Source organism: Paraburkholderia sp. FW306-02-B, from assembly GCF_058782725.1.
Genome location: NZ_JBYSXZ010000001.1, coordinates 3442463 through 3500133, shown reverse-complemented (window position 1 = coordinate 3500133; position 57671 = coordinate 3442463). Strand labels below are relative to the sequence as shown.

General features: G+C 62.1%; 51 protein-coding genes and 4 tRNA genes (2 of these 55 running past the window's edge). 39 read left to right on the top strand and 16 right to left on the bottom strand.

Annotated features, from left to right (window positions below):
* From lepA to nagZ, 8 genes are all read left to right on the top strand, one after another.
* On the top strand, positions 1-1119 hold the 3' portion of the coding sequence (gene lepA, locus AC3WOG_RS15440; RefSeq protein ID WP_492578800.1) for a translation elongation factor 4. 675 nt of this gene lie to the left of the window's left edge; 1119 of the gene's 1794 nt are visible here — the last part of the coding sequence; its start codon lies off the left edge, out of view; it ends in the stop codon at positions 1117-1119.
* A gap of 18 nt (positions 1120-1137) precedes the next feature.
* Positions 1138-2031 (top strand): signal peptidase I, encoded by an 894-nt coding sequence (lepB, locus tag AC3WOG_RS15435; RefSeq protein ID WP_492578799.1) that lies wholly within the window; start codon positions 1138-1140, stop codon positions 2029-2031.
* Positions 2032-2195: 164 nt separating this feature from the next.
* A complete protein-coding gene (gene rnc, locus AC3WOG_RS15430) occupies positions 2196-3437 on the top strand; it encodes a ribonuclease III (RefSeq protein WP_492578798.1) in 1242 nt (413 codons plus the stop codon).
* A gap of 54 nt (positions 3438-3491) precedes the next feature.
* Complete coding sequence (gene era / locus AC3WOG_RS15425) at positions 3492-4391, top strand: GTPase Era (protein ID WP_492578797.1); 900 nt, start codon at positions 3492-3494, stop codon at positions 4389-4391.
* The gene (gene recO / locus AC3WOG_RS15420) at positions 4378-5289 is read left to right on the top strand and encodes a DNA repair protein RecO (protein ID WP_492578796.1); all 912 of its coding nucleotides are present in this window, start codon (positions 4378-4380) and stop codon (positions 5287-5289) included. Before era ends, recO begins: the two co-directional genes overlap by 14 nt.
* A complete protein-coding gene (gene pdxJ / locus AC3WOG_RS15415) occupies positions 5286-6050 on the top strand; it encodes a pyridoxine 5'-phosphate synthase (RefSeq protein ID WP_492578795.1) in 765 nt (254 codons plus the stop codon). The genes recO and pdxJ overlap by 4 nt, the downstream gene beginning before the upstream one ends.
* A 16-nt stretch (positions 6051-6066) precedes the next feature.
* Complete coding sequence (gene acpS, locus AC3WOG_RS15410) at positions 6067-6504, top strand: holo-ACP synthase (RefSeq protein ID WP_492578794.1); 438 nt, start codon at positions 6067-6069, stop codon at positions 6502-6504.
* A gap of 67 nt (positions 6505-6571) precedes the next feature.
* Positions 6572-7600, top strand: a complete 1029-nt coding sequence (gene nagZ, locus AC3WOG_RS15405) for a beta-N-acetylhexosaminidase (RefSeq protein ID WP_492578793.1) — start codon at positions 6572-6574, stop codon at positions 7598-7600.
* A 117-nt stretch (positions 7601-7717) separates the two neighbouring features.
* On the opposite strand, the gene AC3WOG_RS15400 is transcribed toward nagZ, so the two are convergent.
* From AC3WOG_RS15400 to earP, 4 genes are all read right to left on the bottom strand, one after another.
* Positions 7718-9100, bottom strand: coding sequence for a sigma-54-dependent transcriptional regulator (locus AC3WOG_RS15400; RefSeq protein ID WP_492578792.1), 1383 nt, complete (start codon positions 9098-9100; stop codon positions 7718-7720).
* A 15-nt stretch (positions 9101-9115) separates the two neighbouring features.
* Positions 9116-9310 carry a hypothetical protein gene (locus tag AC3WOG_RS15395; protein ID WP_492578791.1) on the bottom strand — a complete coding sequence of 65 codons (195 nt, stop codon included), beginning with the start codon at positions 9308-9310 and terminating at the stop codon, positions 9116-9118.
* Positions 9311-9717: 407 nt separating this feature from the next.
* Positions 9718-10275, bottom strand: a complete 558-nt coding sequence (gene efp, locus AC3WOG_RS15390) for an elongation factor P (RefSeq protein ID WP_012433870.1) — start codon at positions 10273-10275, stop codon at positions 9718-9720.
* 392 nt (positions 10276-10667) lie between these two features.
* On the bottom strand, positions 10668-11861 hold the full coding sequence (earP, locus tag AC3WOG_RS15385) for an elongation factor P maturation arginine rhamnosyltransferase EarP (RefSeq protein ID WP_492578790.1): 1194 nt from the start codon (positions 11859-11861) through the stop codon (positions 10668-10670).
* Positions 11862-12152: 291 nt separating this feature from the next.
* Here earP and uvrC point away from each other — a divergent pair, with 291 nt between their 5' ends.
* From uvrC to AC3WOG_RS15360, 5 genes are all read left to right on the top strand, one after another.
* Entirely contained in the window at positions 12153-14387 is a 2235-nt protein-coding gene (gene uvrC, locus AC3WOG_RS15380; RefSeq protein ID WP_492578789.1) for an excinuclease ABC subunit UvrC, read from the top strand.
* 144 nt (positions 14388-14531) lie between these two features.
* Positions 14532-15125 carry a CDP-diacylglycerol--glycerol-3-phosphate 3-phosphatidyltransferase gene (gene pgsA / locus AC3WOG_RS15375; RefSeq protein WP_492578788.1) on the top strand — a complete coding sequence of 198 codons (594 nt, stop codon included), beginning with the start codon at positions 14532-14534 and terminating at the stop codon, positions 15123-15125.
* A 196-nt stretch (positions 15126-15321) separates the two neighbouring features.
* Positions 15322-15397, top strand: a tRNA-Gly gene (locus AC3WOG_RS15370).
* Positions 15398-15459: 62 nt separating this feature from the next.
* A tRNA-Gly gene (locus tag AC3WOG_RS15365) sits at positions 15460-15535 on the top strand.
* A gap of 104 nt (positions 15536-15639) precedes the next feature.
* Positions 15640-15713: transfer RNA gene (locus AC3WOG_RS15360), tRNA-Cys, on the top strand.
* 181 nt (positions 15714-15894) lie between these two features.
* On the opposite strand, the gene AC3WOG_RS15355 is transcribed toward AC3WOG_RS15360, so the two are convergent.
* Positions 15895-16239 carry a hypothetical protein gene (locus AC3WOG_RS15355; protein ID WP_492578787.1) on the bottom strand — a complete coding sequence of 115 codons (345 nt, stop codon included), beginning with the start codon at positions 16237-16239 and terminating at the stop codon, positions 15895-15897.
* Positions 16240-16503: 264 nt separating this feature from the next.
* Between AC3WOG_RS15355 and AC3WOG_RS15350 the strand changes: the two genes are divergently transcribed.
* The 3 genes from AC3WOG_RS15350 to AC3WOG_RS15340 all read left to right on the top strand — a co-directional run bounded on the left by AC3WOG_RS15350 (position 16504) and on the right by AC3WOG_RS15340 (position 18282).
* Positions 16504-16896: a hypothetical protein gene (locus tag AC3WOG_RS15350; protein ID WP_492578786.1), complete on the top strand. Its 393-nt coding sequence runs from the start codon at positions 16504-16506 to the stop codon at positions 16894-16896.
* A 54-nt stretch (positions 16897-16950) separates the two neighbouring features.
* The gene (locus AC3WOG_RS15345) at positions 16951-17709 is read left to right on the top strand and encodes a TraB/GumN family protein (RefSeq protein WP_492578785.1); all 759 of its coding nucleotides are present in this window, start codon (positions 16951-16953) and stop codon (positions 17707-17709) included.
* Between the two features lie 78 nt (positions 17710-17787).
* A complete protein-coding gene (locus tag AC3WOG_RS15340; protein WP_492578784.1) occupies positions 17788-18282 on the top strand; it encodes a GNAT family N-acetyltransferase in 495 nt (164 codons plus the stop codon).
* Between the two features lie 63 nt (positions 18283-18345).
* On the opposite strand, the gene AC3WOG_RS15335 is transcribed toward AC3WOG_RS15340, so the two are convergent.
* From AC3WOG_RS15335 to AC3WOG_RS15325, 3 genes are read right to left on the bottom strand one after another with little or no spacing between them, the layout of a single operon-like run.
* Positions 18346-19230 carry a cytochrome c oxidase assembly protein gene (locus tag AC3WOG_RS15335; RefSeq protein WP_492578783.1) on the bottom strand — a complete coding sequence of 295 codons (885 nt, stop codon included), beginning with the start codon at positions 19228-19230 and terminating at the stop codon, positions 18346-18348.
* 18 nt (positions 19231-19248) lie between these two features.
* Positions 19249-19710: a copper chaperone PCu(A)C gene (locus AC3WOG_RS15330; protein WP_492578782.1), complete on the bottom strand. Its 462-nt coding sequence runs from the start codon at positions 19708-19710 to the stop codon at positions 19249-19251.
* Between the two features lie 18 nt (positions 19711-19728).
* Positions 19729-20298, bottom strand: a complete 570-nt coding sequence (locus AC3WOG_RS15325; RefSeq protein ID WP_492579814.1) for an SCO family protein — start codon at positions 20296-20298, stop codon at positions 19729-19731.
* Positions 20299-20798: 500 nt separating this feature from the next.
* Between AC3WOG_RS15325 and otsB the strand changes: the two genes are divergently transcribed.
* Together otsB and otsA are read left to right on the top strand one after the other, a co-directional pair.
* Entirely contained in the window at positions 20799-21548 is a 750-nt protein-coding gene (otsB, locus tag AC3WOG_RS15320) for a trehalose-phosphatase (RefSeq protein WP_492578781.1), read from the top strand.
* Between the two features lie 64 nt (positions 21549-21612).
* Positions 21613-23073: an alpha,alpha-trehalose-phosphate synthase (UDP-forming) gene (gene otsA / locus AC3WOG_RS15315; protein ID WP_492578780.1), complete on the top strand. Its 1461-nt coding sequence runs from the start codon at positions 21613-21615 to the stop codon at positions 23071-23073.
* Positions 23074-23186: 113 nt separating this feature from the next.
* Here the strand turns inward: otsA and AC3WOG_RS15310 are convergent, their stop codons facing one another.
* Positions 23187-25022: an ABC transporter ATP-binding protein gene (locus AC3WOG_RS15310; protein WP_492578779.1), complete on the bottom strand. Its 1836-nt coding sequence runs from the start codon at positions 25020-25022 to the stop codon at positions 23187-23189.
* 695 nt (positions 25023-25717) lie between these two features.
* Here AC3WOG_RS15310 and AC3WOG_RS15305 point away from each other — a divergent pair.
* The 3 genes from AC3WOG_RS15305 to AC3WOG_RS15295 all read left to right on the top strand — a co-directional run bounded on the left by AC3WOG_RS15305 (position 25718) and on the right by AC3WOG_RS15295 (position 28538).
* Complete coding sequence (locus tag AC3WOG_RS15305) at positions 25718-26782, top strand: glycosyltransferase family 4 protein (protein WP_341314762.1); 1065 nt, start codon at positions 25718-25720, stop codon at positions 26780-26782.
* Between the two features lie 273 nt (positions 26783-27055).
* Entirely contained in the window at positions 27056-27910 is an 855-nt protein-coding gene (locus AC3WOG_RS15300; RefSeq protein WP_492578778.1) for a hypothetical protein, read from the top strand.
* A gap of 163 nt (positions 27911-28073) precedes the next feature.
* Positions 28074-28538: a DUF2214 family protein gene (locus AC3WOG_RS15295; RefSeq protein WP_492578777.1), complete on the top strand. Its 465-nt coding sequence runs from the start codon at positions 28074-28076 to the stop codon at positions 28536-28538.
* 143 nt (positions 28539-28681) lie between these two features.
* Here AC3WOG_RS15295 and AC3WOG_RS15290 read toward each other — a convergent pair whose 3' ends face one another.
* The 5 genes from AC3WOG_RS15290 to AC3WOG_RS15270 form a co-directional block, all read right to left on the bottom strand.
* Complete coding sequence (locus tag AC3WOG_RS15290; protein ID WP_492578776.1) at positions 28682-30559, bottom strand: ABC transporter ATP-binding protein; 1878 nt, start codon at positions 30557-30559, stop codon at positions 28682-28684.
* Positions 30560-30996: 437 nt separating this feature from the next.
* A tRNA-Val gene (locus AC3WOG_RS15285) sits at positions 30997-31071 on the bottom strand.
* A gap of 48 nt (positions 31072-31119) precedes the next feature.
* Positions 31120-31854: a DNA polymerase III subunit epsilon gene (dnaQ, locus tag AC3WOG_RS15280; RefSeq protein WP_492578775.1), complete on the bottom strand. Its 735-nt coding sequence runs from the start codon at positions 31852-31854 to the stop codon at positions 31120-31122.
* Positions 31855-31933: 79 nt separating this feature from the next.
* Positions 31934-32380 carry a ribonuclease HI gene (gene rnhA, locus AC3WOG_RS15275; RefSeq protein ID WP_341314767.1) on the bottom strand — a complete coding sequence of 149 codons (447 nt, stop codon included), beginning with the start codon at positions 32378-32380 and terminating at the stop codon, positions 31934-31936.
* Positions 32377-33216, bottom strand: coding sequence for a class I SAM-dependent methyltransferase (locus tag AC3WOG_RS15270; protein WP_492578774.1), 840 nt, complete (start codon positions 33214-33216; stop codon positions 32377-32379). The genes rnhA and AC3WOG_RS15270 overlap by 4 nt, the downstream gene beginning before the upstream one ends.
* A 19-nt stretch (positions 33217-33235) precedes the next feature.
* Between AC3WOG_RS15270 and gloB the strand changes: the two genes are divergently transcribed.
* From gloB to AC3WOG_RS15235, 7 genes are all read left to right on the top strand, one after another.
* Positions 33236-34027 carry a hydroxyacylglutathione hydrolase gene (gene gloB, locus AC3WOG_RS15265; RefSeq protein WP_492578773.1) on the top strand — a complete coding sequence of 264 codons (792 nt, stop codon included), beginning with the start codon at positions 33236-33238 and terminating at the stop codon, positions 34025-34027.
* A gap of 156 nt (positions 34028-34183) precedes the next feature.
* Positions 34184-35878 (top strand): transglycosylase SLT domain-containing protein, encoded by a 1695-nt coding sequence (locus AC3WOG_RS15260; protein ID WP_492578772.1) that lies wholly within the window; start codon positions 34184-34186, stop codon positions 35876-35878.
* A 200-nt stretch (positions 35879-36078) separates the two neighbouring features.
* Complete coding sequence (locus AC3WOG_RS15255; protein WP_492578771.1) at positions 36079-37320, top strand: MFS transporter; 1242 nt, start codon at positions 36079-36081, stop codon at positions 37318-37320.
* 322 nt (positions 37321-37642) lie between these two features.
* Entirely contained in the window at positions 37643-38797 is a 1155-nt protein-coding gene (gene carA / locus AC3WOG_RS15250) for a glutamine-hydrolyzing carbamoyl-phosphate synthase small subunit (RefSeq protein WP_492578770.1), read from the top strand.
* A gap of 117 nt (positions 38798-38914) precedes the next feature.
* Positions 38915-42169 (top strand): carbamoyl-phosphate synthase large subunit, encoded by a 3255-nt coding sequence (gene carB / locus AC3WOG_RS15245; protein WP_492578769.1) that lies wholly within the window; start codon positions 38915-38917, stop codon positions 42167-42169.
* Positions 42170-42321: 152 nt separating this feature from the next.
* Complete coding sequence (gene greA, locus AC3WOG_RS15240) at positions 42322-42798, top strand: transcription elongation factor GreA (RefSeq protein ID WP_492578768.1); 477 nt, start codon at positions 42322-42324, stop codon at positions 42796-42798.
* A 20-nt stretch (positions 42799-42818) separates the two neighbouring features.
* On the top strand, positions 42819-43328 hold the full coding sequence (locus tag AC3WOG_RS15235) for a DUF4149 domain-containing protein (protein ID WP_492578767.1): 510 nt from the start codon (positions 42819-42821) through the stop codon (positions 43326-43328).
* Between the two features lie 87 nt (positions 43329-43415).
* On the opposite strand, the gene AC3WOG_RS15230 is transcribed toward AC3WOG_RS15235, so the two are convergent.
* Positions 43416-43943, bottom strand: coding sequence for a YhbY family RNA-binding protein (locus tag AC3WOG_RS15230; protein ID WP_492578766.1), 528 nt, complete (start codon positions 43941-43943; stop codon positions 43416-43418).
* A gap of 183 nt (positions 43944-44126) precedes the next feature.
* Between AC3WOG_RS15230 and AC3WOG_RS15225 the strand changes: the two genes are divergently transcribed.
* The 11 genes from AC3WOG_RS15225 to phoR all read left to right on the top strand — a co-directional run bounded on the left by AC3WOG_RS15225 (position 44127) and on the right by phoR (position 56390).
* Entirely contained in the window at positions 44127-44789 is a 663-nt protein-coding gene (locus tag AC3WOG_RS15225) for an RlmE family RNA methyltransferase (RefSeq protein ID WP_492579813.1), read from the top strand.
* Positions 44790-44981: 192 nt separating this feature from the next.
* On the top strand, positions 44982-46871 hold the full coding sequence (ftsH, locus tag AC3WOG_RS15220; RefSeq protein ID WP_410836066.1) for an ATP-dependent zinc metalloprotease FtsH: 1890 nt from the start codon (positions 44982-44984) through the stop codon (positions 46869-46871).
* Positions 46872-46939: 68 nt separating this feature from the next.
* The gene (folP, locus tag AC3WOG_RS15215) at positions 46940-47854 is read left to right on the top strand and encodes a dihydropteroate synthase (protein WP_492578765.1); all 915 of its coding nucleotides are present in this window, start codon (positions 46940-46942) and stop codon (positions 47852-47854) included.
* A gap of 28 nt (positions 47855-47882) precedes the next feature.
* The gene (gene glmM, locus AC3WOG_RS15210) at positions 47883-49262 is read left to right on the top strand and encodes a phosphoglucosamine mutase (protein WP_492578764.1); all 1380 of its coding nucleotides are present in this window, start codon (positions 47883-47885) and stop codon (positions 49260-49262) included.
* A gap of 308 nt (positions 49263-49570) precedes the next feature.
* Entirely contained in the window at positions 49571-50602 is a 1032-nt protein-coding gene (gene pstS / locus AC3WOG_RS15205; protein ID WP_492578762.1) for a phosphate ABC transporter substrate-binding protein PstS, read from the top strand.
* A gap of 117 nt (positions 50603-50719) precedes the next feature.
* On the top strand, positions 50720-51721 hold the full coding sequence (gene pstC, locus AC3WOG_RS15200; protein WP_492578760.1) for a phosphate ABC transporter permease PstC: 1002 nt from the start codon (positions 50720-50722) through the stop codon (positions 51719-51721).
* Positions 51718-52614 (top strand): phosphate ABC transporter permease PstA, encoded by an 897-nt coding sequence (gene pstA / locus AC3WOG_RS15195; RefSeq protein ID WP_492578759.1) that lies wholly within the window; start codon positions 51718-51720, stop codon positions 52612-52614. Before pstC ends, pstA begins: the two co-directional genes overlap by 4 nt.
* 17 nt (positions 52615-52631) lie before the next feature.
* Positions 52632-53480 (top strand): phosphate ABC transporter ATP-binding protein PstB, encoded by an 849-nt coding sequence (gene pstB, locus AC3WOG_RS15190; protein ID WP_492578758.1) that lies wholly within the window; start codon positions 52632-52634, stop codon positions 53478-53480.
* 30 nt (positions 53481-53510) lie between these two features.
* Positions 53511-54215: a phosphate signaling complex protein PhoU gene (phoU, locus tag AC3WOG_RS15185; protein WP_028199154.1), complete on the top strand. Its 705-nt coding sequence runs from the start codon at positions 53511-53513 to the stop codon at positions 54213-54215.
* Between the two features lie 27 nt (positions 54216-54242).
* Complete coding sequence (gene phoB, locus AC3WOG_RS15180; protein WP_006051991.1) at positions 54243-54944, top strand: phosphate regulon transcriptional regulator PhoB; 702 nt, start codon at positions 54243-54245, stop codon at positions 54942-54944.
* A 132-nt stretch (positions 54945-55076) separates the two neighbouring features.
* On the top strand, positions 55077-56390 hold the full coding sequence (gene phoR / locus AC3WOG_RS15175; RefSeq protein WP_492578756.1) for a phosphate regulon sensor histidine kinase PhoR: 1314 nt from the start codon (positions 55077-55079) through the stop codon (positions 56388-56390).
* Between the two features lie 76 nt (positions 56391-56466).
* Here phoR and ppk1 read toward each other — a convergent pair whose 3' ends face one another.
* Positions 56467-57671: the 3' portion of a polyphosphate kinase 1 gene (ppk1, locus tag AC3WOG_RS15170; protein WP_492579812.1), read on the bottom strand. The gene runs 859 nt beyond the window's last position; 1205 of the gene's 2064 nt are visible here — the last part of the coding sequence; its start codon lies beyond the right edge, outside the window — the gene reads right to left on this strand; its stop codon occupies positions 56467-56469.

The following is a 57671-nucleotide window of genomic DNA, read 5'->3' as shown; positions in this document are numbered from 1 at the left end:
ATGGCGACCGGCGCGCAGTACCCGGTCGAGCATGTCGGCGTATTCACGCCGAAGTCGAAGAACCTCGAATCGCTGTCCGCTGGGCAGGTGGGCTTCATCATCGCCGGCATCAAGGAATTGGCCGCCGCGAAGGTGGGTGACACCGTCACGCTGGTGAATCGTCCTGCTACCGAGCCGCTGCCGGGCTTCAAGGAAGTGAAACCGCAGGTGTTCGCCGGTCTCTATCCGGTCGAAGCGAACCAGTACGACGCGCTGCGTGACTCGCTGGAAAAGCTGAAGCTGAACGACGCCTCGCTGCAGTACGAGCCGGAAGTGTCGCAGGCGCTCGGCTTCGGTTTCCGTTGCGGCTTCCTCGGTCTGCTGCACATGGAGATCGTTCAGGAACGTCTTGAACGCGAGTTCGACATGGACCTGATCACCACGGCGCCGACCGTGGTGTACGAAGTCCTGCAGCGCGACGGCACGACCATCATGGTCGAAAATCCGGCCAAGATGCCGGAGCCCTCGAAGATCGAAGAAGTGCGTGAGCCGATCGTCACCGTCAATCTGTACATGCCGCAAGACTACGTCGGCTCGGTGATCACGCTGTGCACGCAAAAGCGTGGCACGCAGATCAACATGCAATATCACGGTCGTCAGGTGCAGTTGACCTACGAAATCCCGATGGGCGAAGTCGTGCTCGATTTCTTCGATCGTCTGAAGTCGATCTCACGCGGCTACGCGTCGATGGACTACGAGTTCAAGGAATACCGCGCGGCTGATGTCGTGAAGGTCGACATGCTGATCAACGGCGACAAGGTGGATGCATTGTCCGTGATCGTGCACCGTTCGCAAAGCCAGTATCGCGGCCGCGAAGTGGCGGCGAAAATGCGTGAGCTGATTCCTCGTCAAATGTACGACGTCGCGATTCAGGCCACCATCGGCTCGAACATTATTGCGCGCGAAAACATTAAAGCGTTGCGTAAGAACGTGCTGGCAAAATGCTACGGCGGCGATATTAGCCGTAAGAAGAAACTGCTCGAGAAGCAAAAGGCAGGCAAGAAGCGAATGAAGCAGGTGGGATCGGTCGAGATTCCGCAAGAGGCTTTCCTCGCGATCCTGCGTGTCGAAGACAAATAAGACGAACAACGGAACCCTATGAATTTTGCGCTGATTCTTTTTGTGCTCGTCATTTTGACGGGCGTCGCATGGGTCGCAGACAAACTGGTTTTTATGCCGCAACGGCGGCTCGCGGCGGAATCTGCGGTCGCTGAGTTCGACCGTCAGCAAGCACGTGTCGGCGAACGTTTCGCCGACGAAAACGCGGTGCAAACGCGCGCCCGTCTGCGTGATGACAAGCTGCGTCAACCGTGGTGGCTCGAGTATTCGGCGAGCTTCTTCCCGGTGATTCTGGTGGTGTTCGTGGTGCGCTCGTTCGTGGTCGAGCCATTCAAGATTCCGTCGGGTTCGATGGTGCCGACGCTGCTGGTGGGCGACTTCATCCTCGTCAATAAATTCGATTACGGCATCCGTCTGCCGATCAGCAATACGAAGATCACTGAAGGCCGTCCGCTCGAACGTGGCGACGTGGTGGTGTTCCGCTACCCGAAAGACGAGTCGGTCGATTACATCAAGCGCGTGATCGGTCTGCCGGGCGACACCGTCGCCTATCAGGACAAGCAACTGACGATCAACGGCAAGCCGGTGCCGGAAACGCCGCTGCCTGATTACCTCGACGAAGAGCGCCTCGGTTACGCGAAGCAGTTCGAAGAAGATCTTGGCGGCCGCAAGAACGCGATTCTGAACAATCCGGCCGTGCCGCCGTTCATCGTCGGCGCGGAAGATTATCCGTATCGCGATAACTGCACGTACAACGCACGCGGCGTGATCTGCAAAGTGCCGCCGGGCAATTACTTCATGATGGGCGACAACCGCGACAACAGCGCCGATAGCCGTTACTGGGGTTTTGCGCCGGACAGGAATATCGTCGGCCGCGCGTTTTTCATCTGGATGAACTTCAGCAATCTGAAACGCATCGGCTCATTCAACTGAGCGCGTATGCATTGATTGCTCGACACGCCGCGCAGATGCCACGTATCGGCCGCGGCGTGTTATCACGCTACTTTAAGAACCTGCGGTAACGTCGCTTCACTACGCTTTTTCCGCTGGCCGTCCCGCGTTTTCGCCGGGGCAGGCGCCCGCGTTATACTCTGCCCATGCCCCTATCTCCGTTGGAAAGCCGTTTGCGCTACGAATTTCGCAATGCGGAATTGTTGCGCCAGGCTTTAACGCACCGCAGTCATAGCGCCACGCATAACGAACGGCTCGAGTTTCTCGGCGACTCCGTTCTGAATTGCGCGGTGGCTGCGCTTTTGTTCCAACGTTTCGGCAAGCTGGACGAAGGCGATCTGTCGCGCGTCCGCGCCAATCTGGTCAAACAGCAGTCGCTTTACGAAATTGCTCAGGCCCTGAATATTTCCGAAGGCCTGCGCCTCGGTGAGGGCGAACTGCGCAGCGGCGGCTTCCGCCGGCCGTCAATCCTTGCTGACACGCTCGAAGCAGTGTTGGGTGCAGTATTCCTCGACGGTGGCTTCGAGGCCGCCCAAACGGTCATTAAGCGCCTCTACGTGCCGATTCTCGATCACATCGACCCGCGCACGCTCGGCAAAGACGCGAAGACTCTTCTGCAGGAATATTTGCAGGGTCACAAGATCGCACTGCCTACCTACACGGTCGTCGCGACTCATGGTGCGGCGCACAATCAACAGTTCGAAGTTGAATGCACCGTGCCGAAACTGGATGTGAAAGTGTCCGGTTCGGGCGCAAGCCGCCGCGCGGCCGAGCAGGCCGCGGCTAAGAAGGCGCTCGACGAAGTGATGGCCGCGGCGCCTGCCGTGGTCGCCAAGCCGAAGCGTTCGAAGGGGGCCCGTGCGGCGAAGAATGCCGAGCCGGAGATCGTGCCCGGCGTGACCGGTGTGCAGACCGCGCTCGACTTGCGCAGCCCGGATCGCAAGAATGAACGTGGTGCGGGGCGCGGTGAGAGCCGCGCCGCTGCAGCAGCGGCATCGGAATCCACCGCTGAGCGGCCCACGCTGACGGCCACGCCCGCGCCGCTGGCGGTGATTCGCGCGGCGCACGTCGAGTACAGCGGGCAGGACAGATCCGAGCGCGCCGAGAAAGCGGAAAAGGCGGATAAAGCGGTCGCCCACGCGAGCGAAAAGTCCGCTGACAAGGCCGCGGCGGACAAACCCGCCGAGAAATTAGACGTAAAACCGGCGGATGCAAAACCCGCCGACACCAAGCCTGAAAGCGCCACCGTCCGCAGCGTCGACAAACACCGCAGCCGCGAAACCACACCCGGCGCAGCCGTGCCCACGCCCAGCGCGCCGGCCCAAACCGAACACGAACCCGGTGTAGCCGACGCGGTGCAAACGCGCGTCGCCGACGCGGGCCATTGATTGCCATCGGCGCGCGACTCCCGCGCGCCGATCTGAACTTGCCGTAGCCCGAATATGAACGCTCCCACTCCCACTGGTTTTCGCTGCGGCATGGTCGCGATCGTCGGCCGCCCGAACGTTGGCAAGTCCACGCTGATGAACGCGCTGGTCGGCCAGAAAGTCAGTATCACGTCGCGCAAGGCGCAGACTACGCGCCACCGCATCACCGGCATTCACACGCTCGAAGACGCGCAGTACATCTTCGTCGACACGCCGGGGTTCCAGACCAAGCACAGCGGCGCGCTGAACCGTTCGCTCAACCGCGCGGTCACGTCCACACTGACTTCGGTCGACGCGATCCTGTTCGTGATCGAAGCCGGCCGCTTCGGCGCGGACGATCAGAAGGTGCTCGACCTGATCCCGCCGTCGGTGCCCACGCTGCTGATCGCGAACAAGCTCGATCGCGTGTCGGATAAGGATTCGCTGTTCCCGTTCATGCAGCAGGTGAGCGCGCTGCGCCAGTTCAACGAGATCGTGCCGCTGTCGGCGAAAAATCCGGACGACATCAAGCGTTTGATGGCGACCGTCAAGCCGTTCCTGCCAGAAGGCGCGCCGATCTACGGCGAAGACGACCTGACCGATCGCAGCGAGCGCTTCCTTGCCGCCGAAATCCTGCGCGAGAAGGTGTTCCGCTGGACCGGCGACGAACTGCCGTACACGAGCACCGTACTGATCGACAAGTTCGAAACCGAAGGGCGTCTGCGCCGCATTTTCGCGACCATCATGGTCGAGCGCGATACGCACAAGGCGATGATCATCGGCCAGAAGGGCGCGAAGCTGAAGCAGATCAGCACCGAAGCGCGCCTCGACATGGAAAAGCTGTTCGACGGCCCGGTGTATCTGGAAACCTTTATCAAGGTGAAGAGTGGCTGGGCCGACAATGAAGCCGGACTCCGTGCGTATGGGTACGAATGACGCATGGATGACGCTGAATTCCGACGCTGACCCGGACGACCCGGAGCCGGCCGCGCCGGCGCGCGAGCCGTCCAAACCCGCCCGCACCACCAAAAAATCCTCCTCGAACGCTAAAAGCGCACAGGGCGCCGAAGGCGAGCCGCGCAAAGCGCCGGCACGCCGCGCGCCCCGCACGTCCGCATCCGAGTACCGGATCGCGGAGCAACCCGCTTTTGTCCTACACAGCTATCCGTATCGCGAGACCAGTCTGATCATCGACGTGCTCTCGCGCGATCACGGCCGTCTCGCGCTCGTCGCGAAGGGCGCGAAGCGTCCGCACTCCGCCCTGCGCGGCGTGCTGCAGACCTTCCAGCCGCTCGCGTTGTCGTGGTCGGGCAAATCCGAAGTGCGCACGCTGACCGGCGCCGAATGGGTCGGCGGCATGTTGCCGCTGGCCGGCGACGCGCTGCTCTGCGGCTTCTACGTCAACGAACTGCTGGTCAAATTCTGCGCTCGCGAAGATCCGCATCCGCAACTGTTCCATCACTACGTCGTCACCATGACGCGTCTCGCGCATGACGAGCCGCCCGTGCAGGTGCTGCGTTCGTTCGAGCGCGTGCTGTTGCGCGAAACCGGTTACGCGATGGCGCTCGACCGCACCGTCGCGCGTAAAGCCGTGCACGCGGACGGCCGCTACGTGTTCGATCCGGAGCGCGGCGTACGCGAGGCCTCGGACGATCTGCCCGTGCAATGGCCGGTGGTTTCCGGACAAACCTTGCTCGATATGGAACAGGACGATTACCATCGAGCGCAGACGGTGGCGCAAAGCAAAACGCTGATGCGCTTTCTGCTCAACACCTACCTTGGCGGCACGCCGCTCGCGACGCGCCAGATCCTGATCGACTTGCAGAACTTATGAGCTTCTTTCTTACGTCGCCGAATGTGATTGACCTGGGCGTGAACATCGATCACGTCGCCACGCTGCGCAACGCGCGCGGCACGACTTATCCCGATCCGATCCGCGCCGCGTTGCAGGCCGAAGAGGCCGGCGCCGATGTGATCACGCTGCACCTGCGTGAAGACCGCCGCCATATCGTCGACGCCGATGTGCGCGCGCTGCGTCCGCTGCTCAAGACGCGGATGAATCTGGAATGCGCGGTGACACAGGAGATGCTCGACATCGCGTGCGAAGTGCAGCCTCACGACGTTTGCCTCGTGCCGGAAAAGCGCCAGGAACTGACGACCGAAGGCGGCCTCGACGTCGCCGGCCAGTTCGAAGCCGTGCGCGCCGCGTGCAAGCAACTCGCCGCCGTGAACTCGCGCGTGTCGCTGTTCATCGATCCGGACGAAACGCAGATCCGCGCCGCGCACGAAGCCGGCGCGCCGGTGATCGAACTGCACACGGGCCGTTACGCCGAAGCGCACGATCCCGCCGAACAGCAGCGCGAATACGAGCGGGTGGTGCACGCCGTCGAATTCGGCGCGACGCTCGGCATCAAGGTGAACGCGGGCCATGGCCTGCACTACACCAACGTTCAGCAGATCGCCGCGATCGAAGGCATCGTCGAGCTGAATATCGGCCACGCGATCGTCGCGCATGCGATCTTCGCCGGCTGGGACAACGCAGTGCGCGAGATGAAGGCGATCATGGTCGCCGCGCGTCTTGCCGCACGCGCTTAACGCCGCGGCGCCGCGCATGGCGATCTATGGTATCGGCACGGACGTCGTTCAGGTCAGCCGCGTGGCCGCGGTGATGACGCGCACCAATGGCCGCTTCGCCGAGAAGGTGCTCGGCCCGGACGAACTGCGCATCTATCACGCGCGCCAGACCCGTTCGGCGGCGCGTGGTCTGGCGTTTCTCGCTACGCGTTTCTCGGCCAAAGAAGCGTTCTCGAAGGCAATCGGCCTGGGCATGCACTGGCCGATGACCTGGCGCGCGCTGCAAACGCTCAACAAGCCGAGCGGCGAGCCGATGGTAGTGGCTTCCGGCGAACTGGCCGAATGGCTCGACGCGCGCGGCATCACGGCGCGCGTGACGATCAGCGACGAACGTGATTACGCGGTGTCGTTCGTGATCGCGGAAACGGCGCAAGTGGCGGACGCAACGAGCGCGCCGGACGCTGACGTCGATTAAATACTTTGAACGCGGCGCACGCCGGCCGCGTCTCTCTTTGTCCTGGCTTCTTTTCTAGCGGAATTCGATGAAAACCATTCCCGGACCGGTGATGCTCGACGTGGTCGGCACAACGCTGAACGACGACGATAAGCGCCGCCTTGCCCATCCGATGACCGGCGGCGTGATCCTGTTCGCGCGCCACTACGAAAGCCGCGCGCAACTGATCGCGCTGACCGATTCGATCCGCGCGATCCGCGAGGATCTGCTGATCGCCGTCGATCACGAAGGCGGCCGCGTGCAGCGCTTTCGCACCGACGGCTTCACGGTGCTGCCGGCAATGGGCAAGCTCGGCGCGCTGTGGGACAGCGACGTGCTGCACGCCACCAAAGTGACGACAGCGGTCGGTTATATCCTCGCCACGGAGTTGCGCGCGTGCGGCATCGATATGAGTTTCACGCCGGTGCTCGATCTGAACTATGGGCAGTCGCAGGTGATCGGCGATCGCTCGTTTCACCGCGATCCGCGCGTCGTGACCTTGCTGGCGAAGAGTCTCAATCACGGTCTCGCGCTGGCGGGCATGAGCAATTGCGGCAAGCACTTCCCTGGGCACGGCTTCGCGCATGCGGACTCCCACGTCGCCATGCCAGTCGACGATCGAACGCTTGAAGAGATCCTGCGCGACGACGTGGCGCCGTATGACTGGCTCGATTTGTCGCTCGGTTCGGTGCTTCCGGCGCATGTGGTCTACCCGCAAGTCGACTCGAAGCCAGCCGGTTTCTCGCGCGTCTGGTTGCAGGACATTTTGCGTAAGAAGCTGCGCTTCGAAGGCGCGATTTTCAGCGACGATTTGTCGATGGAAGCGGCGCGTCAAGGCGGGACTTTGACCGAAGGCGCGAGCGCCGCACTGCAGGCCGGTTGCGACATGGTGCTGATCTGCAATCAGCCGGACGAAGCGGAGAAGGTGCTCGACGCGCTGCGCTTCACGCCGTCGAAGGAATCGCAGCGGCGTCTCGCGCGCATGCGGCCGCGCGGCAAGGCGCTCAAGTGGAGCAAGCTGGTGGCCGATCCGCAATATCTGCAAGCGCAGGCATTGCTGCGTAGCGCGTTTGCGTAAGTTTGCCTAAGTTTGCATAACGCGCTGAGCAGGAAATTGAGCCAGACAAAAAACGGCGCCTTCGAGGCGCCGTTTTTTATTCAAGCTTTTCAAGCTCTCCGGCGAGACCGGCAGAACTCAGTTCAACCGCATCCGTTGCAGCTTGTTGTAAAGCGTCTTCGGACTGATCCCCAGCAGCGACGCCGCGCGATGCCGCGTACCGCCGACCGCATCGAGCGTCGCGCGAATCAGCATTTCCTCGACGTCGGCGAGCGGCGTGCCGACCGTCACCTGTACGCGGCTGGCGCTCAGATCGCGGCCGTTGACCGAACCCGCTTCGTCGGCGCGCAACGATTCCACCACGTCGCCCGACGCGTGATAAGCACGCCGCACGCGGTCCTGCAATTCGCGCACGTTGCCCGGCCATTCATAGGCGAGACACTCGCGCAGGAAATTCGGTCCGACCTGCTTGGCGGCTTCCACGGTGCCGCGCGCGGTCGCTTCCTGATTCAACTCGTCGACGACGGCTTGCGCGATCAGCGCTGCGTCGTCCGCGCGTTCGCGCAGCGGCGGCAGCGTCACCGCCGCAGCTTCGAGGCGCAACGCGAGGTCTGCGTGCAGGCTGCCGTCGGCGACTGCCGCACGCGGCATCTTGCGCGTCGACGCGATCAGCCGGAAGTCCGTCACCACCTGATGCGTACCGCCGACCCGCATGAAGGTCTGTGAATCGAGCGCGCGCAGCAGCGCTTCCTGTTGCGCACGCGGCAGTTCAGCGATTTCGTCGATGAACAGCGTGCCGCCGCTCGCCTGCTCGAACAGACCCGGCTCGCGCTGCTCGGCGCCGCTGAACGCACCGCGCTCGTGGCCGAACATCAGGCTATCGAGCGAACGGTGCGCGGCGACGCTGGTCGCGGCACGGCAATCGAACGTCACGAACGGGCCTTTGCGGCGCCGGCTCATGTCGTGCAGCGTGCGCGCGGCGACCTGCTTGCCGGTGCCGGCTTCGCCGGCGATCAGCACGGCGGCTTCGGTCGGCGCGATATGTTCGATCGTGTCGTACACGTGCTGAATCGCCCCGCTTCTGCCGAGCATCGCGCCGAAACGCCCAAGCTGGCGCAGCGACGCGCGCAGCGTCTGTACTTCCTCGGTTAGTTCGTACGGACGTGGAATCCGCGCGAGCAGGCTGCGCAGGCGCGGAATGTTGACCGGCTTGAGCAGGTAGTCCCAGATACCGTGCCGCAAGCCCTCGATCGCGCTCTCGACCGTCGCATTACCGGTCATCACGATCACGGGCAAGGCGCCCCCGGGTGGATGCGCGGGCAGGTGCTGCAGCAGATCAAGCCCGCTGCCGTCCGGCAGATTCAGGTCGACCAGCACGACGTCGGGAATGAAGCGCGTCAGCGCGGCCCGGGCCTCGGCGATCGTAGTCGCGGTGTCGACGGAGAAGCCGTCGGCAGCGAGGATGGCGGACAGGCCTGACAGGCTATTGGGATCGTCTTCAACAATCAGGGCATGTGGCATAGCGAGCGCAATTTTTTAGATGGACGGAATACCTGCTTCGCACAGCCGATACTTCGGCGTGCGGCACAGGCGCGATGGCTGGCCGGTACTGTCGGTCGAACGGTCGGTCGGACGCCGCGCCGCGCGAGCAGTGTCTGCCAGGGCGGCGCGATAGCGGCCGACCGATGGGCATGGGCGCGGCGTGATACGTGCGACGGCGATTCGACTCATGTAGTTTGGGTCCTTTGCAATTCGGTCAGGTGCCTGGTTTTCGAGAACGCATGGGCAGGGCGCCTGTCCTTCCTTCATTCGACCGGTTAGATAGCCCGGTTTTTGTTGTTATTCACACCGCATCACCGGAGTTGAGGAAAATAAATCCGGGTAGGTCTATAACTCCGAGGAGCAGGGACTGTGCCACGGTCATTTACTTAAGCTTATCAATGGTTTGAGGAACGCGAGGCGGAAAGGTGAGATCTGCGAACAGGCATTTTCGAGAAGGTTGCCGGTAAAGTTTTCCTCAACCATACACGGCGGCGCAAAAAAGAAAAAGCGCCCAAAGTGGGCGCTTTTTTTTGTTGCATTTTTTTATCGCCACGCCGGCGTGGCGCCGGCGCAGGATTCAGCAGTCTGGCCAGCGTTCAGGCGCGGCTGCGGTACTCGTGCGTACGCGTGTCGATTTCGATCTTGTCGCCGATGTTGCAGAAGAGCGGCACTTGCAGTTCGAAACCGGTGTTCAGCTTGGCGTTCTTCAACACCTTGCCCGACGACGTATCGCCTTTGACAGCCGGTTCCGTGTAGATGATTTCGCGGACCAGCGTGGTCGGCAGTTCGACCGAGATGGCTTTCTCGTTGTAGAACACGACTTCGCAAGCCATGCCGTCTTCGAGGTAATGAAGGGCGTCGCCCATCATTTCGCCTTCGACTTCGAACTGGTTGTAATCGGCGTCCATGAACACGTACATCGGGTCAGCGAAGTACGAGTACGTCACTTCCTTGCGTTCCAGCACGACGACGTCGAACTTGTCGTCTGCCTTGTACACGCTTTCCATGCCTGCACCGGTCAGCAGGTTCTTGAACTTCATCTTCACGACGGCGGAGTTGCGGCCCGATTTGTTGTATTCGGCCTTTTGCACGACCATCGCGTCTGCGCCGATCATCACTACGTTGCCGGTGCGGAGTTCCTGTGCGGTCTTCATAAAACAGTCCTGTACGAAATAAGTAGCTTCAACTTTTGCTCAACGGCATACGGCGCAAGCGGCTTCGGCGCTTCTCGCAGTTCGGCGCCGCGCCGGTTAGGAGCGGCTGGGCCGGGGGTAGTGCGTGAAGCGTGGCCGGCTTGCCGCGGTTGCCCGCGGCGGTTCTTCTATCCTGCAATCCGTTACCTGCTTTTACCCTGTGCGGGCGTGCACACGAGTGGCGCCGATACACAGCATGTGTCCCTTTTTGACATTTCTGCCGCTTCCCTGTCACTCATCTGCCACTCAATTAGCCAGCCAGGTGCAGATGATGCATCGTCCGATGCCGGAGTTCGCCGGGTTTTGCTGCTGCGATCGGGCCGCGCTTGCGTCGTCGGCCGTTGGATAACCGCTTATTTTAACTGAGTTTTTGCGAATAAGGCCAGATTTCCGGCGAGGTCGCCCACCTGCGCCAATTCGCGCGCCCATTCGGCCGCGCGTTGCTTCAGGACGGCACGGTGGCGCTGGAAATCCGCCCAGTCCGGCTGACCGGCGCCGTTCCATGCGTGCCAGAAGCGCGCGAGCGCGTCGCGCGCGTCGGCGGGCAGGGTGCGGGCGTAATGGGCGAGCGCGGCGTCGAGCTTCGGCAGATGGGCGTCGTCGGCTTGCGGGTAGATGTGCCACACGAAAGGTTTCGCAGCCCATTGTGCGCGCACGAACGAATCCTCGCCGCGCACGAAATTAACGTCGCTGGCCCATAGCAGCGCGTCGTAGCCGGGTTGCCCGGTAAAAGCAAGCGCGTGGGCGGTGAGGCTGCCACGCTCGGCGTGCGCGCCGGCGGCAAACGACGGCAGCCCGAAAAAGTGCGCGATCGCGCCAGAGATACGGCCTTCCGGCACCAGCAGCACGACCGGTTCGGCGCTATCGCGCCATTGTTCGAGCAAACTGTCGACGGCGGGGTTCTCGTAGGCGAACAGGGAGACGACGGCGGCCGCGGCGGGCGGCGGCGCACAGCCGGTGGCTGTCAGCCACCAGGCTTCGCGGGCGGGCTGCGATGCTTCGAAGGCCGCCCGCGTAGCGTCGAGATGCCGTTCCTTCAGCACGCCGCCGGTGCCCGGGCCCAGTCCCGGGAAAAAGAACGTTTTCGTCAGTGGGTAGCGCGGATGCGGCGATGGCCGCAGATGAAAATCCGCGACCCAGTCTTCCGCGCTCAGGTATTCGAGGTTGAGCCACACCGGCGTGTTCTCGCGCCGCGCCATCGCGGCGACGTAGATCGGCGGCAGCTCGCATGCGAACGCCTCGATCACGACATCGGCCACTTCGAGTGTCTCGCCCGCGTGCGTCGGCGCGTGCCAGTGTTCGATGACAATGCCGCCGATCGCCTGGCGAGCGTGATCGAGCGAAAGCGACGGGCAGAGCTTGTGAAACGCGTGCAGGTCGTCGACGAACACGCGCACCTGCCAGCCGTGCTCGCTCGCCAGTTGACGCGCGAGGCGCCAGCACACACCGATGTCGCCGAAATTGTCGATCACCGCGCAAAAGATATCGCAGGCGATCACAGTCGGCGCGGTGGTCGATTGTTCGGGAAGGGGCGTAACGGAGGACATGGTGGCCTGGGTCGCGAGTTCGAACGGGCGCGCGCGGTTCGCGATTTAGTCGTGCGGTTTAATCGTGCGATCGAGCAGCGCGGCTGGCTTCGGCCATCGGCTTATGCCGAAGCGTTGCGCCATTCGATGCAGCGGGGTTCGAACGCACGCGGAATGTTCTAAACTGGCGATTCTAAAGCACTCGTCCGCGGTTCCGCGCCTAAGTGATCACTAAGTGCCCACTAAGTGACCCCTAAGCACGCAGCACCCGGGCCAAGGCTTCGCGACACTGTCCCACCCAACCGATTCTGCATGACCGAACCCGAAGCCACCGACGCTTTCGAGCCGAAACAAGTGCTCGCCCAATTGCCGCATCTGCCTGGCGTCTATCGCTATTACGATACGCACGGCGCGGTGCTCTACGTGGGCAAGGCACGCGACCTCAAGAAGCGCGTCTCGAGCTACTTCACGAAGACGCAACTGTCGCCGCGCATCGCGATGATGGTGACGCGCATTGCGCGCATCGAGACCACCGTGACGCGCTCCGAGGCCGAAGCGCTGCTGCTCGAAAACAATCTGATCAAGGCGCTGACGCCGCGCTACAACATCCTGTTTCGCGACGACAAGTCGTATCCGTACCTGAAGCTGACCGGCCATAAGTTTCCGCGCATGGCGTATTACCGCGGTTCGGTGGATCGCAAGAATCAGTACTTCGGACCGTTCCCGAGCGCGTGGGCGGTGCGCGAGAGCATCCAGATCCTGCAGCGCGTATTCCAGCTGCGCACGTGCGAAGACTCGGTGTTCAGCAACCGCACGCGGCCCTGTCTGCTGCATCAGATCGGCCGCTGCACGGCGCCGTGCGTCGGAGCGATTAGCGAAGAGGATTACGCACGCGATGTCACCAATGCGTCGCGCTTTCTGCTCGGCCGGCAGGGCGAGGTGATGAACGAGCTCGAGCAGAAAATGCACGCATTCGCGAGCGAGTTGAAGTTCGAGCAGGCGGCGGCGGTGCGCAACCAGATGAGTTCGCTGTCGACGGTGCTGCATCAGCAGGCCATCGAAGTCGGCAGCGATAGCGACGTCGATATTCTCGCAGTGGTCGCGCTCGGCGGACGCGTGTGTGTGAATCTCGCGATGGTGCGCGGTGGACGGCACCTGGGCGACAAGGCGTACTTTCCGGCACATGTGGAGAGTGCGCTGACTGCGGACGAGGGCGGTCTCGAAACAGGCGCCGAAGTACTGGCCGATGCCGCCGGCGGCGCGGGCTCGACGTCGAACGAAGCGCAAGCCGGCGCTGAAACCCGCGCGGCTGATTCTTCAGACGCCGCCGACGCCCTCGCTATCGCGCAAGAGATGCCGTCGGAAGATGACGAAGAAGATGCAGCCGTGCAAGCCGACGTCGACGCGAACGACGCAGACCTTCCCTCGAAGCCGCGCAAAGGCCGCGCCGCCGGCGGCATCGAATCCGAAGTTCTCGAAGCATTCATCGCGCAGCATTACCTCGGCAATCGTGTGCCGCCGGTGCTGGTGGTCAGCCACGCGCCGGCCACGCGCGAGCTGGTCGATGTGCTGATCGAGCAGGCCGGCCACAAGGTGACTGTGCTGCGCCAGCCGCAAGGTCAACGGCGTGCATGGCTCGCGATGGCCGAGCAGAACGCGCGGCTCGCGCTCGCACGTCTGCTGTCGGAACAAGGTTCGCAGCAGGCGCGCACGCGTGCGCTCACCGACACGCTCGGCATGGAGTGCGACGATCTGGCGCATCTGCGTATCGAATGCTTCGACATCAGCCACACGATGGGCGAGGCGACGCAGGCGTCGTGCGTGGTGTATCACCACCACAAGATGCAGTCCTCCGAGTACCGGCGCTACAACATCGCCGGCATCACACCTGGCGACGACTACGCGGCGATGCGCCAGGTGCTCACGCGCCGCTACGAGAAGATGGTCGCGCAAGCCGCCGCGAATGCCGCCGACGAAACGGCCGAGTTGCAAACCGACGCGACAGGTGATCCGGCGGCCGGCGCTCCGGCAACGGGCGACCCGGCGGTCAGCGACCCGGCGCTCATGCCCGACGCAGCCGAGCCGGTCGCGGCGGGCGGCATCCTGCCGACCATCGTGCTGATCGACGGCGGCAAGGGCCAGGTCGAAATCGCGCGCCAGGTGTTCACGGAACTGGGTCTCGATACGGGCATGCTGGTCGGCGTCGCGAAAGGCGAGGGGCGCAAGGTCGGTCTCGAGACACTGATTTTCGCGGACGGCCGCGCGCCGCTCGAACTGGGTAAGGAGAGCGCGGCGTTGATGCTGGTCGCGCAAATCCGCGACGAGGCGCATCGCTTTGCCATCACCGGCATGCGCGCGAAGCGCGCCAGAACGCGGCAGACCTCGCGGCTCGAGGAACTCGAAGGCGTGGGCGCGAAGCGCCGTCAGCGGCTGCTCGCGCGCTTCGGCGGACTACGAGGCGTGGTCGCGGCAAGTGTCGAAGATCTCGCGAGCGTCGAGGGGATTTCGCAGGCGCTCGCCGAACAAATCTATCGGCAATTGCACTGATCCTGATGCGGCTGGCTGCCCATAGAGCCGCCGCGAAGCAGCACGACGGCGGCGCGCGTGGCAAGCCCCGCGTGCCGCTTTGCTTGTGGCAGGCCTTATGACACGGCACAATTGCATCTCCCTTGTCAGACGCTGCGCCTGCCCATGCCGTTTAACTTTCCGATTTTCCTGACTTGGCTGCGAATCGTCCTGATTCCGCTCGTCGTCGGGGTATTTTATCTGCCCGACATGATGATGAGCCTCGCGCACCGCAATATGGCGGCCGCGACGATCTTCATTCTGGCGGCCCTGACTGACTGGTTCGACGGCTTCCTGGCGCGCAAATGGAATCAGACCTCGGCATTCGGCGCTTTTCTCGATCCGGTCGCCGACAAGCTGATGGTGACCGCCGCGCTGCTGGTGCTGGTGCAACTCGCGCGGATCGATTCGGCGATCGCGCTGGTGATCGTCGGACGTGAAATCGCCATCTCGGCGCTGCGCGAATGGATGGCGCAGATCGGCGCGTCGAAGAGCGTCGCGGTGAATTCGCTCGGCAAGTTCAAGACCGTGTGCCAGATGGTCGCGATTCCGATGCTGCTGTTCTACGGTCCGCTGTCGTTCGGCGGCGGCGTCTCTGTCGACACGCGTGTGTGGGGGCTGTGGCTGATCTATCTGGCCGCCTTCCTGACGATCTGGTCGATGCTCTACTACATGAAGCTCGCGTGGCCGCAGATCCGCGAGCGCGGCGGCGTTGCCTGAGTGAATGGCGACGGATCAGCAATCGAATGGCAACCGAAGCGTGAGTGAAATCTGTTCAGTTAAAGACATTCCCAAAAGGGGTTGACACGTTTCGGTCGTTTCTCCATAATCTCGTTTTTCCGATGCACGCAGTTCGAAACGTCGGTAGCAGCAAGGCAGCAGTTGTAGTAAGTAGACAGCAGTTAAGTAGCAATACGCGGGAGTAGCTCAGTTGGTAGAGCGCAACCTTGCCAAGGTTGAGGTCGCGAGTTCGAGCCTCGTCTCCCGCTCCAGTTTTCGAAGCAACGCGTTGTTTGGCGAAGTAAAAATGCAAGGCGTTGTGAAGCAGTGCCATGCGGGAGTAGCTCAGTTGGTAGAGCGCAACCTTGCCAAGGTTGAGGTCGCGAGTTCGAGCCTCGTCTCCCGCTCCACACATTAGGGGAAGCAACGCTTCCCTTTTTGTTTGGTGGCCCGGTTGTCCCGGTCGGCCGCCAGACAAACCTGAGAATCTGTAGCTAGGTTCCAGTCCGCTTGCGGCGCGATAGCAAAGCGGTTATGCAGCGGCCTGCAAAGCCGTTTAGGCCGGTTCGACTCCGGCTCGCGCCTCCAGTAGTTGATGAAGAGAAAAGCCCCGACTTGTCGGGGCTTTTCTTTTTTCCGCGGCGTCCTGCCAGCACGGGCGCGCAGCGGTCGTGAATGCAGAGCACGTCGGAACGTCTTGACCTCGGCCGTTCAGTCCATCCTATTCAGGTTCGCGAGCAGCCTCGTTCGTCTGCTCGCACGTACTGCCTCAAAAAGCGATCGCCGATTTGAGCGACTGAACCGCCGCGCTGTTCAGGAAATAGTAGCTGTCCTGCGCTGTCCCGCCGCCGACAGGCGTGAGCCGGATCGTCGTCCGGTCCTTTACCAGATTCCCCGCATAGATTCCGCCGTTGTTCTGATAGTAGGCCCGGTATTCGGTCGTCGCAGTGGTCTGCGCCGCATTGGCGACCCACGCACGAGTGCCGGCTATCGTCACAACCTGGCGGTCGCCGATCTGATACGTCTTGCCATCCGTTGCGCTCGCGTACGGGAAGAAACTTTCGAGCGTCGGAATCGAGGATGAGCACGGCGTGAGGCTGGTCCCGGTCGTCACAGGCGCAACGCAGTCGATAGGGAACAACTTTTCGAGTTAATCGTTTATTAGATAAAACCCCCGTCGAAGCATTGATCGTTATCGGTTTATTAACGATCATGCAAAGTATCCGACGCCAGCTCGCGGGTCCAGCACAATGCATGGGAATTGCCGGTAATGAGGATTGGTGTGAACTGGCGATGAGAGGCACGCATCCGATGCCTTTCTCCGTTCCTGGCGATATAGTGCGCAGACGTTCATTCCCGATACACCGGCATCTACCGCATGCGCATCCAGAATATCGAACGCCGTTCCTTCTACCTGCGCGTGATCTACGCGTTATGTCTTGCCGGTGCCACGTCGACCCATTTGCAAGTGGCCTTGGCCCACGGGCTCCGGTGGGACTACGGCGGCGCGGCGCTCAGCACGCGCATCTATTGGACCTCGCTGCTTTTCCTCGATCCATTGACGGCGCTGCTCCTGCTGCTAAGCCCGCGAGCCGGACTGATCCTCTGCGCGGCTGTCATCGTGACGGACGTGGCGCACAATTCATGGTTCGCGCTCCATCACCCGATCCGGATGGATCTGTATCTTTCGCAGATCGTCTTTCTGCTGTTTGTGGCTTTCAGCGTGCGTACTGCCTGGCGAGGCGTCGCGCTCCGGCGCGCTGCCGGGTGAATGACCCAACACCGATTACCCAATTGCTGAATCGCCCGCCAATCCCGAGGCTGCATGTATCTACAACTCACCGGCACCAACGTACGCCTGCTCGGCTCAATGCATCTGTTCCCCGCAACGAGCCGCAGGACACCGCCATGGATTGCCGAGGCCTATGACTGGGCCGAAACGCTGGTCTTCGAATCCGATGCGCCGACCATCTTGCCGTTTCTAAAAGCGCCTTCGCGAAGCGGTGCCGATCAGCTGCAGCCCTTGCTATGCGCCGACGCCTGGAATCAACTCCAGGCCGTGTGGCCCGTCGACGGCCCGTTGGCGCCGCTTACCGATTTGCGGCCATGGGCCGCGCTAATCGTCGCGCCGACGTTGTTTCAGCAGGTCGTCGAAGGGGTCGAGCCGCGCATGCTGCGCTCGGCGATCGCGCAAGCCAAACCATATCGGTATCTCGAGACCGCGGAGGAAGTGGCGACGTCGCTCGAATCGATTCCATTGGAAGCAGTCGGCGCCGCGCTCGGTTTGCTGGTGGCCGATCTGAAGGAGCCGCAGCGCACGCTCGAGCGTATGCATGCTGCCTGGCTGCATGGCGATCTGCAAGCCGTGCACGAGATCGCCATCGAGTCGCCGATGTTCAACCTGCCCGGCATCCGCTATGCCATTCTCGATGCGCGCAATCGCGCGTGGGCGGCGCGCGTGATGGAGATGTCCGGACGGCCGGAGCGAACCCTGGTGGTCGTCGGCGCGCTGCATTTGTGCGGCCCTGAAAACCTCATCGAGTGTCTTGCTCGCCCCGTCGAGCCGGTTTTCCTGGGCGCGTAGCGGGCTTAGGCTATGGCGCGGCATAATTCCGCATCGCCGCCGCCCGCATAGGCGCGCCTTCTTTTTTGCAGCCTTTTTATGACCGAACCGCAGCACATCGCCACCACCCCGCTGGCGCAACTCGAATGGCGCTGGAAAGCCTTCGACGATCTCACCACCGCCGAAGTCTACGCAATGCTGGCTGCTCGCAGCGCGGTGTTCGTCGTCGAGCAGAACTGCCTTTATGCCGATATCGACGGTCTCGATACGCAAGCCTGGCATCTGTTCGCCGTCGGTCCCGGCGCGAGCCGTCCGCCGCTGGCAGGTTATCTCCGTGTGCTGCTGCCGGACGCCGAGAACACCGATATCCGCATCGGCCGCGTACTGACGACGGCGGCGTTCCGCGGCATCGGTCTTGGCAACGCGATGCTCGAGCGCGCGCTGACGCACATCAGGGCGCAGTGGCCCGGCACGCCGATCCGTTTGCATGCGCAGGCCCATCTTCAGGCTTTCTACGGCGCGTTCGGCTTTGCGCCGATCTCGGACATTCACGAAGAAGACGGCATCCCGCACGTGTGGATGCGTTCGGTCTAGGCGTCAACGAAGCGCGGCGCATGCGTGTGCCAGCAGCCTTCAATAGCTTTGAAATTGCCCGTATCAGCGGTGGCTGCTCGCAGGCACTGAACCGCCTCGCGCCGGCGCTTGCGCGGCAGCCGTTCTTCGTTCGCCACGCAGACGTCCGCGTGCCGACAGCCGCATCCAGTGACGCAACGCCAACAGGGCGCCGATCACGCTCATCATCGAACCCGGAATCCACAGCAGCAGTCCGCCGATCTGCTGATCGCGCATCGGGCTCAGCCACGTGAAGGCGCGTCCGCAAATCGAATAGATCGGATAGAGCTCGCGTGGCGAGAAGAAGATGAACGCGCCGAGGATGATCTGCGGCGGAATCGCGGCGATCACCACCAGCACGCGTTTGCCGGGCGACAGCCGCGCCGGTGGCGCGGGGCGTGGGTCGAGCACGAGCCACCAGAACAGCAAGCCGTCGATCACCATGCTCCAGTTCATCACGCGGTAGAGCCGCCAGTCGAGCATCGCCACGAAATGAATCGGCGACATCAGCCAGAAATAAATCAGCCCAACGAACAATGTGACCGCGGCCACCGGATGCATCACCACATCGAGCACCTTGCGCACGATGCGGGTTTGCAACACGGGCCGCACGAAGCGTTGGCGCCAGCCGAACGGAATGCCCGCACGCAATACGGCGCCCGGATACGACAGCGCGATGAAGAACGGCCCCAGGTGATGCAGCACCAGATGCTGCGCGCGATGCATGAAGAACTCATGCTCGAAGAAGTAATCGAGCCGCGTATGCAGCGCGACATACAATGCGGCCAGCCCGAACCAGAAGGAAATGCGCCGCGCAATCGACACCTTCGCCTTGTGCGCGCCGCGCACGAACAGGATCGCGGGCACCAGCAATGCGATCACGACAGTCGGCGAAAACTCCCAGGGGTCGAGCCAATAGAGCAGGTTCATCGTACGGCGTTGTCGTTGTTACTTGGTCTGTGCGGGCGATTTGACGGCGAACGGCGTATCGAGCGTTTCGCCGTCGGAGAACTTCAGCGTCAGATGCACGGTGTCGCCCGGCGCCACCTTGTGCTTCGCGTCCTCGAGCATCACGTGGTAGCCGCCCGGCGCAATCGCGACCTGGCCGCGCGCGGGCACCGTCAGCTTGCCGACCATCACCATTTTTTGCGTCGAGCCGTTCGATACGGTTTGATGCAACATCGCGTCGCCATAGTCGTTGCTGGAAATACCGACGAGGTCGATCGGCTTGTCGCTCGCGTTCACCAGCGTCACGTAGCCCGCGGCGGGCAAGTTGTTCGGCAGCCAGCGGACCCACGCCTCTTTGGCGCTGATCGCTTGAGCGCCGGCCGCTTGCGCGCTTGCGGCGAAACCGAACGAAAGGGCGAGGGTGCAGCTCAATGCAGCGAACGTTTTGATCTTGATCGACATGGTTGGATTCGGGAAAGGTCAGGAACGGTCATCAATGATACGGCGCAGGTCTTGTGCGATCGCGTCGGGGGTGTCGTGATCGGTGGCGAGCAGGCGCGCGTGGCCTTGCTGGTCGAACACGTAGACGGCCGAGCTATGCGTGACTTCGTAATTGCCGTTGGGGTCGCGCTTTTCCATCTGATAGGCGACCCGGTAACGCTTGGCGAGCGATTCGATTTGCCAGTCGGTGCCGGTCAGCCCTTCGGCGTGTTGCGAGTCGAAGGCGCCGACGTAATCGTGCAATGCCTTGGCCGTGTCGCGCGCCGGATCGACGGTGATGAACAGGATGCGCACTTTTTGCGCGCCCGGGCCCAGCTTGCCCAGCACCTGCATCAGACGGGCCATGGTCTCGGGACAGACATCCGGACAATGCGTGTAGCCGAAGTAGACGAGCGACGTGCGGCCTTTGAATGAATCGCCGGTGACGGGACGGCCGTCGTCGCCGGTCAGCGAGAAATCCAGATCCGGCAAGTGGCCGGTCACGTTGGTCAACTGCCACGGCTCGGCGTGATGCGTACAGCCGGCAAGCGTAGCCAGCGCGCCCACCATAACGGTCAGCGTGAACAGGCGCCTGGACCACGCCTGGGGTGGTGATGCAAGGTTCGGTTGCTGGCGCCGAGATGAGATGTTCGGGAACAAAGCAGGGTTCAATTACTCGATTGAAGAGTGGCAAACGAGGTGGCAAATGAGGTGACACATGAGCCGATACCTCAGCGGACACAGTGCGCTTCGCGCAAAACGCGCGGCCCTTCATAGTGTGCAAATATGGCCGTAACCGGAGTGGTCTGCGTGGCTGCGACTGTATCGCAAAATAGCCGGCGGCGTGGCGCAGCGCCTGTTGGCGCGCGGTTTGCGAGGCAATTTGACGCAGGTGGCTGAAAGCTGGATGAAGCCGGATGGTTCTCTTTTTGAACGCAATCCACGCTGACATCGGCTCGCGCGCCGCGGCCGGGCTTGTGTCCTGGCTTACTTTCTCGAAAAATGGGTGGATGCGCGGTAAGATGCGCACACTTTTCCGGCCGCAGAAGGCTGAAAGGCAAAATTAACCGATGCAAGCACTTCCAGCAGTTCTGTCTCCGAGCGAGACAGCGTTTTTCTTCGACTTCGACGGCACGCTCGTCGAACTCGCGCCCACGCCGGACGGCGTGCGGGTGCAACCCGAGGTCATCGTGCTGCTGACCGAGTTGCAGCGTCTGACGAATGGCGCGGTGGCGATCGTGTCGGGTCGCGGCATCGATAGTATCGACGTTTTCCTCGGCATGCCCGATCTGCCGATCGCCGGTCTGCACGGCGCCGAGCGCCGCGACGCGAATGGCGATACGCAGCGAATCGGCTTTCACGACGAGCGCCTGTTGCGCATGGAGCAGGTGCTCGCGCAGGTCGTCAACTCGAATCCGGGCATGCTGCTCGAGATCAAGGGCGCGGCACTCGCGTTGCACTATCGCAATGCGCCGGATCGCGAGCCGGTGGCGCGCGAAGCAACCGAGCGGCTGGTCGCCGATTACCCCGGCTCCTATGTATTGCAGCCCGGCAAAATGGTCTACGAGATCAAACCGAAAGACGTCGACAAAGGCCGCGCGCTTCACGCGTTTCTTGACGAGCCGCCGTTCGTCGGCCGTTTTCCGGTGTTTGCCGGCGACGATCTGACCGACGAAAAAGGCTTTGCCGTCGTCAACGAGCGCGCCGGTCTGTCGATCAAGGTCGGTGCGGGCGATACGATGGCGCATACGCGCGTCGAGTCGGTAGCGGCATTGCTCGAGTGGCTGGGATCGATTGTCGCGGCGGCGCGCGGGGCATGATGATTACGCTGCATCGCCCAACGTCCATAACGTACTTCAAGTACTGCATCGGGAATCGCGCTTCATGAGCCGACTGATCATCGTATCGAACCGGGTCGCGCCGATCTCGGAAGGCGGGCCGGCGGCAGGGGGCCTGGCGGTCGGCGTGTACGACGCGCTGAAGGAAACCGGCGGCATGTGGTTCGGCTGGAGCGGCGACGTGCTCAGCTCGGGCCAGCCGCAGATCAAGGTCGAAGAGCGCGGGCCGGTGACCTTCGCGACAATCGCGCTGATGCGCCGCGACTACGACCAGTACTACCGCGGTTTCTCGAACGCGACGCTGTGGCCCGCATTCCACTATCGAGCCGATCTGCTGCAATACGATCGGCACGATTTCGAGGGCTATTGCCGCGTCAATGCATGGCTCGCGCAGCAACTCGTGCCGCTATTGCGCGAGGACGATGTGATCTGGGTCCACGACTATCACCTGATTCCGTTTGCGCAAGCGTTGCGCGCGGCCGGCGTGAAGAATCGCATCGGCTTCTTTCTGCATATTCCGTTTCCGGCCTCACAGGTCCTGCTTGCGGTGCCGCCGCATCGCGAACTGGTCGAAGCGCTGTGTTCGTTCGATCTGCTCGGGTTCCAGACCGCCCCGGATCTGCGCGCGTTCTGCGACTACATCGTCAACGAGGCGAACGGCACGATCGACGTATCCGCCACTGACCCGCTGACCGTTCACGCGTTCGGCCGCACGCTGCGCGCGGCGGCTTACCCGATCGGTGTCTATCCGGACGAGATCGCCGAGCTCGCGAAAGCGGGCGAGCGCGGCAAACCGGTGCGCACGATGAAGGCGACGCTGCATTCGCGCAAGCTGATCATGAGCGTGGACCGGCTCGATTATTCAAAGGGGCTGGTCGAGCGTTTCCGCGCGTTCGAGCGGCTGCTCGAACATGCGCCGGCGCAGCGCAACAAGGTGTCGTTCCTGCAAATCGCCCCGCCGACGCGCGCCGACATGAACGCGTACCAGGATATCCGCCTGCAGCTCGAAGGCGAGTCGGGCCGTATCAACGGCCGCTTTGCCGAGCTGGACTGGACGCCGATTCTCTACATCCACAAGCAGTACGAGCGCTCGGTGCTGGCCGCGCTGTTTCGCACCGCGCACGTCGGCTACGTTACGCCGTTGCGCGACGGCATGAACCTCGTCGCCAAGGAGTATGTGTCGGCGCAGGATCCCGAAAATCCCGGCGTGCTGGTGTTGTCGCGCTTTGCCGGTGCGGCACAGGAACTGGACGGCGCGCTGATCGTCAATCCGGTCGATATCGACGGCATGGCCGACGCGCTGGCCAAGGCGCTGCAGATGCCGCTCGCGGAGCGCCAGGCGCGTCACCGCGACATGATGATGCAGTTGCGCGAGAACAATGTGTCGGTGTGGCGCGATAACTTCATGCGCGATCTGCAGAGCGTCGATGGTGCAAGGAGCACCAGGAGTGTGAAAGCGCGTGCAGCGTCGGGCAAGCGGGCGGCGCGCGAAACATTGGCCGAATAGGCCGCTATAAAGGCCGTTCGCGGCTGGTCCGGAAAACAAAAAAGCCGCTCGAAAGCGGCTTTTTGGTTGCTTTTTGGTTGCTTCTTTGTCGGTAGCGCCGGGCGCTACGCACTTCAAACCACGTGCTGTTCGTCGACCTTCTTGCCGCCGACATGCAGCGTGGTGCCCTTGCCATATTGCTTCGAAAGCAGATCGCGATATAAGCCCGGGCGCGAGCGGAGCTCTTCCGGACTGCCGTCGTCGATAACTTTGCCCGTGCTCATCACAATGATCCGGTCGAAGTTGTTCAGCGTCGACAGCCGGTGCGCGATTGCAATCACCGTGCGACCCACCATCAGCCGGTCGAGCGCCTTCTGGATTGCTTCTTCCGACGCGCTGTCGAGTGCCGAGGTGGCTTCGTCGAGCAGCAGGATAGGCGCGTTCTTCAGAATCGCCCGTGCAATCGCGATCCGTTGACGTTGACCGCCGGACAGCTTCACACCGCGATCGCCGACGATCGTATCGAAACCTTCCGGCATCGCTTCGATGAAATCCGTGCAGCGCGCCTCGCGCGCGGCGGTGAGCACTTCTTCGCGGGTCGCCTCAGGCCGGCCGTACGCGATGTTCTCGTACACCGTGCGATGGAACAGCGAGATATCCTGCGGCACCAGCGCGATCGCGTGGCGCAGGCTGTCCTGAGTGATCGCGGCGATGTCCTCGCCGTCGATCCTGATCGCGCCGCCTTGCGTTTCGTAGAAGCGCTGCAACAACGCGAGCACGGTGGATTTGCCCGCGCCCGACTTGCCGATCAGGCCGACCCGTTGGCCCGGTTCGATATGCAGATCGAAGTGATCGAGAATCGGCCGGCGGCGCGGATAGGCGAACGTCACGCCTTCGAAATCGACCCGGCCGCCTTGCGGCACGAGTTCGGTCGCGTCGCTGCGGTCCGGCATGCCGTGCGGCTCGAGCAGCGTGCGCACCGCTTCCGCCAGCCGCGCGACGTGCTGCGTCACGTCGACGAGCGCCACGGCCAGATCGCGCGTGCCGTGCAGGATCGTGAAGCCGAGTGAGCTGACCAGCACGATGTCGCCGGAGGTCGCCTTGCCTTGATCCCACAGCCACAGCGCCCAGCCCAGCAAGCCGGCCGACAGCAGCGCGGTAATCACCGCGTGCAGCAGGCGCAGCTTTTCCAGATACAGCAGGCTCTGCTGGCGGGCATCCATTTCCGCTTTGACCGTCGCGCCGAAACGCTGCTGTTCGCGAAACGTCATGCCGAAGGCGCGCACGAGGCCCATGTTGCTGATCACGTCGACCAGCTCGCCGTCCACCGACGCCGCTTTGGTCGCGAAGTGGTGATGCCGTGCCGAACCGCGGCCGGCAAGTTTGTAAAGCACGACCGACAGAATTGCCGAGCACAGCATCAGGCCGGCCGCCATCAGCGGATTCACGGCGATGATCATCACGATCGCGCCGAGCACCGCTATACAAGGCGGCAGCACGTTCCACGCAGTGGTGTTCTCGGCGGTGTACACCGCGTTCGAGGTTGCCGTGATGCGGCTCGCGAGCATGCCCGGCTGTTTCTCGGCGTAGTAGGTGGGCGAATGGCCGCTCAGATACTGGAACAGGTCGCGCCGCAAGTCGCCGGTGACGGCGACGAAGGTATGCGCGGCGACCCAGCCGCCGACGCGCCACAGCAGGTTGTCCGCGGCGATCAAACCGACGAGGATGGCAAATGCCCCCCACAGCGGACCGGGATGATGCCGGCCTTCGCCGAGCACGTCGATCAGATGTTTGATCGCGTATTGCGAAGCGAGCGCACAGCCCACGGCCGCAATCACGCTGCACAGGACAATCGCATGCGCGAGCGGGTGGCGGCGGATAAAGCGGAAGAGAAACGCAAGCGGCCGATGCGCATAGCTCGCAAGCTTTGCGTTATGGGCATTACGCTGGGCGATGGTTGAGTGTTCCAATTGATCGTGAGGTCGGAGTGTTTCAGGTTGTGCATGCAAAGCACGGGCCACGGCAAATTGCTCGCCGCGAAGCCGATGCTTCGCATTGTAAACATGCAAAAGCGATTGCGCCCTGTGTATCCGGCGCGTTGACGCGACTGATTTCGCGATAGACCTCCGCGACCTACCATTGCTCGACCCGCCGACGGGGCGGTGGTTCACGCAGGCTGCGGAATATTTCGAGATATAATTACAAACTGCATTCAATTTTGCCGGTGCGTTTCTTCAACGGATGCCGGCAAAGTTCGCGGTGGCTCTGCATGCGCCGCGTTCGATGCGCGCGCTGCGAGCCAGTCGCTAATGTAGAACTGTCTTAGAAAACAAGGGTTTGCAAAGTGTTTCGCGTTTGTAACAACGTAAAGACTTTGAAATGTTGTGCTGCAGCGCAAATTCCGGCACCGATAATGCGAGCTCTGTTGGCCCAGCGAAATATCTGACAGTTTGTCAACGTAGGTGTTGCGTGTGCGTTTACCGGCACATGCGCAGACGGTGACGACATCGATCTGGGCTCACTACCCAAGCGATCCATCGCAGGATTTCTCGAAAGAAACAGGCCCGTGCCGGGATCAACCGGCCAGACTGCCCTGGCGAGCAAGCGAGTCGCTTTTAACCAAACGCAGTACTTTTGCCTGATTTTTTACGAGGAGTTCTCCATTATGCGAATCGCTCAAATCGCTCCGTTGCACGAGGCGGTTCCTCCCAAGCTGTATGGCGGCACGGAACGTGTGGTCTCCTACCTGACCGAAGCACTGGTCGAACAGGGCCATGACGTGACGCTTTTTGCGAGCGGCGATTCGCAGACCTCGGCGAAACTCGAAGCTTTCTGGCCGCAGGCGCTGCGCCTCGACCCGACGATTCGCGACGTGATGGCGCCGCACATGCTGCTGCTCGAAGAAGTGCGCCGCCGCGCGGATGAATTCGACGTGCTGCATTTTCACATCGATTACTACCCGTTCTCGCTGTTCGCCCGTCAGCCGGTGCCGTTCCTGACCACGCTGCATGGCCGTCTCGATCTGCCGGAACTACAACCCATCTTCAACACGTTCAGCGACGTGCCGGTGGTGTCGATTTCGGACAACCAGCGCATCCCGCTGCAACAGGCGAACTGGCTGCAAACCGTCTATCACGGTCTGCCGGAAAACCTGCTCACGCCGATCAAGGACGTTGAGCCGGGCTACCTCGCGTTCCTCGGCCGCATCTCGCCGGAAAAACGCCTGGACACGGCGATCCGTATCGCTGAACAGGCCGGCATGAAGATCAAGGTTGCCGCCAAGCTCGACAAGGCTGACCGCGCGTATTACGACGAAGTGATCAAGCCGCTGATGGCGCTGCCGCACGTCGAATACATCGGTGAAATTAGCGAAGCCGAAAAAACCGAATTCCTCGGCAATGCGCACGCGCTGCTGTTCCCGATCGACTGGCCGGAGCCCTTCGGTCTGGTGATGATCGAGGCAATGGCTTGCGGTACGCCGGTGATCGCGTTCAATCGCGGTTCGGTGCCGGAAGTGATCGAAAACGGCGTGTCGGGCTTTGTCGTCGAAGACGAAATCAGCGCGGTCGCGGCTGTGAAGCGTCTGCACACGCTGCCGCGCGCCACGGTGCGCAAGGCGTTCGAATCGCGCTTTTCGTCGAAAGTGATGGCGCAGAACTACGTCGCCACTTACGAAGAGCTGCTGCGTCAGAAGCACCGTACGGTGCTGCGCGAAGTCAACGCCGGGTAATGCCTGGTTGGTAAAGGCCTGGTTGGTAAAGGCGCGATAAAAGCACGATAAAAAGCAGTAGAAGCCGGCTTGCGGAGTGCTTCCGCCAGCTGCCAGCAACGCCCCGCGTGCGTCATGCCCGCGGGGCGTTGTTGCATGCGCGCCGCGTTTTTTTTGCGCCAGCGGCAGAAAGTACGGTTTTCGGGCCGGCAAGCGCGAGCCTCCCTCCGTAATATCCCTATAATGGCCGTGCCGCAAATTTGGCTGCGGCGCGCTGACGAAAAGGAGGATGCCTTGGCGAGAACGAAAGAGACGCGTGCGAACGCGGCGCCCGGCGCCGGAACGATTTTCGCGTTGCGCGCCATCGGTCTCGTGCTTCTGACTCGCTGGCTTTTTTCGATGGCGCAGATGGATCTGGGCGCATCGCTGGCGGCGATGGTGTCGTCGCCGTGGGCGTGCATCAATCTTGTCTTCCTGTTCCTGCTGATTTTCCTGCCGGGCGCCCGCGCGGTGGCCGAGCGGCCGTTTCATCCGTTGCCGCAATGGCTGCGGCAGGCGCTGCGTCTGTTTGCTTTCCTCGGGTTCCTGTTCGCGGCGTGGTCGGTCGGCGCCTTTACTGCGAGCGCGGGTTGGCGGCGCGCCGCGCAAGCGGTGGCGGCCACCAATGGCTGGCTGCTGGCCGCGCCGGCGTTGTATGCGGTCGTCGTGTGGATCTGCCGCCCGCGCGCGCTGTGGCGCACCAATATCGCCGCACGACGCTTCGCAATTGGCCGCTACGCGGTCGCGCTCGATCCGGCGACGCGTACCGTGGTCGTGTGGGCCGAGCGTCGTAAGGTCGGTCAATACGATGCACGTGAGTTGTCCGTGCGTTGGCCGGCAGGGCAGGGTATGACGAACCCGCCGACGCCAACGCCCGCAGTGGCTTTCGGCGCTGTGAGTGAGCCGGGCGTGACTTCGGCGCCGGTTAGGCCGGCTGTCGCGGCTTCGCTTGCTCGCGACGGCTTCGGCCGGCGGCCGAAAATCGAATTGCTATGGGATTCGCCCGCTGCGGCGGGTCACAACCGGCAAACCGTGTTCCGCGCCGCGCTCTCTACTGAAGGCGATCGGGTCGCCGCTCGGGCGCTCGATTCGTCGTTGCGGCAAGTTTGAATCGGGCTGTTCGAGCAAATCGACCGCGCCTGCGGTCGAAGCATGCATAGCGTAGAGAGCCCATACTGAGCATCAATGAGGCAACACCGCCCGGCGCGTCCAGCGCGAATGCGGGCGAGTGAGAAATACATCGATCGTGTCGCGTCCTTTTACGGGAGTCGCTATGCTGGTCCGCTGGTTGCTTGCCACCGTTCACCTGCTTGCATATGGCTTTGCGCTTGCGTCGATTCTCCGGCGTACCTGGGCGCTGCGCCGCGCCACTGTCCCTGCCGCGTTACGGTCCGTTTTCCGCGCCGACACTGGGTGGGGCATCGCGGCACTGCTCCTGATCGTAACCGGTTTGATGCGCGCCTTCGGCGGCTTCGAAAAGGGCGCCGGCTACTATCTTCATGAGCCGCTGTTTCGCGTCAAGATGACGCTGCTCGTGCTGATTCTCATCCTCGAAGTCCCGCCGATGCTCGCGCTAATGCGTTGGCGTGCCGCACTTCGCAAAGGCAGTCCGCCGGATCTGCGGCGAGCGCGGAGGTTCGCCCACATCAGCGTGATCCAGACGGTGTTGCTGATTGCGATGGTGTTCGCCGCATCGGGGATGGCGCGTGGCATCGGGCTGCCGGCGGGCGTGGTCTAGTAGTGGGGGCGCTTGCGGTTTGAACATAAGCGGATGAGGACGCACACGCGACCGACGCGGATATCGAAGCGGGAGCACCGGCGCGCAAGCCCTTTCACAGCCTGCTGCTCACCGGCGCCGCCGTCCCTCACACTTAAAACAATTTACTTTCCCACCAGTAACGTCGAATCGTCCGTCCGATTTGCCTTCGCGCCAGTGGTTTTGTGCGTGACCTCCGAATCGGTCAATCCCTTGATCAGCTCCAGCGCCTGACGTTCGAACAAGCGGCGGTACAGGCCGTTCTCGAGCTTGATCAGCGTCTCGTGGTCGCCTTCCTCGATGATCTTGCCCTTGTCCAGTACCAGCAGCCTGTCGAGCGCTCGCACGGTGGAAAGACGGTGCGCCACCACTAGCGTCGTGCGGCCCATCATCAGCCGCTCCATCGCCTGCTGGATCTGCACTTCGCTTTCGCTGTCGAGGCTCGACGTCGCTTCGTCCAGAATCAGGATCGGCGCGTCAGCAAGGAACGCCCGCGCGATAGCGACCCGCTGACGTTCGCCGCCCGAGAGTTTGATGCCACGCTCACCCACCAGCGTGTCGTACCCGTCAGGCAGCGCCGCGATGAAGCCATGGGCGCTGGCGAGCCTTGCCGCGCGTTCGATCTCGGCACGGCTTGCGCCGGGCCGCGCATACGCGATGTTCTCGGCAAGCGACCGATGAAACAGCACGGGCTCCTGCTGAACGATTGCAATCTGGCTGCGCAACGATGCTTGCTGCACACGGGCGATGTCCTGGCCGTCGATCGTGATCCGGCCTTCCGAGATGTCGTATAGCCGCTGGATCAGCTTGATGAACGTCGTCTTGCCGGATCCTGAATGCCCCACCAGCCCCACGCGTTCGCCCGGGGCAATGCGCACGGAGAAATCGTCATAGAGCGGCGTGGCGTTCGCGCCATAGTGGAAGGCGACATGTTCGAAGCGGATCTCGCCCTTGCCGATCGAGATCGGACCCGCGCCGGGCAGGTCTTCGATACCGAGCGGTTGGCTCTCCAGCGACACCAGTTCTTCCATGTCGTTGACCGAGCGCTGAAGGTTGCGGATATGCATGCCCACTTCGCGCAGATAGCCTTGCAGCATGAAGAACATCGTCAGTGCGAACGTGATGTCGCCGACGCTTGCCTCGCCACGAGCCCACAGCAGCAGCGCCGCGCCTAGGATCGCGGCCTGAATCGCCACCAGCATGCCGCCCTGTACGCCGCCGTTGATCGTGCCGCGCATCCACGTGCGGCGCGTGCGATGACGCCACTTGCCGATCACACGGGCAAGCAGGCGTTCTTCGCGGTCTTCGGCGCCGAATGCTTTCACCACGCCGTTGCAACTGACCGCATCGGCGAGCGCGCCGCCCATGCGCGTATCCCATGCGTTCGCAAGGCGCGCGGCGGGCGCAACGAAGCCGAGCGACAGCGCAACGGTTACCGCGATATACAGCACGGAGCCGACACCGACGACCGCGCCCATCAAGGGCCAGCGCACGCCTAGCAACACCGTCGCGCCGACCAGCATGACCAGCGACGGGAACAGCGCGATCAGCAGCGTGTCGTTGAGCAGATCGAGCGCCCACATACCGCGCGTGATTTTGCGCACCGTGGATCCGGCGAAGCTGTTGGCATGCCAGTCGGTCGAAAAGCGCTGCACGCGATGAAACGCATTCGCGGCGATCTCGCTCATCATCTTGAGCGTCAGCTTGATGATGTTGAAGAAAACGCCCTGGCGAAGCAGGGTGGCGCCGAGCCCGAGTGCGCTCAGCACGCAGAAGGCCGTGAGCGCCGCGTGCCAGACGTTGTCGTTGCCGGCCGAGCCTGACGCGATCGCGTCGACGAGCCGCCCGGCGAACATCGGCGTGAGCACGTCGGCCAATGCCGAGAACAGCACCAGCACCGTAATAGCGAAGATGCGCCAGGGCTGCCGGGCCCAGTGACGGAAGGTGAAGCCGAGAACATCCTTGAAGGCTTGTCCGCGAAAGTCGAGTTTTTTTCTAGTCATTTGCCGCGACCCGGTGGCGCATGAGCACACCGAGGTTCCAGTCAGGAGCGAAAGGACGAGACAGTCGGAGGGCGCCAGAATGTACTGGCAAAAAGACTGCGGACTGTCTGGGAATTGCGCGGGACGCCTGTTCAGGCAGAACCGCGTGAGCGACCAGTTACGGCCGCGAGACCATGCCAGGGACGGCGATATGCACTGCGAACATGTGACGCCTCCCTGTAGTCGATGAGGTGAAGAGAATGTAGCCGGGGCGAATGCCCGGGAACCGACTATATCAGCACTATTTCGCGCCTGCAATCGTACGAGGTTTCGGTGTTGACTTCGAACGGGGCAGTGCGAATGCGTTGCTATGCGCCATGTGATCACCAGGACGTAGCATGCGAAAAGAAAAAAGCCTCAGGTCTTGCGACCTGAGGCTTTTAGTCTTCTTCGAATTCTGGTGGGTAGTACTGGGATCGAACCAGTGACCCCTGCCGTGTGAAGGCAGTGCTCTACCGCTGAGCTAACCACCCGAAGAGAGCCGGATTATGTCAGGGATTTTCCCACTCGTAAAGTACTTTTTAAGTAGTTTGCTCATCCGCGGCCGGCGCGGGCTCCAGCCTCCACACGCTCGTGCCCTTGACCGCCTTGTCGAGGCCGTCGAGCACGGTCTGGTGCGCGGCGAGTTCGTCGTCGCTGGCGGCGATCACCACCAGCTCTAGCGAGTCGAGCGCGACGCGCGGCGCGTGCGCATCGCCGCCGACGTGCGCGTCGCCGAGCATGTCGATGACGAGGCTTTCCTGGCCACGCGTCATCGCCAGATAGACTTCCGCGAGCAGTTCCGAGTCGAGCAGGGCGCCGTGCAGCGTGCGGTGCGCATTGCTGATGCCGAAGCGGTCGCACAACGCATCGAGTGAATTGCGCTTGCCCGGGAACATCTGCTTGGCGCGCGCCAGCGTGTCGATGATCTCGCCGCAGTAGGTGCTGACCGGTGGCAAGCCGAGCAGCGCGAATTCGACGTCGAGAAAGCCGATGTCGAACGGCGCGTTGTGAATGATCAGGTCCGCGCCTTGGATGAAGTCGCGAAACTGGTCGGCGATCTCGGCGAACTTCGGTTTGTCGCTGAGGAACTCAGTGGTCAGCCCGTGAACGGCCAATGCGCCTGGATCGCTGTCGCGTTCCGGGTTCACGTAGAAGTGCAGGTTGTTGCCCGTGAGCCGGCGGTTCAGCAGTTCGACGCAACCGAGTTCGAGGATCCGGTCGCCGGTGCGTGGATTCAGGCCGGTGGTTTCGGTATCGAGGATGAGTTGACGCATGTCGGATTAGCCTGCTCTAAAAAATCAGCGAAAAAGAAGGGCGCGCGCGGGTGCGGCGCCGCGGGCATTGAGGCAGGCATCACATCTCTGCAAGTGACGCGACGCCGCGATTGGCCAGTTGATCGGCGCGCTCGTTTTCCGGGTGGCCGTTGTGACCGCGCACCCAGCGCCATTCGATTTCGTGTTGCGCGACCAGCGCATCGAGCCGCTTCCACAGATCGGCGTTTTTCACCGGCGTTTTCGCCGCGGTCATCCAGCCTTTCTTTTTCCAGCCGTGAATCCACTCGCTGATGCCTTTCTGCACGTATTGCGAATCGGTGTGCACGACCGCTTTGCATGGGCGCTTCAGCGCTTCGAGCGCGGCGATCACGCCCATCAGTTCCATGCGGTTGTTGGTGGTGTTGGCTTCGCCGCCGAACAGTTCTTTTTCCTGGTCGCCGAAGCGCAGCAGTGCGCCCCAGCCGCCGGGGCCAGGGTTGCCCTTGCAGGCGCCGTCGGTATAAATGTCGATGAGATCGGAGGTCATTGGGTGTGGTTACGTGTGTTCGGTGTGGCGGCGGGCGCGAGGCCCGTGGCGAGGACGGGTTTTTTCACTTTCAGCGGGCCGACGAGGCGCATGCCGCGCACGCGCTTGATCGCCTTGATCATGTATGTAGCGCCGAAAATCGGCCACCAGCGGTCGCCGGCGGCTTCCATGAAACCGTAGCGCGAGAGCCACTGATCGCTGCCAAGCGGCGGACGATAGCAGCCGAAGCGTCCGCGTTCAAGGTCGAAACCAAGCAGCTTGATCCAGTCCTTCAGGCGCGTGAACGCAATCAGATCGACTGCCGCGGGTACGAACGGCCGGCCGGTCATCTTGCCGACCGACTGCCGCGCGCCCCACAGCGACAGCGAATTGAAGCCGAGAATGATCAGTTGCCCTTCGGGCATCAGCACGCGCTCCGCTTCGCGCAATAGCCGGTGTGGGTCGCTGGTGAATTCCAGCGTGTGCGGCATCACGATCAGATCGACGCTTTGTGCTTCGAACGGCAAGTCGAGCAGATCGCACCACACAGCGCTTCGCCCGGCCGGCGCGGGCAAGCCTTGCGGGGCGCCGCTGCCGAAGCTGTTGCCCACACGCCCCAAGCCGCGCGGGAAAGTGTAGGGCGCGCTGGCGCCGCTCGCGGCGTCGAGCACAAGGCCGCGGCACGGCATGCGGTTTTCGCGCAAGGCATCGAGCTGCGGCAGGCCGAGTTGCAGCGCATGGTAACCGAACACGTCCGACACCACCCGGTCGAGCTGGGTCTGTTCCCAGTCGAGCACGTAGCGTCCGGGGGGCGAATCGGTCCACGCGGGCCAGTCTATAATCGCTCGGTCAGTCATATCAAAGAATGCGTCGCCTATGAATGCGCTCGAGTACGTACCGGTCCCGGCGTTTGAAGACAATTACATCTGGCTCGTGTCCGACGGGCACCATGCGGTGGTCGTCGATCCGGGTGAGGCCGCGCCCGTTCGCGCTTATCTGGCGAAAAGGGGTTGGCTGCTGAGCGCTATTTTACTCACCCACCATCATCAAGACCACGTCGGCGGGGTGGCCGATCTGCTGAACGGCCAGGCGGTGCCCGTGTACGGCCCCGCCGGTGAAGCGATCGAGCATCTCACGCATCGTCTCAAAAATGGCGATCACGTGAATATCGAGGCGCCCGCGCTCGAATTCAGCGTACTCGATGTGCCGGGTCATACGAGCGGTCACATTGCGTATTTTCAGGCCGCCGACCCGCGCGGCACACCGCACGTGTTTTGCGGCGACACGCTGTTCGCCTGCGGCTGCGGCCGGTTGTTCGAGGGCACGCCCGCGCAGATGCTTGCGTCGCTGGATTCGCTGGCCGCGCTGCCCGGCGCCACCGAGGTCCACTGCGCCCACGAGTACACGCTATCGAACATTCGCTTCGCGCTGGCGTGCGAGCCGGGCAACGCCGAACTGCAAGCCTGGCGTGACGAAGCGAGCACACTGCGGGCGCGTCACGTGCCGACGCTGCCGACCACCATCGCCCACGAGCGCGCGGTGAACCCGTTTTTGCGCGCCGGCAATCCGGCCATTCAAACGACCTTGCAGGAGCAGTTGCACGAAAAAGTGTCCGATCGGTTGACAACATTCACGCTGATGCGCGAATGGAAAAACCGCTTCCGTTAACCAGAATGACATAAGGGTGTTCCTCACGCGAAGAATCGCGAAAATTCGCCAAGCCTAAGATTTGCTTGGTTTTTTCGTCATTTTCCGATTGACGTAAACGTTGCCGTTTCGTACTATCGGCTGCAAATTCCAGCCCTTGTGGAAGCCGAGACGTTCATGCGATTTATCTTAAGTGCGTTGTTGGTTCTGACGCTCGCCGCCTGCGCGAGTCAGGGACCAGCGACGAATAGCCCGACCACCGCAACAGACCCCGCCAGTCAGCAAGCCGTTGCCGACGCCCTTCGCAAGACAGCCACCGCCAAAGAGACGATCAACGTCGACCAAGGCTCGGTCACTCAACTGACGAGCGCGGACGCCGATCTTTGGGGCCGTATTCGCCGTGGTTTTCAAATGCCGGATCTGCAAACCGACCTCGTCGACATGCAGGTCAACTGGTACGCACAGCGCCCCGATTACGTGCAACGCATGACGGAGCGGTCGCAGAAATACCTGTATCACATTGTCGAAGAGCTCGAGGCGCGCCATATGCCGACCGAGCTCGCGCTGCTGCCGTTCATCGAATCGGCGTATAGCCCACAAGCGTTGTCGGTGGCGAAGGCGGCCGGCATGTGGCAGTTCATGCCGGGCACCGGCCGCACCTACAACCTCAAGCAGAACATGTGGCAGGACGAGCGCCGCGACGTGCTGGCCTCGACCAGCGCCGCGCTCGATTATCTGTCGCGTCTGCATGACATGTTCGGCGACTGGCAACTGGCACTCGCCGCGTACAACTGGGGTGAGGGCAACGTGCAGCGCGCGATCGCTCGCAACGAAGCGGCGGGTCTGCCCACCGACTACCTTAGCCTGCGCATGCCGAACGAGACGCGTAACTACGTGCCGAAGCTACAGGCAGTGAAGAACATCGTGATGAACCCGCAGACGTATGGGCTCGCGCTGCCGTCGATTCCGAACCACCCGTATTTCGTGACGGTGACCACCTCGCACGATATCGACGTGGAAATGGCGGCGAAGCTCGCGAATCTTTCGCTCGATGAATTCCGCTCGCTGAATCCGTCGTTCAGGAAGCCGGTGATTCTCGGCGCCACGCAGCCACAAATCCTGCTGCCGTTCGACAACGCCAGCGCCTTCGAGCGCAATCTGAAAACCTACTCCGGTTCGCTGTCGTCCTGGACCACCTACACGGTCACTGAGCGTTCCGCGCCGGCGGCGATCGCGCAAAAGATCGGTGTCGACGCCGACACGTTGATGGAAGTGAACAAGATTCCAGCCGGCATGCGGTTGAAGCCTGGCTCGACGATCGTCGTGCCGCGCGGCTCGGACGACGACGAGGACATCAGCGCGGACGTCGCCGAAAGCGCCGTGCTGGCGATGGAGCCCGACGTCCCCGATACCCGCAAGATGCTGATCCGCGTGCGCCGCAATCAGACGATGGCGGCCATCGCCGTGCGCTACGGCGTCTCGATCGGCCAGCTGAAGGCATGGAATCGCACGCGTCGCGATCAGGTCTCGCGTGGCCAGGTAATCGTTCTGCATGTGCCGGTCGGCAAGGCGATGCCGAGCGAACCCGGTCCGGAACGCATCTCGGCCGACGTGCAAGGCGGCGGTGTCGAGAAGATCGGCACCCGCGTCGCAGACACGAAGAACGATTCACGCTACGATAGGAAGAAGGGTCGTGGCCGTTCCAGCGTAGTAAAAGTATCGGAACCGGTAGGCAAAGCCAGCAAGCCGACAGCATCAGGCGCCAGCAAGGGCAAGGTGACGAAGGTGTCGGCTGCCACGTCCGGCAAGGCGTCGAAGGCCGCGGCAGACAGCCGCCCGAAGACCGCGGCCAACGCGAAGAAGGGAAAGTAGACCAAAAAGCGGCTCCCACGGGAGTGACCACATGCGCTGCGGGGGCAGCGCGTGAATTGCGCTCCGATCACACCGTGTTGTTTCCAACGCCGTCACCAGTGGTGACGGCGTTTTTCATTCTCCAGACTATTGCGAGCGAACCCGGCTCGTTTCCTTTATCGTTCGTGCTTTGGCCATACCGGGCAGTCCATCTTTCGCTTATGTCGTCTACCCAGCTGCGCGTTTTCCTCCTGTTTTCTGTCGGTTACTTCGTTTCGTACGTGTTTCGCGGCGTGAATCTCGGCTTTGCGCCTGTCATCACGCATGATCTCGGTTTGTCGGCCGCCGACCTCGGTTTGCTGACCAGTCTGTATTTTCTCGGCTTCGCGGGCGCGCAAATCCCCGCCGGTGTGCTGCTCAATCATTTCGGCGCGCGTCGGGTGACGGCGGCCACATTGCTGTTTGCTGCGGCGGGGGTGTGGGTGTTCGGCGCGGCGCATAGCGTCGGCGTGATGATGCTCGGGCGTTTGCTGATTGGCGTTGGTGTGTCGGTGTGTCTTGGCGCTGCCTTCAAGGCCTTGGCGCAGCATTTTGCGCCGGCGCGCTTGCCGCTGATGAACGGGCTGCTGATGGCGGTGGGCGGCCTGGGTGGCGTGATGGTCGGTTCGCCGCTTACGTGGGTGCTGGCCTTCGCGAGTTGGCGTGCGGTCTGCGTCGGGCTGGGTCTGTTGACCGTGCTCGTCGCGGTAGCGCTGTGGACGCTCGCACCGGACACCAAAGAAACGCATCATCAGGCGAGTGTCGGCGCCCAGTTCAAGGGCACCTTGCATATCCTTAAAAGTGCGGCGTTCTGGAAAATCGCGTCTTTCTCGGTTGTCACTCAAGGCGTGTTCTACGCGATGCAATCGCTGTGGGTCGGCGCCTGGTTGCGCGATGTGCAGGGTTTTGAGCCGCGTGAAGCTGCTACGTTAGTGTCGATTCTCGGCTTCGCGATGATGGCCGGCTGCGTCGGCTTTGGCGCGGCGGCGCGCAGCCTCGAGCGACGAGGCGTGTCGCTGTACGCGTTTTGCGGCATCGGCATGGCGCTGTTCGTTCTCACGCAGTTGCTGATCATGTTCGGCGTGCGGTTGCCTGCGGGGCTGCTGTGGGCTGCATACGGGATTTTCGGCGGCACCGGCATTCTCAGTTACGCGGTGATGGCGCGGCATTTCCCTGCACAGATGATCGGCCGGGCCAACACCACGCTGACACTGATCATTTTTTTGCTGATTTTCGGTTTTCAGATTGGCGTTGGCGCCGTGCTGTCGCACTGGCCGGCGAGCGACGGCCATTATCCGGCCGCCGCGCACCTGACTGCCTGGGGCATTCTGGTGGCGCTGCAAGTGTTGAGCGCGATCTGGTACGTATTGCCTGGCCGTAGGCTGAGTCAGCCGGCGCACGTGGTCGCCGAACGGCAGTCCTGAACGTGCCGGGCGTTGGTTCACGCTTGCTCGCCAGCTCGGATTTGGCGGGAAGGGTAGTTTCACGCTATAATTTCAAGGTTTGAGCTTATCAACCCGCACCCTAGCGCCTACCTCTCCCATACCGTTCATCCGCCGCGCGCCGCCAGCGTAGCAAAGGGCCCCGCACCCAGCCGATCGTCCATACAATGGACCCATCGCGCCCCTTGCAACCTTGGCAGCAGATCGCGAGCGAGCCTGCGCGCGCATCTTCGCCGATGCGCCTTGCTGCGGCTCGCAGTCGGATAGACAGGTCGGCAACAGGGTGTTCTCCAAGGAGTCTCCCGTGTTGCCGTCATTTTCTCCCGCTCTGCTCGCGCTCGCCGACGGCACGGTCTTTCGTGGTTACTCGATCGGCGCCCCCGGGCACACGATCGGCGAAGTCGTGTTCAACACCGCTATCACCGGCTATCAGGAAATCCTGACTGACCCGAGCTACGCGCGCCAGATCGTGACCCTCACGTATCCGCACATCGGTAACGTCGGTGTGAATGCCGAAGACGTCGAAGCCACCAAAGTCCATGCCGCCGGCCTGATCATTCGCGATCTGCCGGTTCTCGCATCGAACTTCCGCATGGAGCGCACGCTCCCGCAATACCTGCAGGACGAAGGCGTTGTCGCCATCGCCGGTCTCGATACCCGCAAGCTGACCCGTGTGCTGCGCGACAAGGGCGCGCAGAATGGCGCCATTCTGGCCGGCTCGGATGACGAAGCGAAGGCAATCGAACTCGCGCGCTCGTTCCCGGGTTTGTCGGGCATGGACCTCGCGAAGGTCGTGTCGACGAAAGAAACCTACGAATGGACCCAGACCGAATGGCGTCTGGGCACCGGCTACGGCAAGCAGAACGCGGCGAAGTACCGCGTAGTCGCATTCGATTACGGCGTCAAATACAACATCCTGCGCATGCTGGCTGAACGCGGCTGCCACGTCACCGTACTGCCCGCGCAAGCCAGTGCGGCCGACGCGCTCGCCCTCAATCCGGACGGCATCTTCCTGTCGAACGGCCCGGGCGACCCGGAACCGTGCGACTACGCGATCGCGGCTACCAAGGAGTTGATCGATCGCGGCATCCCGACTTTCGGCATCTGCCTCGGCCACCAGATCATGGGTCTCGCGGTCGGTGCAAAGACCATGAAGATGAAAACGGGCCACCACGGCGCGAACCATCCGGTGAAGGATCTCGGCGACGGCCGCGTGGTCATCACGTCGCAGAATCACGGCTTCGCGGTCGACGCCGACACGCTGCCGGCCAATGCCCGCGTCACGCACATTTCGCTGTTCGACGGCACGCTGCAAGGTTTCGCGCTGACTGACAAGCCGGCTTTCTGCTTCCAGGGTCACCCGGAAGCGTCGCCCGGCCCGAATGACATCGCCTATCTGTTCGACCGCTTCACCGCGTTGATGGACGCAAAGAAGGGCGACAAGACCGCAGCGGCATAAGCATGGATGCGGTTCTGCTCGCCATGCGCGAGCAGAACCGCCAGGAACAGAGCGCGCGCAACTTAGAAACGACGCGCGCCGACGGAAAGAATTCAGGAATACATTAGCGAGAGCGTTATGCCCAAGCGGACAGACATCAAGAGCATCCTCATCATCGGCGCGGGTCCGATCATCATCGGCCAGGCGTGCGAGTTCGATTACTCGGGCGCGCAGGCATGCAAGGCGCTGCGTGAGGAAGGCTACAAGGTCATTCTCGTCAACAGCAATCCGGCGACGATCATGACCGACCCGAACACGGCCGACGTGACCTACATCGAGCCGATCACGTGGGAAGTGGTCGAACGCATCATCGCCAAGGAGCGCCCGGACGCGATCCTGCCGACGATGGGCGGCCAGACCGCGCTGAACTGCGCGCTGGATCTCCACGCGCACGGCGTGCTGGACAAGTACAAGGTCGAGCTGATCGGCGCGTCGCCGGAAGCGATCGACAAGGCGGAAGACCGTCAGAAGTTCAAAGATGCGATGACCAGGATCGGCCTCGGTTCGGCCAAGTCGGGTACCGCGCATTCGATGGAAGAAGCACTGCAGGTGCAGGCGCGTATCGCTGGGGAAACCGGCAGCGGCGGTTATCCGGTCGTGATCCGTCCGTCGTTCACGCTGGGCGGCTCGGGTGGCGGCATCGCGTACAACCGCGACGAATTCGAAGAGATCTGCAAGCGCGGTCTCGATCTGTCGCCCACGCGCGAATTGCTGATCGAAGAATCGCTGCTCGGCTGGAAAGAGTACGAGATGGAAGTAGTCCGCGATAAGAAGGACAACTGCATCATCGTCTGCTCGATCGAAAACCTGGACCCAATGGGCATCCACACTGGCGACTCGATCACCGTCGCGCCGGCGCAAACGCTCACCGACAAGGAATATCAGATCCTGCGTAACGCGTCGCTCGCCGTGCTGCGCGAGATCGGCGTCGATACCGGTGGCTCTAACGTGCAGTTCTCGATCAATCCGAAAGATGGCCGGATGATCGTGATCGAAATGAACCCCCGTGTGTCGCGTTCGTCGGCGCTGGCGTCGAAGGCCACCGGCTTCCCGATCGCCAAGGTCGCGGCGAAGCTCGCCGTCGGCTACACGCTCGACGAGCTGAAGAACGAAATCACCGGCGGGCAGACCCCGGCATCGTTCGAACCGACGATCGACTACGTCGTCACGAAGATTCCGCGTTTCGCGTTCGAAAAATTCCGCGAAGCCGATTCGCGTTTGACCACGCAGATGAAGTCGGTCGGTGAAGTGATGGCAATCGGCCGCACCTTTCAGGAGTCGTTCCAGAAGGCGCTGCGCGGTCTGGAAGTCGGCGTCGACGGTCTGGATGAAAAGACCGATAACCGCGACGAGATCATCCGCGAGATCGGCGAAGCCGGTCCGGATCGCATCTGGTATGTCGGCGACGCGTTCCGTGTCGGCATGACGGCGCAGGAAATCTTCGAAGAGACCGCGATCGATCCGTGGTTCCTCGCGCAGATCGAACAGATCATCCTGAAGGAAAAGGCGCTGCAAGGCCGCACGCTGGCAAGCCTCTCCTATGACGAACTGCGTTACCTGAAGCAAAGCGGTTTCTCGGATCGCCGCCTCGCCAGGCTGCTCGGCGCGAAGCCGGCGGAAGTGCGTCAACGTCGTATCGAGTTGAACGTGCGCCCGGTGTACAAGCGCGTCGACACCTGCGCCGCCGAGTTCGCGACGAAAACCGCGTACATGTACTCCACGTACGAAGACGAGTGCGAAGCGAACCCGACCAACAACAAGAAGATCATGGTGCTGGGCGGCGGCCCGAACCGGATCGGCCAGGGTATCGAGTTCGACTACTGCTGCGTGCACGCCGCGCTCGCGATGCGCGAAGACGGCTACGAAACGATCATGGTCAACTGCAACCCTGAAACCGTTTCGACCGACTACGACACGTCCGATCGTTTGTACTTCGAATCGCTGACGCTTGAAGACGTGCTCGAAATCGTCGACAAGGAAAAGCCGGTCGGCGTAATCGTTCAGTATGGTGGTCAAACGCCGCTGAAGCTCGCGCTCGATCTCGAAGCGAACGGTGTGCCGATCATCGGCACGTCGCCGGACATGATCGATGCCGCGGAAGACCGCGAGCGTTTCCAGAAACTGCTGCAGGACCTCGGTTTGCGTCAGCCGCCGAACCGCACCGCGCGCGCCGAAGATGAAGCGTTGAAGCTTGCCGACGAAATCGGCTATCCGCTGGTGGTGCGTCCGTCGTATGTGCTCGGCGGCCGCGCGATGGAAATTGTCCACGAGCCGCGCGACCTCGAGCGCTACATGCGCGAGGCCGTGAAGGTGTCGAACGATTCACCGGTGCTGCTCGACCGCTTCCTGAACGACGCGATCGAATGCGACGTGGATTGCATCTCCGATGGCGAAGCCGTGTTCATCGGCGGCGTGATGGAGCACATCGAACAGGCGGGCGTGCACTCGGGCGACTCCGCTTGCTCGCTGCCGCCGTACTCGCTGTCGAAGGAAACCGTTGCCGAGCTGAAGCGCCAGACCGGTGCAATGGCGAAGGCATTGAACGTGATCGGCCTGATGAACGTGCAATTCGCGATCCAGCAAGTGCCGCAGCCGGACGGTTCGAAAGAGGACGTGATCTACGTGCTCGAAGTGAACCCGCGTGCATCGCGTACGGTGCCGTACGTGTCGAAGGCGACCAGCCTGCCGCTCGCGAAGATCGCAGCACGTGCGATGGTCGGCCAGAAGCTCGCCGCGCAGGGCGTGACGAAGGAAATCGATCCGCCGTACTTCAGCGTGAAGGAAGCGGTGTTCCCGTTCGTCAAGTTCCCGGCAGTCGATCCGGTGCTCGGACCGGAAATGCGTTCGACCGGCGAAGTAATGGGCGTGGGCGAGACTTTCGGCGAAGCGCTGTTCAAGTCGCAGCTTGCTGCGGGTTCGCGTCTGCCGGAGTCGGGCACGGTGCTGTTGACCGTGATGGACGCCGACAAGCCGAAGGCCGTCGAAGTCGCGCGCATGCTGCACGAGCTCGGTTATCCGATCGTCGCGACCAAGGGTACGGCTGCCGCGATCGAAGCGGCGGGCGTGCCGGTCAAGGTCGTCAACAAGGTGAAGGACGGCCGTCCGCACATCGTCGACATGATCAAGAACGGCGAGATCGCGCTGGTCTTCACGACCGTCGACGAAACCCGTGCCGCGATTGCCGATTCGCGTTCGATTCGCATGAGCGCGCAGGCGAACAAGGTCACGTACTACACGACGATGTCCGGCGCGCGGGCCGCAGTGGAAGGTTTGCGCTATTTGAAGGACCTCGAAGTCTATGATTTACAAGGTCTTCACGCTCGCCTAAACTAAGGCTCGAATACCTGTCCAGGATGTAAGTGCCGCGGTTAAGCGGCGTTTCGCAGGTGCTTTGGGCCCGGGTTTTCCCCGGTGCTCCGGCCCTCGCGAAATGCACTTAACCGCGGTGATTTTTTTTACGGCTGTTTTTTTGCATAGAGTTGTTTATGAGCACTGTTCCATTGACGAAGCGCGGCGCGGAAATGTTGCGCGATGAACTGCAGCGTCTGAAATCGGTTGAGCGTCCCTCTGTGATCAATTCGATCGCGGAAGCGCGTGCCCAGGGCGATCTGTCGGAAAACGCGGAATACGACGCTGCGAAGGAAAAGCAGGGCTTCATCGAAGGCCGCATTGCCGAAATCGAATCGAAGCTGGCAGGTGCGCAGGTCATCGACCCGTCCAAGGTGGACGCGGACGGCCGCGTGGTGTTCGGCGCGACGCTCGAACTGGAAGACCTCGATTCGGGTGCAAAGGTCCAATACCAGATCGTCGGCGACGACGAAGCGGACATCGACCACGGCCTGATCTCGATCAGCTCGCCGATCGCGCGCGCCTTGATCGGCAAGTCGGAAGGCGACGTTGCATCGGTGCAGGCACCGGGCGGCGTGCGCGAATACGAAATCATCGCGGTTAGCTACGTTTGAAGGCGGCACCGGTGTCCTTGATGCCGCATCGACTGTTCCGTCTGCTGACGGTGGTGTGGGTCGGTAGTCTGTTGACTATCGGCTATGCCGTTGCGCCCGTACTGTTCACCTCGCTCGACAGGATGACGGCGGGTGCGGTCGCGGCGCAACTGTTTCGCATCGAAGGTGTGCTGGGCGCGGTGTGCGGCATCTTGCTGCTGGGGTTGGCCAATGTGCTGATTCACCGCGGGAGCGATGCTTATCGCCGTTTGCGCTGGCTGATCGCCGGAATGCTGATGTGCGTGCTGGTCGGTTACTTCGCGTTGCAGCCGTTCATGAATGCCATGCGCGTTGCCGCGCTCGAAGCGGGCAGCGATGTCGGGCATTCGGCTTATGCGGCGCGCTTCGGCATCCTGCATGGCGTGTCGAGTCTGTTCTATCTGATCGAAAGCCTGCTGGGCGTGGCACTGGTGTGGAAGCTGCCGGCAAGCGTCGGCATAACGGCGGCGGAGCAGGGCGCTCACGGTGCTGCGGGGAAAGCAGCCGGCTGAGTGGCGTGCGGCTCCGGCTTGCTTAAGGGATTTGCCCACGCAGCACACGCCAAGGTGCGGGCCTTCGCCCGCACCCTCATGATTCGCTTACTTCGACGACTGGTGCGAGCGCTTCGCGCTGGTCTGGCGTTTCTTGGCCCGCTTGATGTTGCCGCCTTGGGTCACGCGTTCATTGCCGCGCACCACGACAGCTTTCGCCTTCGGCTTGCGCATCGGGATCTCGCTGGGCTTCACGACCGTCACCACGCGAGGTGCGCGGCCTTTACCCGGTTTGGCATCGACAGCGGCTTCGCGGGCGCTCGGCAGGGCGCCGCGCCTGGTCTTCACGGCCGGTTGCGATGTTTCCGGCTTCCAGATCACCAGCAGCTTGCCGATATGCTGAATCGGCGCGGCGTTCAGCTTGTCGCAGATTTGTTCGTAGATGGCGATGCGCTCTTCGCGTTCGTCGCCGAACACGCGGATTTTGATCAGCTGATGAGCGCCAAGGTGGACCTTGATTTCGGCGAGCACGGCGTCGGTCAACCCTTCGGCGCCGACGAGCACGACCGGTTTGAGCGCATGTGCCTGGGAGCGCAATTCGGCGCGTTGATCGGAAGAGACTTTAAGGGCTGGCATGGAAAGTGGGAGACTCGACTAAAATGGCGGCACCTGCATTTCCGAGAGATTCGGCCAATTGCGCAGGGCGGCGCGTCAGAACAACAGAATCGCGGATGACTGCCAGTTTTGGCGGTGGCCGCGCGAATTAACCGCGTATTATCCCCTAAAGCGCAACATAACGCAGCAAGAGTTCAACGTTTAATGGCAAAAAACAAGTTCAACACGGCGTGGTTGCACGATCACATCAACGACCCGTACGTAAAAATGGCGCAGCGGGAGGGCTATCGCGCCCGCGCAGCCTACAAGCTCAAGGAAATCGATGAGCAGGACAAGCTGATCCGGCCAGGCCAGGTGATCGTCGACCTCGGCTCGGTGCCGGGCAGCTGGAGCCAGTACGTCCGCAACAAGCTCGCCAAGGGCTCGCAGCGCGACGCGGAACGCGAGGGTGGCATCGACGGCACAATCATCGCGCTGGACATCCTGCCGATGGAGCCGATCGCCGACGTCCACTTCATCCAGGGCGACTTCCGCGAAGATACTGTGCTCGGCCAACTCGAAGAATTAGTCGGAGAGCGTCAGGTTGATCTTGTAATTTCGGATATGGCGCCCAACCTGTCGGGCGTGGCGGTGGCGGATGCCGCGCGAATCGAGCATCTATGCGATCTCGCGCTGGAATTCTCGCAGAATCACCTGAAGCCGGATGGTGCCCTTTTAGTCAAATGTTTTCACGGCAGCGGTTACAGCCAGATTGTCGAAAAGTTCAAGCATCAGTTCAAGGTGGTGGCGGCCCGCAAGCCGAAAGCGTCGCGGGACAAATCGTCAGAAACGTTTATTTTGGGTAAGCATCTGAAGCGGCCCGCATAAAAGGGGCGCAGCAGCATAGTTCCGCATGAGCCGATAAAGGCCCGGTGGCGCCGGAAAATGGCGCTACGACTGCCCGCTACGCTATTTCTGTGGTAGTGAAACCTTATGGCAGGGGTCTGCGGACTGGATTAGAATGCTTTCGTGGTGCCGCAAGGCAAATGTAGGCGCCCGTCTAAGTGAAGGAGTGGTGCTTTGAACAACAATATGTTTTCGAAGGCAGCAGTGTGGCTGGTTATCGCACTGGTGCTGTTTACGGTGTTCAAGCAGTTCGACAAGCCCCGTGTCCAGGAAGGCGTTTCCTATTCGCAGTTCATGGACGACGCAAAGAACGGCAAAGTCAAGACTGTCATCGTTCAGGGGCGGAACCTCACGGTCACTCCAGCAGACGGCCAGAAGTACCAGATCGTGTCGCCGGGCGACATCTGGATGGTCGGCGATCTGATGAAGTATGGCGTTCAGGTGAGCGGCAAGGCCGATGACGAACCGAATGCGCTGGTGTCCGCGCTGTACTACCTTGGGCCGACGATCCTGATCATCGGTTTCTGGTTCTACATGATGCGACAGATGCAGGGGGGCGGGAAAGGCGGTGCGTTCTCGTTCGGTAAATCCCGCGCACGTCTGATCGACGAAAACAACAACGCAATCAATTTCACCGACGTCGCCGGTTGCGACGAAGCCAAGGAAGAAGTCTCCGAACTGGTCGACTTCCTGCGCGATCCGCAGAAATTCCAGAAGCTGGGTGGCCGTATTCCCCGCGGCGTGCTGCTGGTCGGCCCGCCGGGAACCGGTAAGACGCTGCTGGCTCGTGCCATTGCCGGTGAAGCGAAGGTGCCGTTTTTCAGCATCTCGGGTTCGGACTTCGTCGAAATGTTCGTCGGTGTCGGCGCGGCTCGTGTGCGCGACATGTTCGAACAGGCGAAGAAGCATGCGCCGTGTATCGTGTTCATCGACGAAATCGACGCGGTCGGCCGTCATCGCGGCGCCGGCATGGGCGGCGGTAACGACGAACGCGAACAGACCTTGAATCAGATGCTGGTCGAGATGGACGGCTTCGAGGCGAACTCGGGCGTGATCGTGATCGCTGCAACGAACCGTTCGGACGTGCTCGACAAGGCGTTGCTGCGTCCGGGCCGTTTCGACCGTCAGGTGTACGTCGGTCTGCCGGACATCCGCGGCCGCGAGCACATCATGAAGGTTCACCTGCGCAAGGTGCCGATTTCGAACGACGTGGACGCTGCGGTCATCGCACGCGGCACGCCGGGCTTCTCGGGCGCCGATCTGGCGAACCTGGTGAACGAAGCGGCGCTGTTCGCGGCTCGCCGCGGCAAGCGCATTGTCGAAATGACGGACTTCGAAGACGCGAAGGACAAGATCTTCATGGGTCCGGAACGCAAGTCGGCCGTGATCCGCGAAGAATCGAAGCGTGCCACCGCGTATCACGAGTCGGGTCACGCGGTGATCGCCAAGCTGTTGCCGAAGGCCGATCCGGTGCACAAGGTCACGATCATTCCGCGCGGCCGTGCGCTGGGCGTAACGTGGCAGTTGCCGGAGCATGACAACGAAACGTATTCGAAGGACTACCTGCTGGATCGCCTGGCGATCCTGTTCGGTGGCCGTGTCGCAGAAGAACTGTTCCTGAACCTGATCAGCACCGGCGCATCGGACGACTTCAACAAGGCAACGGCTACGGCCCGCGCCATGGTGGCTCGCTTCGGTATGACGGACGCGCTCGGACCGATGGTCTACGTCGACGACGAAAACGACGCTACGCCGTTTGGCCGCGGCTTCACGCGGACCATTTCGGAAGCGACGCAGCAGAAGGTCGATGCGGAAATCCGTCGCGTGCTAGACGAACAGTACAATCTTGCGAAGCGCTTGCTGGACGAGAACCGCGACAAGGTCGAAGCAATGACCGCCGCACTGATGGAGTGGGAGACGATCGACGCCGATCAGATCAACGACATCATGGCAGGCCGTCCGCCGCGCTCGCCGAAGAGTTCGCCGCCGTCGGCAAGCGACGCGTCGTCGGGTGGCAGCCCGGGCACCGAGGTCAAGCCGGGGAGCGCGACCGCGCCGGCCTGATAGGCGACAAGAAGAAAGTGCGGGCCGGTGTGATTCACACCGGCCCGTTTTGCATTTATCCGTTTTATATGAATGACCGCTACGTGTCGAAAGTCGAATTCCCTTCTCTTCCCATTCCCGAGCCGCTGCAGTGCGGCCGCTTCAAACTGACCTTTGAGCGCCCCTTGGTGATGGGCATCCTGAACGTCACGCCCGATTCCTTCTCCGACGGCGGCAAGTACGCAATGCGCGGCGACGCGCTGCGCCAGGCCGAGCGCATGCTCCTCGATGGCGCGGACATCATCGACATCGGTGGCGAGTCGACCCGCCCCGGAGCGCCGCCGGTGCCGCTCGACGAAGAACTGGAGCGGGTCATTCCGCTGGTCGAGCAACTGCGCGGCGCGAATATGCCGCTGTCGGTCGATACGTACAAGCCGGAAGTCATGCGCCACGCATTGGCAGCGGGCGCCGATCTGATCAACGACATCTGGGGCTTCCGGATGCCCGGCGCGATCGACGCCGTGCGCGACAGTCAATGCGGTCTGTGCGTGATGCATATGCTCGGTGAGCCGCAGACCATGCAGCTCGGCGAGCCAGCCTATGGCGATGTGGTCGCCGAAGTCCGCGGTTTTCTCGAAGAGCGCGTAGCGACGCTGATGCAAGCGGGCGTCGCCCGCGCGCGCATCAGCGTCGATCCGGGTTTTGGCTTCGGCAAGGCGGTGGTCGAACATAATTACGCGATGCTCGCGCATCTGCCGGACACAGCGCCGCATGCGGCGCCGCCGTTCCCGATCCTTGCAGGTATGTCGCGCAAGTCGATGGTCGGCGCGGTGGTCGGGCGTCCGGCGCCGGAGCGTGTCGCGGGCAGCATTGCCGCAGCGGTGTGCGCCGCCGAGCGGGGCGCCGCAATCCTGCGCGTGCATGATGTCGCGCAAACAATAGATGCATTGAAAGTATGGGCAGCCATGCGCGACGCGGCGAATCGCAGCCGCGCGCGTGGCTGAGCCCAAAAGCCAAGGAGGAACATAAAAGATGGCACGTCGTTATTTCGGAACGGACGGGATTCGGGGCAAGGTCGGGGAAGGACCCATCACGCCGGAATTTGTTTTGCGGCTCGGCTATGCGGCCGGCAAGGTGCTTGCGGGCGCGGACCGCTGGGCCAGGACGAGCGCGCGACCCACGGTGCTGATCGGCAAAGACACCCGCGTCTCGGGTTATATGCTCGAAGCCGCGCTCGAATCGGGCTTTTCCGCCGCCGGTGTCGACGTGATGCTGGCCGGCCCGATGCCGACGCCTGGCGTCGCCTATCTGACGCGCGCGCTGCGGCTCGCCGCGGGCGTGGTGATCAGCGCGTCGCACAACCCGTACTACGACAACGGCATCAAGTTCTTCTCCGCCGACGGCAACAAGCTGCCGGACGAAGTGGAATTGCAGATCGAAGAGCAACTCGATCTGCCGCTCGCGTGCGCGGCCTCCGAGCAACTCGGCAAGGCCCGGCGCCTGGATGACGCAGCTGGCCGCTACATCGAGTTTTGCAAGAGCACCTTTCCAGCTGCGTTCGACCTGCGCGGCCTGAAGCTGGTCGTCGATTGCGCGCACGGCGCCGCGTACGACATCGCGCCGCACGTGTTCCATGAACTCGGCGCCGACGTGATCCCGATCGGCGTCGCGCCGAATGGCTTCAACATCAACGACGGTGTCGGCGCGACCGCACCGGACGCGCTGGTGCGCGCCGTGCGGGCGAACCACGCGGACCTCGGCATCGCACTCGACGGCGACGCCGACCGTTTGCAAGTCGTAGACGCAGCCGGCCGCCTGTATAACGGCGACGAGCTGCTGTACGTGCTGGTAAAGGACCGGATCGCGACCGACGGCAAGGTGGAAGGCGCTGTCGGCACCTTGATGACAAACATGGCGGTCGAAGTCGCGTTGCAGCAAGCCGGCGTGAAGTTCGTCCGCGCGGCAGTGGGTGACCGCTACGTGCTCGAACAGTTGCGCGAGCACGGCTGGCAACTGGGTGCAGAAGGCTCCGGCCATATTCTCTCCCTTGACCGCCATTCGACCGGTGACGGTATCGTGTCAGCGCTGCTGGTGCTGGCGGCGATGAAGCGCAGCGACAAAACGCTCGCCGAATTGCTCGACGGCGTCACGCTGTTCCCGCAGAAGCTGATCAACGTGCGGATGCAGCCGGGTGCGGACTGGCAGGGCAGCGACGCGATCCGTCGCGCGATCAGCAACGCCGAGGGTGCGTTGAATGGTCGCGGCCGTGTGCTGATCCGCGCATCGGGCACCGAGCCGGTGCTGCGTGTGATGGTCGAGGCGGAACACGTCAACGACGCGGTCCATCATGCCGAAACGATCGCCAACGCCGTGAAGCTGGCTACGGCTTATGCGAACACTTCCATCAGGTAGCGCCGGTAAGGGACGACAATGGAGACGACAACCCGCTCGTCCTGCGCCGGCACCCGGCAAGCCCGAAAATCCCACGCCACATGCCGTTCGCTATACGCAAACGTTCGCGCCCCATCTTTTTCGCCTAATCGCTATAGCGACGGCAGCAGCGCCGTAAAAGTCCAGATTCAGCCGCCGGAACGCCTTTCACCTTTGTAATCAGACTGTCACATACGTTTCACGGTTAGTCACGTTACTGTCACAAAGAGACCCTAAGCTTCGCGGTGTTCGTGTTACTCGCTCACACCGCTCACACCCTTGGAGGTCTCATGAAATTGATGCAAACCGTGTTCGCTGGCGTCGCTGGCGCGCTTTTCGCGATCGCAGCGCAAGCCGCAGACATCACCGGCGCGGGCAGCACCTTCGCAGCACCGATCTACACGAAGTGGGCCGACGCCTATCAGAAATCCGGCGGCGGTAAGGTTAACTACCAGGGTATCGGTTCGTCGGGCGGTATCAAGCAGATCGTCGCGAAGACGGTCGACTTCGCCGGTTCTGACGCTCCGTTGAAGGACGATGAGCTCGCCAAGGAAGGCCTGTTCCAGTTCCCGACAGTGGTCGGCGGCGTGGTGCCGGTTGTCAACGTGCCGGGCGTGAAGCCGGCTGAACTGACGCTGTCGGGCGAAGTGCTGGGCGACATCTATCTGGGCAAGATCAAGAAGTGGAACGATCCGGCGATCGTTGCGCTGAACCCGAAGGTCAAGCTGCCGGATACCGACATCGCCGTGGTTCGCCGCGCCGATGGTTCGGGCACCAGCTTCATCTGGACGAACTACCTGTCGAAAGTCAACGCAGACTGGAAGTCGAAGGTCGGTGAAGGTTCGACGGTCAACTGGCCGACGGGTACGGGCGGCAAGGGCAACGACGGCGTCGCCGCTTTCGTGCAACGTCTGCCGGGCGCAATCGGCTACGTGGAATGGGCGTACGCGAAGCAGAACCACATGACGTACGTGGCGCTGAAGAACTCGACGGGCACGGTGGTCGAGCCGAAGACGGAAACGTTCAAGGCAGCGGCAGCGGGCGCGGACTGGTCCAAGTCGTTCTATCAGATCCTGACGAACGAACCGGGCAAGAACGCATGGCCGATCGTCGGCGCAACGTTCGTGCTGCTGCACACGACGCAAGATAAGGCTCCGCAAGGCGCCGAAACGCTGAAGTTCTTCGACTGGGCATTCAAGAACGGCACGCAAGCTGCAAACGATCTGGATTACATCTCGCTGCCGGATTCGGTTGTGTCGGAAATCCGTACGCAATGGAAGTCGAAGGTGAAGGACGCTTCGGGCAAGGCGCTCGCCGAGTAAGCCTGGCTTTAAGCATCACGTAACACGTTGGCCGTCCTCGTGTGAGGACGGCCATCGGCATTACCGGCCGCACGACACGTGTCATACGGCAACTGGAAACAGGTCCATCAGGCTCTCATGTCCGACATCCATTTAGCGTCTGGCGCGACCAGGTCGACACCGCCCGGCGGCTCGGCGCAGCAAAAAGCGCCCAGCCGCGCCGGCGACGTTATTTTCGGCGGCCTCGCACGCCTCTCCGCCATTGTCACGCTGCTGCTGCTCGGCGGCATCATCGTCTCGCTGATCGTCGCGTCCATGCCGTCGATCAAGCAATTTGGCCTCAGCTTCCTGTGGACCGCCGACTGGGATCCACCCAGCAAGCAATTCGGCGCACTGGTGCCGATCTACGGCACGATCGCCACCTCGATCATTGCACTCATCATCGCGGTGCCGGTCAGCTTCGGCATCGCGCTCTTTCTGACCGAACTCTCACCCGCGTGGCTGCGCCGGCCGCTCGGCATCGCGATCGAACTGCTCGCCGCGATTCCGTCGATCGTCTACGGCATGTGGGGTCTGCTGGTGTTCGCGCCGATCTTCGCGACGTGGTTCGAAAAGCCGCTCGGCGCGGTCCTCGGCGGCATTCCCTTCGTCGGTGCCCTGTTTCGGGGCGCGCCGATCGGTATCGGCATCCTGTGCGCGGGTGTGATTCTCGCGATCATGATCATTCCGTACATCGCCTCGGTGATGCGCGACGTGTTCGAAGTCACGCCGGTGCTGCTGAAAGAATCGGCGTACGGCATCGGCTGCACGACCTGGGAAGTGATGTGGAAGATCGTGCTGCCCTTCACGAAGAGCGGTGTGATCGGCGGCGTGATGCTCGGCCTCGGCCGCGCGCTTGGTGAAACGATGGCCGTCACCTTCGTGATCGGCAACACCAATCTGCTCGATAACGTTTCGCTGTTTTCGCCGGGCAACAGCATTACCTCGGCGCTCGCCAACGAATTCGCCGAAGCGGATCCGGGCCTGCATACGTCGGCGCTGATGGAACTCGGCCTGATTCTGTTTGTGATTACGTTCGTCGTGCTGGCGATTTCGAAGGTCATGCTGCTTCGCCTCGAAAAAGGGGAGGGCGCGAAATGAGCCAGCCCACTTTGAAAATGCCGGGTTCGAACGACGCCGACGCGCTAGAAGCGATGCGCGTGCGTCTGCAAGGCCGCCGTCGCATGAAGAACGCCGTCGCGCTGACGCTGTCGCTCGGGGCGATGGCGTTCGGCCTGGTGTGGCTCGTGTGGATTCTCTATACGACGCTGCGTCTGGGTATCGGCGGCTTGTCGGTCGAGTTGTTCACGCAATCGACGCCGCCGCCGAACACCGATGGCGGTGGGCTCGCCAACGCCATCGTCGGCAGCCTGATGCTGGTCGGACTCGCGACCTTCGTCGGCACGCCGATCGGTATTCTCGCCGGCGTGTATCTGGCTGAGTACGGTCAGAAAGGCTGGCTCGCAAGCGTCACGCGGTTTATCAACGACATTCTGTTGTCGGCGCCGTCGATCGTGGTGGGCCTCTTTGTCTACGCCCTGGTCGTGGCGAAGATGGGTCACTTTAGCGGCTGGGCAGGTGTGTTCGCGCTCGCGCTGCTGCAGATTCCGATCGTGATCCGCACTACCGAAAACATGTTGAAGCTGGTGCCGAATGCACTGCGTGAAGCCGCTTTCGCGCTCGGCACGCCGAAGTGGAAGATGGTGCTGTCGATCACGCTGAAGGCGTCGATTGCCGGCATCGTCACCGGTGTGCTGCTCGGCGTCGCACGGATCGCCGGCGAAACCGCGCCGCTGCTCTTCACGGCGCTGTCGAACCAGTTTTTCTCGTTCGACATGGGCCAGCCGGTCGCGAACCTGCCGGTCACGATCTACAAGTTCGCGATGAGCCCGTTTGCGCAATGGCAATCGCTCGCGTGGGCCGGCGTCTTCCTGATCACGCTCGCGGTGCTGGGACTGAACATCCTCGCGCGCACGATCTTTTCGAATAAGTAAGGGCGGAGTGTAATCCGATGAATATGGCAGAAACTCAACTCAATCCGATCGCGCGTCCCACCGCGCCCGCCGGTTTCGATCCCGCCCAAAGCGGCCAGGCGCAAACGCCGTCGCGTCCGAAGATCGAGGTCAACGACCTGAACTTCTTCTACGGCAAATATCACGCGCTGAAGAACATCAATCTGCACATTCCCGAAGGCAAGGTGACCGCGTTCATCGGGCCGTCGGGCTGCGGCAAGTCCACGCTGCTGCGCACCTTCAACAAGATGTACGCGCTCTATCCGGAGCAACGCGCCGAAGGCGAGATTCTGATGGACGGCGAAAACCTGCTGACCTCCAAGCGCGATATTTCGCTGCTGCGCGCGCGGATCGGCATGGTGTTCCAGAAACCGACCCCGTTCCCGATGTCGATTTACGACAACATCGCGTTCGGCGTGAAGATGTTCGAAACACTGCCGCGCTCGGAAATGGACGACCGCGTGGAATGGGCGTTGACCAAGGCCGCGCTGTGGAACGAAGTGAAGGACAAGCTGGGTCAGAGCGGCTACGGTTTGTCGGGCGGCCAGCAGCAGCGCCTGTGTATCGCACGCGGCATCGCGATCCGTCCTGAAGTGCTGCTGCTCGACGAACCGTGCTCCGCGCTCGACCCGATTTCAACGGGCCGCATCGAAGAACTGATCGCCGAATTGAAGAGCGATTACACGGTGGTGATCGTGACCCATAACATGCAACAGGCGGCGCGTTGTTCGGACTACACTGCCTATATGTACCTCGGCGAATTGATCGAATTCGGCGACACCGAAAAGATCTTCATCAAACCGGTCCGCAAGGAAACCGAGGATTACATCACCGGCCGCTTCGGCTAAGCCGACGAGCAAAAAATAACGGAGTACGACATGTCCGATAAACACCTGTCCAGCCAGTTCGATGCCGACCTGAATCTCGTTTCGTCGAAGGTCCTCGAAATGGGCGGTCTCGTTGAATCGCAGATCGTCAACGCGATGATCGCGCTCAACAACTTCGACCTCGACGTCGCCGAACAGGTGATCGCGGCCGAAGAACGCCTGAACACGATGGAAGTCGAGATCGACGAAGAGTGCAGCAACATCATCGCGCGCCGTCAGCCGGCCGCGCGTGACCTGCGCCTCTTGATCGCGATTTCGAAGACCATCACGAATCTCGAGCGCGCCGGCGATGAAGCCGAAAAGATCGCCAAGCGCACCAAGCGTCTGATGGAAGACGGCGCATCGCGCACCATCAATATCGCCGAGATCAAGCTGTCGGGTGAAATGGCCGTTTCGATTCTGCGCCGCGCGCTCGACGCGTTTGCCCGCCTCGACACAGTGGCCGCCGCGCAGATCGTGCGCGACGACAAGGCGATCGACGAGGAATTCCGCGCGTTCGTGCGCAAGCTGATTTCGTACATGACTGAAGATCCGCGGTCGATTTCGGTGGGCCTCGACTTCCTGTTCATCGCCAAGGCGATCGAGCGGATCGGCGACCACGCGAAGAACATCGCCGAATTCATCATCTACATCGTCAAGGGCACCGACGTGCGCCACAAGTCGCGCGACGCGCTCGAACGCGAAGCCCTCAGTTAACTCAGCATAAAGGTCAAAGAGGTGCCGATGCCCAGCAGCATTCTCGTCATTGAAGATGAGCCCGCCATTTCCGAACTGATTTCGGTCAATCTTCAACACGCCGGACACTGCCCGATTCGCGCGTACAACGCGGAGCAGGCGCAGAACCTGATCAGCGATGTGTTGCCCGACCTCGTCCTGCTCGACTGGATGTTGCCGGGTAAGTCTGGCATCGCGTTCGCACGCGATCTGCGTAACAACGAACGCACCAAGCACATTCCGATCATCATGCTGACCGCGCGCGGCGACGAACAGGACAAGGTGCTCGGCCTTGAAATCGGCGCCGACGACTATGTCACCAAGCCGTTCTCGCCGAAAGAGCTGATGGCGCGCATCAAGGCCGTGTTGCGCCGCCGCGCGCCGCAGTTGACCGAAGACGTCGTTGCGATCAACGGTCTGAAACTCGACCCGGCGACGCACCGGGTGGCCGCGCATGCCGAAGGCAGCGAGATCAAGCTCGATCTCGGCCCGACCGAGTTCCGTCTGCTGCATTTTTTCATGACGCATCCGGAGCGCGTGCACAGCCGCACGCAACTGCTCGATCAGGTGTGGGGCGATCACGTATTCGTCGAAGAACGCACGGTGGACGTGCACATCAAGCGTCTGCGCGCGGCGCTCAAACCGGCCGGGTGCGATGCTATGATTGAAACGGTGCGCGGCAGCGGTTACCGGCTCGCGAAGAGCGCTTAACTTCTTCGGCAGCGCTGAAGGCGCTGGTAACCGTAGGTAATGGCGCTTACACCACCTAAGTCACGCGCGTGATGAATAGGCGTCGCGGTCTCGGATCACGGCGCGTACGGTTTTTTCTTCGATCGCTAGAACATGAACATCATCTGGGCGCGCTCCCTCGTGTCGGTCGTGCTGCTGGCTGTTCTGTGCGCGGTGGTCGGCGCACTGGTGAACGTCAAGGCAGGACTGGCCCTCGCGATCGTTTTGCTGCTCGCGCAGAGCATCTTCAGCACCTTTCACAAGCAGCGCTTATGGCGCCTGCTCGACGCGCCGGTCTATGGCGAAGTGCCGAGCGCTCCCGGTATCTGGGGCGAAATCTATTACCGTCTGCATAAGCTCGCGAAGCGCTGGCATGCGCAGGTGCGTCAGGTCGAGCAGCAGCACTCGCGTTTCATCCAGGCGATCCAGGCGTCGCCGAACGGCGTCGCGATGCTCGACGATCACGACCAGATCGAGTGGTGCAACGCGATCTCCGAAGTCCATTTCGGACTCGACGCGAAACGCGATCTGCGTCAGCACATCACCCATCTGGTGCGCCAGCCCGACTTCGTCCGCTATCTGAATTCGCACCGCTACGAAGAAATGCTGATCATGCGCGGGATGGGCGACAAGCGCCAGAACGTGCTGTCGGTGCAGGTGTTTCCGTACGGCGAGAATCGCAAGCTGGTGCTCTCGCAAGACATCACTGAACTGGAGCGCACGGACGCGATGCGCCGGGACTTCGTCGCCAATGTCTCGCATGAACTCAAGACGCCGCTCACCGTGCTATCGGGCTTTCTGGAGACGATGCGCGAGTTGCCGTTGAGCGAAGCCGAACGCTCGCGCTACCTCGAACTGATGGAACAGCAGGCGTCGCGCATGCGTCATATCGTCAACGATCTGCTGGTGCTGGCCAAACTGGAAGGCGACAACAAGCCGCCAAGCGATCAGATGATCGATATGCGCGCGGTGTTGCGGCATCTGAAGGAGGACGCGGAGAGTCTGTCGAGCGACCATCACAAGATCGTGTTCGACACCGACGAAGGGCTCACGGTCACCGGCGTCGAAACGGAAATTCTCAGCGCGTTGGGCAACCTCGTGATTAACGCGATCCGCTACACACCGGATGGCGGCGCGATTCAGGTGAGCTGGCAAGCGAGCGGCGGCAGTGCGGTGTTTTCGGTCACCGATAGCGGGCTGGGAATTCCGGCTGCGGACATTCCACGGCTGACCGAGCGCTTCTATCGCGTCGACCGCAGCCGTTCGCGCGATACCGGCGGTACGGGCCTCGGGCTCGCGATCGTCAAGCATGTGCTGCAACGGCACGATGCACTGCTCGAGGTGAAGAGTGAAGAGGGGCGCGGCAGCACGTTCACCGTGCGCTTCCCGGTGTATCGCACGGCACGCAGGCACCCGGCGCCGGTTTGACAACGTTGACCCGTAAAAAAGCCCGCCTGGAAACAAGGCGGGTTTTTTTACGAGCCTGGTTCGCTCGCTGATTCGCTCACGAACAGAATTTAGTCAGCAAACTCATTTGCGCATTGCGCGAGGACTTGCCGGGCCGCCGCCGGCGATAGTGGCCGTCGCTTTGCATCAACCACGCGGACTGGTTGTCGCCGAGAAACGCCGACAAGCCTTCAGCAATCACGCGCCGCTTCAAACGACGGTTGTTGACCGGGAACGCCACTTCGACGCGACGGAAGAAGTTGCGGTCCATCCAGTCGGCGCTCGACAGATACACCTGTTCCTTGCCGCCGTCATAGAAGTAGAAGATGCGATGATGTTCGAGAAAGCGCCCGACAATCGAGCGCACTGTGATGTTCTCCGACAAGCCGGGCACGCCGGGCTGCAACGAACACACGCCGCGCACGATCAGATCGATCTTCACGCCCGCCTTCGACGCTTCGTACAACTCGGCGATCACGGTCGGCTCGAGCAGCGCATTCATCTTCGCGACGATGCGCGCTTTCTTGCCGGCGCGCGCATGCTCGGCTTCCGCGCGGATCGCTTCGACCAGTTTCGGGTGCAGCGTGAACGGCGATTGCCACAACTCATGCAGCCGCAATTCGCCACCAATGCCGGTCAGTTGCTGGAATACGTGGTGGACGTCTTCGCAGATTTTCTGATCGGCGGTCAGCAGGGCGAAGTCGGTGTAAAGCCGTGCGGTGCGCGGGTGGTAGTTGCCGGTGCCGAGGTGAACATAACGCTTGAGCGAAGTCTTGCCGCCCACCGACACGCGCCGCACGATCAGCATCATCTTCGCGTGGCACTTATGGCCCACCACGCCGTAGACGACGTGCGCGCCCACCGCTTCGAGTTGCGACGCCCAGTTGATGTTGGTTTCTTCGTCGAAGCGCGCGAGCAGTTCGACCACCACGGTGACTTCCTTGCCGTTGCGAGCGGCTTGCATCAGCGCGTCCATTAGCGGCGAATCGGTGCCGGTGCGATAGATCGTCTGCTTGATTGCCACCACGTTCGGATCTTTGGCCGCCTGCAACAGCAGTTCGAGCACCGGCTGAAAGCTCTCGTACGGATGATGCAGCAGCACGTCGTCCTGATCGATCACGTCGAACAGACTGGTGCTGTTGGCGATCCGCGGCGGTATGGCGGGGATGTGCGGCACGAACTTCAGGTCGGGCCGGTCCACCATCTCCGGCAACTGCATCAGGCGCACCAGATTCACGGGGCCGTCGGCGTAATAGCAGTCCT

Bases quoted from the DNA above. Each gene is read 5' to 3' on its own strand.
- earP (WP_492578790.1), bottom strand. From the start codon at position 11,861: ATGTCCTCCGTTACGCCCCTTCCCGAACAATCGACCACCGCGCCGACT.
- pstC (WP_492578760.1), top strand. From the start codon at position 50,720: ATGTCCGACATCCATTTAGCGTCTGGCGCGACCAGGTCGACACCGCCC.
- greA (WP_492578768.1), top strand. From the start codon at position 42,322: ATGAGCACTGTTCCATTGACGAAGCGCGGCGCGGAAATGTTGCGCGAT.
- phoB (WP_006051991.1), top strand. From the start codon at position 54,243: ATGCCCAGCAGCATTCTCGTCATTGAAGATGAGCCCGCCATTTCCGAA.
- AC3WOG_RS15230 (WP_492578766.1), bottom strand. From the start codon at position 43,943: ATGCCAGCCCTTAAAGTCTCTTCCGATCAACGCGCCGAATTGCGCTCC.
- dnaQ (WP_492578775.1), bottom strand. From the start codon at position 31,854: ATGCGTCAACTCATCCTCGATACCGAAACCACCGGCCTGAATCCACGC.
- AC3WOG_RS15350 (WP_492578786.1), top strand. From the start codon at position 16,504: ATGCGCATCCAGAATATCGAACGCCGTTCCTTCTACCTGCGCGTGATC.
- phoU (WP_028199154.1), top strand. From the start codon at position 53,511: ATGTCCGATAAACACCTGTCCAGCCAGTTCGATGCCGACCTGAATCTC.
- acpS (WP_492578794.1), top strand. From the start codon at position 6,067: ATGGCGATCTATGGTATCGGCACGGACGTCGTTCAGGTCAGCCGCGTG.
- AC3WOG_RS15295 (WP_492578777.1), top strand. From the start codon at position 28,074: ATGCTGGTCCGCTGGTTGCTTGCCACCGTTCACCTGCTTGCATATGGC.
- otsA (WP_492578780.1), top strand. From the start codon at position 21,613: ATGAGCCGACTGATCATCGTATCGAACCGGGTCGCGCCGATCTCGGAA.
- AC3WOG_RS15225 (WP_492579813.1), top strand. From the start codon at position 44,127: ATGGCAAAAAACAAGTTCAACACGGCGTGGTTGCACGATCACATCAAC.
- carB (WP_492578769.1), top strand. From the start codon at position 38,915: ATGCCCAAGCGGACAGACATCAAGAGCATCCTCATCATCGGCGCGGGT.
- rnhA (WP_341314767.1), bottom strand. From the start codon at position 32,380: ATGACCTCCGATCTCATCGACATTTATACCGACGGCGCCTGCAAGGGC.
- lepB (WP_492578799.1), top strand. From the start codon at position 1,138: ATGAATTTTGCGCTGATTCTTTTTGTGCTCGTCATTTTGACGGGCGTC.
- pdxJ (WP_492578795.1), top strand. From the start codon at position 5,286: ATGAGCTTCTTTCTTACGTCGCCGAATGTGATTGACCTGGGCGTGAAC.
- glmM (WP_492578764.1), top strand. From the start codon at position 47,883: ATGGCACGTCGTTATTTCGGAACGGACGGGATTCGGGGCAAGGTCGGG.
- AC3WOG_RS15270 (WP_492578774.1), bottom strand. From the start codon at position 33,216: ATGACTGACCGAGCGATTATAGACTGGCCCGCGTGGACCGATTCGCCC.
- AC3WOG_RS15395 (WP_492578791.1), bottom strand. From the start codon at position 9,310: ATGAGTCGAATCGCCGTCGCACGTATCACGCCGCGCCCATGCCCATCG.
- AC3WOG_RS15330 (WP_492578782.1), bottom strand. From the start codon at position 19,710: ATGTCGATCAAGATCAAAACGTTCGCTGCATTGAGCTGCACCCTCGCC.
- recO (WP_492578796.1), top strand. From the start codon at position 4,378: ATGGGTACGAATGACGCATGGATGACGCTGAATTCCGACGCTGACCCG.
- AC3WOG_RS15340 (WP_492578784.1), top strand. From the start codon at position 17,788: ATGACCGAACCGCAGCACATCGCCACCACCCCGCTGGCGCAACTCGAA.
- AC3WOG_RS15335 (WP_492578783.1), bottom strand. From the start codon at position 19,230: ATGAACCTGCTCTATTGGCTCGACCCCTGGGAGTTTTCGCCGACTGTC.
- AC3WOG_RS15290 (WP_492578776.1), bottom strand. From the start codon at position 30,559: ATGACTAGAAAAAAACTCGACTTTCGCGGACAAGCCTTCAAGGATGTT.
- AC3WOG_RS15255 (WP_492578771.1), top strand. From the start codon at position 36,079: ATGTCGTCTACCCAGCTGCGCGTTTTCCTCCTGTTTTCTGTCGGTTAC.
- AC3WOG_RS15260 (WP_492578772.1), top strand. From the start codon at position 34,184: ATGCGATTTATCTTAAGTGCGTTGTTGGTTCTGACGCTCGCCGCCTGC.
- AC3WOG_RS15345 (WP_492578785.1), top strand. From the start codon at position 16,951: ATGTATCTACAACTCACCGGCACCAACGTACGCCTGCTCGGCTCAATG.
- efp (WP_012433870.1), bottom strand. From the start codon at position 10,275: ATGAAGACCGCACAGGAACTCCGCACCGGCAACGTAGTGATGATCGGC.
- AC3WOG_RS15325 (WP_492579814.1), bottom strand. From the start codon at position 20,298: ATGGTGGGCGCGCTGGCTACGCTTGCCGGCTGTACGCATCACGCCGAG.
- phoR (WP_492578756.1), top strand. From the start codon at position 55,077: ATGAACATCATCTGGGCGCGCTCCCTCGTGTCGGTCGTGCTGCTGGCT.
- pstA (WP_492578759.1), top strand. From the start codon at position 51,718: ATGAGCCAGCCCACTTTGAAAATGCCGGGTTCGAACGACGCCGACGCG.
- rnc (WP_492578798.1), top strand. From the start codon at position 2,196: ATGCCCCTATCTCCGTTGGAAAGCCGTTTGCGCTACGAATTTCGCAAT.
- AC3WOG_RS15400 (WP_492578792.1), bottom strand. From the start codon at position 9,100: ATGCCACATGCCCTGATTGTTGAAGACGATCCCAATAGCCTGTCAGGC.
- nagZ (WP_492578793.1), top strand. From the start codon at position 6,572: ATGAAAACCATTCCCGGACCGGTGATGCTCGACGTGGTCGGCACAACG.
- uvrC (WP_492578789.1), top strand. From the start codon at position 12,153: ATGACCGAACCCGAAGCCACCGACGCTTTCGAGCCGAAACAAGTGCTC.
- era (WP_492578797.1), top strand. From the start codon at position 3,492: ATGAACGCTCCCACTCCCACTGGTTTTCGCTGCGGCATGGTCGCGATC.
- AC3WOG_RS15235 (WP_492578767.1), top strand. From the start codon at position 42,819: ATGCCGCATCGACTGTTCCGTCTGCTGACGGTGGTGTGGGTCGGTAGT.
- pstS (WP_492578762.1), top strand. From the start codon at position 49,571: ATGAAATTGATGCAAACCGTGTTCGCTGGCGTCGCTGGCGCGCTTTTC.
- AC3WOG_RS15305 (WP_341314762.1), top strand. From the start codon at position 25,718: ATGCGAATCGCTCAAATCGCTCCGTTGCACGAGGCGGTTCCTCCCAAG.
- pgsA (WP_492578788.1), top strand. From the start codon at position 14,532: ATGCCGTTTAACTTTCCGATTTTCCTGACTTGGCTGCGAATCGTCCTG.
- pstB (WP_492578758.1), top strand. From the start codon at position 52,632: ATGAATATGGCAGAAACTCAACTCAATCCGATCGCGCGTCCCACCGCG.
- otsB (WP_492578781.1), top strand. From the start codon at position 20,799: ATGCAAGCACTTCCAGCAGTTCTGTCTCCGAGCGAGACAGCGTTTTTC.
- gloB (WP_492578773.1), top strand. From the start codon at position 33,236: ATGAATGCGCTCGAGTACGTACCGGTCCCGGCGTTTGAAGACAATTAC.
- folP (WP_492578765.1), top strand. From the start codon at position 46,940: ATGAATGACCGCTACGTGTCGAAAGTCGAATTCCCTTCTCTTCCCATT.